Origin of the sequence: Streptomyces sp. CT34, assembly GCF_000805335.1 — a bacterium.
Lineage (GTDB): Bacteria > Actinomycetota > Actinomycetes > Streptomycetales > Streptomycetaceae > Streptomyces.
In genome coordinates, this window is sequence record NZ_KN708638.1 from 7,166,416 (window position 1) to 7,220,328 (window position 53,913).

Annotated in this window: 41 protein-coding genes and 1 pseudogene; 16 read left to right on the forward strand and 26 right to left on the reverse strand. The window is 70.7% G+C overall.

Translation table 11 applies throughout. The features are described 5' to 3' along the window. Positions 1 to 30: 30 nt before the first annotated feature. A complete protein-coding gene (locus tag RZ84_RS31265) occupies positions 31 to 6,003 on the forward strand; it encodes an SDR family NAD(P)-dependent oxidoreductase (protein WP_347232796.1) in 5,973 nt (1,990 codons plus the stop codon). A 328-nt stretch (positions 6,004 to 6,331) separates the two neighbouring features. Here RZ84_RS31265 and RZ84_RS31270 read toward each other — a convergent pair whose 3' ends face one another. Together RZ84_RS31270 and RZ84_RS31275 are read right to left on the reverse strand one after the other, a co-directional pair. Further along, positions 6,332 to 8,350 carry an aconitate hydratase gene (locus tag RZ84_RS31270; protein ID WP_052230291.1) on the reverse strand — a complete coding sequence of 673 codons (2,019 nt, stop codon included), beginning with the start codon at positions 8,348 to 8,350 and terminating at the stop codon, positions 6,332 to 6,334. Positions 8,351 to 8,509: 159 nt separating this feature from the next. Next, entirely contained in the window at positions 8,510 to 9,139 is a 630-nt protein-coding gene (locus RZ84_RS31275) for a DUF488 domain-containing protein (protein ID WP_043267709.1), read from the reverse strand. 169 nt (positions 9,140 to 9,308) lie between these two features. Between RZ84_RS31275 and RZ84_RS35355 the strand changes: the two genes are divergently transcribed. Continuing rightward, a complete protein-coding gene (locus RZ84_RS35355) occupies positions 9,309 to 9,830 on the forward strand; it encodes a DUF2231 domain-containing protein (protein WP_052230292.1) in 522 nt (173 codons plus the stop codon). Between the two features lie 400 nt (positions 9,831 to 10,230). Then, positions 10,231 to 10,929, forward strand: a pseudogene (locus RZ84_RS42540) (FAD-dependent monooxygenase); the annotation flags it as partial. A gap of 63 nt (positions 10,930 to 10,992) precedes the next feature. On the opposite strand, the gene RZ84_RS31285 reads toward RZ84_RS42540, so the two are convergent. Beyond that, entirely contained in the window at positions 10,993 to 11,565 is a 573-nt protein-coding gene (locus tag RZ84_RS31285) for a restriction endonuclease (RefSeq protein WP_043267711.1), read from the reverse strand. A gap of 615 nt (positions 11,566 to 12,180) precedes the next feature. After that, positions 12,181 to 12,852 carry a DedA family protein gene (locus tag RZ84_RS31290; RefSeq protein WP_043267713.1) on the reverse strand — a complete coding sequence of 224 codons (672 nt, stop codon included), beginning with the start codon at positions 12,850 to 12,852 and terminating at the stop codon, positions 12,181 to 12,183. Positions 12,853 to 13,350: 498 nt separating this feature from the next. Between RZ84_RS31290 and RZ84_RS31295 the strand changes: the two genes are divergently transcribed. After that, positions 13,351 to 15,072: an APC family permease gene (locus RZ84_RS31295; RefSeq protein WP_052230293.1), complete on the forward strand. Its 1,722-nt coding sequence runs from the start codon at positions 13,351 to 13,353 to the stop codon at positions 15,070 to 15,072. Between the two features lie 116 nt (positions 15,073 to 15,188). Here the strand turns inward: RZ84_RS31295 and RZ84_RS31300 are convergent, their stop codons facing one another. The 7 genes from RZ84_RS31300 to RZ84_RS39365 form a co-directional block, all read right to left on the reverse strand. Further along, positions 15,189 to 15,893 (reverse strand): UdgX family uracil-DNA binding protein, encoded by a 705-nt coding sequence (locus tag RZ84_RS31300; protein ID WP_043267715.1) that lies wholly within the window; start codon positions 15,891 to 15,893, stop codon positions 15,189 to 15,191. Continuing rightward, a complete protein-coding gene (locus tag RZ84_RS31305) occupies positions 15,890 to 16,459 on the reverse strand; it encodes a hemerythrin domain-containing protein (protein ID WP_043267717.1) in 570 nt (189 codons plus the stop codon). The genes RZ84_RS31300 and RZ84_RS31305 overlap by 4 nt, the downstream gene beginning before the upstream one ends. Positions 16,460 to 16,828: 369 nt before the next feature. Beyond that, positions 16,829 to 17,743 (reverse strand): non-homologous end-joining DNA ligase, encoded by a 915-nt coding sequence (ligD, locus tag RZ84_RS31310; protein ID WP_043267719.1) that lies wholly within the window; start codon positions 17,741 to 17,743, stop codon positions 16,829 to 16,831. Beyond that, positions 17,740 to 17,970 (reverse strand): hypothetical protein, encoded by a 231-nt coding sequence (locus RZ84_RS31315; RefSeq protein WP_043267721.1) that lies wholly within the window; start codon positions 17,968 to 17,970, stop codon positions 17,740 to 17,742. Before RZ84_RS31315 ends, ligD begins: the two co-directional genes overlap by 4 nt. 80 nt (positions 17,971 to 18,050) lie before the next feature. Then, a complete protein-coding gene (locus RZ84_RS31320) occupies positions 18,051 to 18,674 on the reverse strand; it encodes a DNA polymerase ligase N-terminal domain-containing protein (protein WP_043267723.1) in 624 nt (207 codons plus the stop codon). Between the two features lie 24 nt (positions 18,675 to 18,698). Then, complete coding sequence (locus RZ84_RS31325; RefSeq protein WP_043267725.1) at positions 18,699 to 18,941, reverse strand: hypothetical protein; 243 nt, start codon at positions 18,939 to 18,941, stop codon at positions 18,699 to 18,701. 319 nt (positions 18,942 to 19,260) lie between these two features. Continuing rightward, positions 19,261 to 19,881, reverse strand: a complete 621-nt coding sequence (locus tag RZ84_RS39365) for a hypothetical protein (RefSeq protein ID WP_052230294.1) — start codon at positions 19,879 to 19,881, stop codon at positions 19,261 to 19,263. 11 nt (positions 19,882 to 19,892) lie between these two features. Between RZ84_RS39365 and RZ84_RS31335 the strand changes: the two genes are divergently transcribed. Next, positions 19,893 to 24,458, forward strand: coding sequence for a cation-translocating P-type ATPase (locus tag RZ84_RS31335; RefSeq protein WP_043267731.1), 4,566 nt, complete (start codon positions 19,893 to 19,895; stop codon positions 24,456 to 24,458). A 110-nt stretch (positions 24,459 to 24,568) separates the two neighbouring features. On the opposite strand, the gene RZ84_RS31340 is transcribed toward RZ84_RS31335, so the two are convergent. Beyond that, a complete protein-coding gene (locus RZ84_RS31340; RefSeq protein ID WP_043267733.1) occupies positions 24,569 to 24,931 on the reverse strand; it encodes a DUF488 domain-containing protein in 363 nt (120 codons plus the stop codon). 151 nt (positions 24,932 to 25,082) lie between these two features. On the opposite strand from RZ84_RS31340, the gene RZ84_RS31345 reads away from it, so the two are divergent. Then, positions 25,083 to 25,850: a uracil-DNA glycosylase gene (locus tag RZ84_RS31345; protein ID WP_043267735.1), complete on the forward strand. Its 768-nt coding sequence runs from the start codon at positions 25,083 to 25,085 to the stop codon at positions 25,848 to 25,850. Positions 25,851 to 25,882: 32 nt separating this feature from the next. Here RZ84_RS31345 and panD read toward each other — a convergent pair whose 3' ends face one another. Next, a complete protein-coding gene (panD, locus tag RZ84_RS31350) occupies positions 25,883 to 26,302 on the reverse strand; it encodes an aspartate 1-decarboxylase (RefSeq protein ID WP_043267737.1) in 420 nt (139 codons plus the stop codon). Positions 26,303 to 26,551: 249 nt separating this feature from the next. Continuing rightward, positions 26,552 to 28,165, reverse strand: coding sequence for a multicopper oxidase family protein (locus tag RZ84_RS31355; protein WP_043267739.1), 1,614 nt, complete (start codon positions 28,163 to 28,165; stop codon positions 26,552 to 26,554). A gap of 1,203 nt (positions 28,166 to 29,368) precedes the next feature. Here RZ84_RS31355 and RZ84_RS31365 point away from each other — a divergent pair. From RZ84_RS31365 to RZ84_RS31385, 5 genes are all read left to right on the forward strand, one after another. Beyond that, on the forward strand, positions 29,369 to 30,871 hold the full coding sequence (locus RZ84_RS31365; protein WP_198540086.1) for a sensor histidine kinase: 1,503 nt from the start codon (positions 29,369 to 29,371) through the stop codon (positions 30,869 to 30,871). Between the two features lie 4 nt (positions 30,872 to 30,875). Beyond that, complete coding sequence (locus tag RZ84_RS31370) at positions 30,876 to 31,283, forward strand: roadblock/LC7 domain-containing protein (RefSeq protein WP_043267748.1); 408 nt, start codon at positions 30,876 to 30,878, stop codon at positions 31,281 to 31,283. Then, positions 31,280 to 31,654: a DUF742 domain-containing protein gene (locus tag RZ84_RS31375; protein ID WP_043267750.1), complete on the forward strand. Its 375-nt coding sequence runs from the start codon at positions 31,280 to 31,282 to the stop codon at positions 31,652 to 31,654. Before RZ84_RS31370 ends, RZ84_RS31375 begins: the two co-directional genes overlap by 4 nt. Next, a complete protein-coding gene (locus RZ84_RS31380; protein WP_043267752.1) occupies positions 31,635 to 32,258 on the forward strand; it encodes a GTP-binding protein in 624 nt (207 codons plus the stop codon). The genes RZ84_RS31375 and RZ84_RS31380 overlap by 20 nt, the downstream gene beginning before the upstream one ends. Before the next feature lie 128 nt (positions 32,259 to 32,386). Next, positions 32,387 to 33,700, forward strand: a complete 1,314-nt coding sequence (locus RZ84_RS31385; RefSeq protein WP_043271414.1) for a cytochrome P450 — start codon at positions 32,387 to 32,389, stop codon at positions 33,698 to 33,700. 376 nt (positions 33,701 to 34,076) lie between these two features. Here RZ84_RS31385 and RZ84_RS31390 read toward each other — a convergent pair whose 3' ends face one another. The 9 genes from RZ84_RS31390 to RZ84_RS31425 all read right to left on the reverse strand — a co-directional run bounded on the left by RZ84_RS31390 (position 34,077) and on the right by RZ84_RS31425 (position 44,282). Then, on the reverse strand, positions 34,077 to 35,078 hold the full coding sequence (locus RZ84_RS31390) for a terpene synthase family protein (RefSeq protein WP_043267753.1): 1,002 nt from the start codon (positions 35,076 to 35,078) through the stop codon (positions 34,077 to 34,079). Continuing rightward, positions 35,075 to 36,430 (reverse strand): cytochrome P450, encoded by a 1,356-nt coding sequence (locus RZ84_RS31395; protein WP_043267754.1) that lies wholly within the window; start codon positions 36,428 to 36,430, stop codon positions 35,075 to 35,077. The genes RZ84_RS31390 and RZ84_RS31395 overlap by 4 nt, the downstream gene beginning before the upstream one ends. Positions 36,431 to 36,684: 254 nt before the next feature. Next, a complete protein-coding gene (locus RZ84_RS31400) occupies positions 36,685 to 37,236 on the reverse strand; it encodes a hypothetical protein (protein ID WP_052230295.1) in 552 nt (183 codons plus the stop codon). Further along, a complete protein-coding gene (locus RZ84_RS40005; RefSeq protein WP_198540087.1) occupies positions 37,212 to 37,388 on the reverse strand; it encodes a hypothetical protein in 177 nt (58 codons plus the stop codon). The genes RZ84_RS31400 and RZ84_RS40005 overlap by 25 nt, the downstream gene beginning before the upstream one ends. A 174-nt stretch (positions 37,389 to 37,562) precedes the next feature. Further along, complete coding sequence (locus RZ84_RS31405) at positions 37,563 to 38,492, reverse strand: phytoene/squalene synthase family protein (protein WP_043267757.1); 930 nt, start codon at positions 38,490 to 38,492, stop codon at positions 37,563 to 37,565. A gap of 130 nt (positions 38,493 to 38,622) precedes the next feature. Next, a complete protein-coding gene (locus RZ84_RS31410) occupies positions 38,623 to 39,891 on the reverse strand; it encodes a sugar ABC transporter permease (protein WP_043267759.1) in 1,269 nt (422 codons plus the stop codon). After that, the gene (locus RZ84_RS31415) at positions 39,888 to 40,667 is read right to left on the reverse strand and encodes an ATP-binding cassette domain-containing protein (RefSeq protein ID WP_043267761.1); all 780 of its coding nucleotides are present in this window, start codon (positions 40,665 to 40,667) and stop codon (positions 39,888 to 39,890) included. Before RZ84_RS31415 ends, RZ84_RS31410 begins: the two co-directional genes overlap by 4 nt. 11 nt (positions 40,668 to 40,678) lie before the next feature. Next, complete coding sequence (locus tag RZ84_RS31420) at positions 40,679 to 41,779, reverse strand: sugar ABC transporter substrate-binding protein (protein WP_043267763.1); 1,101 nt, start codon at positions 41,777 to 41,779, stop codon at positions 40,679 to 40,681. 10 nt (positions 41,780 to 41,789) lie between these two features. Continuing rightward, positions 41,790 to 44,282: a SpoIIE family protein phosphatase gene (locus RZ84_RS31425; protein WP_198540088.1), complete on the reverse strand. Its 2,493-nt coding sequence runs from the start codon at positions 44,280 to 44,282 to the stop codon at positions 41,790 to 41,792. A 610-nt stretch (positions 44,283 to 44,892) separates the two neighbouring features. Between RZ84_RS31425 and RZ84_RS31430 the strand changes: the two genes are divergently transcribed. Continuing rightward, positions 44,893 to 46,311 carry an amino acid permease gene (locus RZ84_RS31430; RefSeq protein ID WP_043267765.1) on the forward strand — a complete coding sequence of 473 codons (1,419 nt, stop codon included), beginning with the start codon at positions 44,893 to 44,895 and terminating at the stop codon, positions 46,309 to 46,311. A 320-nt stretch (positions 46,312 to 46,631) separates the two neighbouring features. Here the strand turns inward: RZ84_RS31430 and RZ84_RS31435 are convergent, their stop codons facing one another. Further along, positions 46,632 to 47,573 carry an NAD-dependent epimerase/dehydratase family protein gene (locus tag RZ84_RS31435; RefSeq protein WP_043267767.1) on the reverse strand — a complete coding sequence of 314 codons (942 nt, stop codon included), beginning with the start codon at positions 47,571 to 47,573 and terminating at the stop codon, positions 46,632 to 46,634. A gap of 190 nt (positions 47,574 to 47,763) precedes the next feature. Continuing rightward, positions 47,764 to 48,006 carry a hypothetical protein gene (locus tag RZ84_RS31440; RefSeq protein ID WP_043267768.1) on the reverse strand — a complete coding sequence of 81 codons (243 nt, stop codon included), beginning with the start codon at positions 48,004 to 48,006 and terminating at the stop codon, positions 47,764 to 47,766. Positions 48,007 to 49,497: 1,491 nt separating this feature from the next. Here RZ84_RS31440 and RZ84_RS31445 point away from each other — a divergent pair. The 4 genes from RZ84_RS31445 to RZ84_RS31460 all read left to right on the forward strand — a co-directional run bounded on the left by RZ84_RS31445 (position 49,498) and on the right by RZ84_RS31460 (position 53,018). After that, entirely contained in the window at positions 49,498 to 49,998 is a 501-nt protein-coding gene (locus RZ84_RS31445; RefSeq protein WP_043267769.1) for a hypothetical protein, read from the forward strand. A 325-nt stretch (positions 49,999 to 50,323) separates the two neighbouring features. Then, positions 50,324 to 50,605, forward strand: a complete 282-nt coding sequence (locus RZ84_RS31450) for a hypothetical protein (protein ID WP_043267770.1) — start codon at positions 50,324 to 50,326, stop codon at positions 50,603 to 50,605. Between the two features lie 1,567 nt (positions 50,606 to 52,172). After that, positions 52,173 to 52,361, forward strand: a complete 189-nt coding sequence (locus tag RZ84_RS42020; protein WP_241777953.1) for a hypothetical protein — start codon at positions 52,173 to 52,175, stop codon at positions 52,359 to 52,361. Between the two features lie 381 nt (positions 52,362 to 52,742). Continuing rightward, complete coding sequence (locus RZ84_RS31460) at positions 52,743 to 53,018, forward strand: hypothetical protein (protein ID WP_043267773.1); 276 nt, start codon at positions 52,743 to 52,745, stop codon at positions 53,016 to 53,018. A 452-nt stretch (positions 53,019 to 53,470) separates the two neighbouring features. On the opposite strand, the gene RZ84_RS31465 is transcribed toward RZ84_RS31460, so the two are convergent. Continuing rightward, complete coding sequence (locus RZ84_RS31465) at positions 53,471 to 53,824, reverse strand: hypothetical protein (protein ID WP_043267775.1); 354 nt, start codon at positions 53,822 to 53,824, stop codon at positions 53,471 to 53,473. Positions 53,825 to 53,913: the final 89 nt, after the last annotated feature.

The window sequence follows — 53,913 nt, forward strand, 5'->3', positions numbered from 1 at the left end:
GAGGCGGTGCCCAGCGGCCGGGTGGCGTTCGTGTTCTCCGGCAACGGTTCGCAGTGGGCCGGCATGGGCGCGGATCTGCTCGCCCGCGACCCGGTCTTCAGCAAGGCCGTCGCGTCGGTGGATGCCGAACTTGAGCCCCGGCTGGGCTGGTCGGTGGCCGAGGAGATGGTCCGGCCGCGGGAAGAATGGCGGCTCGCGGCGACCGAGGTGGCACAACCACTGTTGTTCGCCGTGCAGTTGGGCATCGTCGCCGTGCTGCGGTCCCAAGGGGTGGAACCGGCGATGGCGCTCGGCCACAGCGTGGGCGAGGTGGCCGCCGCCCACACGGCCGGCGCCCTCACCCTGGCCCAGGCCGCCGAGGTCATCGCGGTACGCAGTCGGGCCCAGGCGGCCACGGCGGGATCCGGCCGGATGGCGGCCGTGGGCCTGGGCACCGAGCAGGCGGAGGAGGCGCTGAAGCCGTACGCCGGCAGGATCGAGATCGCCGGCATCAACAGCGCCAAGGACGTGACTGTCGCCGGAGCGGCCGAGGCCGTCGCCGCACTCGGCGAGGACCTGGCCGAGCGCGAGGTCTTCCACCGCGACCTCGGCCTCGACTACGCCTTTCACAGCCGGGCCATGGACAGCCAGCACGAGGTGATCACCGCCGCGCTCAAGGCTCTCGAACCCGGCCCTGCCCCGGTGCCGCTCTACTCCACGGTGACCGGCGCCCGCATCGCCGGCACGGACCTGGACGCCGTGTACTGGTGGCGCAACGTCCGCGAGCCCGTCCTGTTCGCCGCGGCCGTCGAGGAGGCCATGGACGACGGCGCGGACATCTTCCTGGAGATCGGCCCGCACCCCGTCCTGCGTTCCTATCTGCGTCGGATCGCGGCCGGCCGCCCGCGGACGACCACCGCCGTACTGCCGACGCTGCACCGGGAAGCCGACGGGCCGGGCGGCCTGGCCACCACCCGCGCCACGCTGCTCGCCGCCGGGGCGGCCACCGACTGGAACCGGTACTTCCCCCGTCCGGGCCGGGTCGTCGACCTGCCTGCCTATCCGTGGCAACGGGAACGGCAGTGGGGCGGCGACAAGGAACTGTGGCTCCGCACCGGGCCGTTCGACCACCCGCTGCTGGGCGCCAGGGCGGCCGCCCCCATGCCTCTGTGGTCCGGAGTCGTCGAACCGGTCCTGGTGCCGTGGCTCACCGATCACCGGGTGGCCGGCTCCGTCGTCATGCCCGCCACCGGATACGTGGAGATGGCCCTCGCCGCCGGACGCCTCGCGCTCGACGCACCGACCGAGATGGAGCACCTGGACATCACCAGCGCCCTGGTGATCCCCTGGGACAACCCCTCCACCACCCAGGTACAGGTGTCGCTGAACCCCGACGACGGCACGCTGCTGGTGTCCAGCAGCGACGACCGGGCCGGCGGAACCCGCCCGCACGCCCGGGCCCGGGTCCGGAAACTCGTCGCATCCCGCCCGGCCCCCGTCGACCTGGACGCCATTCGCGGCCGGTGCCCGCGGGCCGTGACCGCCGAGCAGCACTACACCCGCTGCGCGGACGCCGGACTCGGATACGGACCGGCTTTCCAGGTGCTGACCGGACTCGCCGTCGGCGACGGCGAAGTCCTGGCCCACTACACCCACAACGCCCCGGGCGCCCCGTGGACGGTCCACCCCGCCCTCCTCGACGGCGCACTGCAGGCGGGCGTTCCGCTGCTGGCCGAGCGGCTGGCGGAAGGGCAGGCATACCTACCGGCCGTCATCGGTTCCGTGCGCGTGTGGGCCACCCCGTCCACGTCCGGCACCTTCCTGGTGACGGAGCGGTCCCGCACCGCCGACGAGGTCTGCTGGGACATCACCGTCACGGACCCGGACGGCACCGTGACGGTGCAGATGCGAGGCTGCCGTCTGCGGCGGTTCGCCGCCGCGCACCGCACCCCGCTCACCGTGCAGCACACGGTGCTCCGCGCGGCCCCGCGCGACGACGAGCCCTGCGCCCCGGTGCCCCTGCCCTCACCGCGACGGATCGCCGCCGCCTGCGCCGATGCCATCGCCGACCTGTGCGCGGACGCGCGGACGATGTGCTACGAGAAGCAAGCCGCCCTCTTCGTGGACGAGTTCCTCGACGCGTTCACCCGGACCGTCTCCGGTCTGCTGCCTGATCCCACGGCCCCCTTCACCGAACACGACCTGGTGTCATGGGGCTTGGACGAACGACACCAGCGCCTCTGGGCGCTGCTGGAACCGGCGTTGCGGCGCCGCGGCACCTTCGTCACCGACGAGGACGGGCGCCACCGCCTTGCGGCCGAGGACGGCACGGCGGATCGGTCGGCACGCCGGCCCGGGGAAGCCCTCCCCGCCGGCGTCGCCGAGCAGGCACTCGCCGCGCAGCAGATCCAGCACCTCCCGGAGCTGCTGCGCGGACGCCAGGATCCGATGGAACTGCTGGCCGACGATGCCACGGTCCGGGCACTGGAGCAGTTCTACGACACCGCTCCGTTCTGCCGGTTCCACAACCGTCTCGCCCAGACCCTGCTGCGCGACATCGTCCAAGCCTGGCCGGCCGACCGGCCGCTGCGCGTCCTGGAAGTCGGAGCGGGCACCGGCGGCACCACCGCGGCCCTGCTGCCCCTGCTGCCCGCGGACCGCACCCGCTACTGCTTCACCGACGTCTCGCCGTTCTTCTTTCCCCGGGCCCAGGCCCGGTTCAGCGCCTACGACTTCGTCGAGTACCGCACCCTCGACCTGGACGCCGACCCGGCCCAACAGGGCTACGCTCCGCACAGCTTCGACATCGTGGTCGCGGCCAACGCCCTGCACACGGCCAAGGACCTCGGCGCCACCCTCGACCGGGTGGCCGGCCTGCTGGCGCCGCGTGGCGTCCTGCTGGGCATCGAGGCGCACGACTCCGAGGTACTCGCCCCGTTTTTCGGCACCCTGGAGAGCTTCTACGGGCACAGTGACACGGAGTTGCGGACGCGCTCGCTGCTGCTGCCGCGCGAGCAGTGGCCCGCTCTGCTGGAGCGGTGCGGCTTCGAGGACATCGTCCAGACAGGCTACGACCAGGCCCCGGGCCGGGACCACGCCTCGGTCCTGCTCGCCCGGACCGCCGTCACCGATTCCGACCCGAACACCGCCCCCGGCCCCGCCCCGCTGCGTCTACCCGCGGACCGGGCGGAGACGACGTTCCTGATCGCCGCGGAGACCCCGGACGCCCAGCCACTCGCCGAAGCGCTCGTCAGCACAGTCACCGCCGCCGGCGGTACGGCCGCGGAACCGCTCCCCATGCCCGGCACCGTCGCCGACTGGGAGGCCGGACTGGCCGCAGCCCGCCGGCGCGACGACTCCGGCACCCTCGCCATGGTGCTCCTCTTCGGAGAGGCGACCGAAGACGTCCCGGCCGACGTCGTGGCACGCGCCGCCCGGCGGGCAGAAGCCGTACGCACCTGCGCCATGGCATGCGACCGCCTGCCCGAGGGCGTCCGGCCCGAACTGTGGCTGGTGACCCACCCCAGCGGTGTCGCCCCGTTGACGGCGGACGACACCCGTCCTGCGGACGCGGTGCCGTGGGGCCTGGGCCGCTGCCTGGCCAACGAGCTGCCCGGCCTCCACTGCCGGCGCCTGTCCCTGCACCGCACCGGAGCCACGGATACCGACGCCGGACGCCTGGCACAGGAACTGTTCCACCCCACCGACGAGGACGAGGTCGCCCTCACCGCACACGGCCGGTTCGTCCTGCGTGAGCAGACCCGGCCGGCGGCCGTACCGGCCACCGAAGACCTCGCCCTCACCTTGACGGTCCGTGACCCGGGGCTGGCCTACCGCCTCGCCTGGGAGGAGACCGAGCCCAGCGAGCCCGGGCCCGGAGAGGTGCTCGTCGCGGTGCGGGCCGCCGCCCTCAACTACCGCGACATCATGCAGAGCGTCGGCCTGCTGCCGGCCGAGGCCGCGGAGGGAACACCGTCCGAATGCGGCCCCGGGCTGGAATGCGCGGGCACCGTCGTGGCCTGCGGTCCGGGCGTGACCGCCCTGAAGCCCGGTGACCGGGTCGCCGGCCTGTCGGCCGCGTCCCTCGCCTCGCATACCGTGGCGCACGCCGAAGCCCTGTGGCCGGTACCGGACGACATGACCTACACCGAGGCGGCCACCATGCCGGTGGCCTTCGCCACGGTCCACTACAGCCTCGTCACCCTGGCACGCCTCCAGCCAGGCGAGACGCTCCTCGTACACGGCGCGGCCGGCGGCGTCGGACTGGCGGCCCTGCGGTACGCCGCCGCATGCGGCGCGCACGTCATCGCCACCGCGGGCAGCGGCCTCAAGCGGGACTTCCTGCGTCGCCAGGGTGTCCGGCACGTCCTCGACTCCCGCTCGCTCGACTTCGCCGACCAGATCAGGGACATCACCCGCGGCCGGGGAGTCGACGTCGTGCTGAACTCCCTCGCGGGTGAGGCCATCACCCGCAGCCTCGAACTGCTCAGGCCCGGCGGCCGGTTCCTGGAACTCGGCAAACGGGACATCTACGAAAACAAGCCGCTCCTGCTACGCCCCTTCGCCAACAACATCGCCTTCTTCGGAGTGGACCTCACGAAGGTCATCGACAGCCCCGCCCACCTGGAGAGTCTCCGCCGGGACATGACCTCCTCGGTGCTGCGCGAGGCGTGGCGGCCACTGCCGCACACGGTCTTCCCCGCCGCACGGGTCGCCGACGCCTTCTCACTCCTCCAGCACTCCCGCCACATCGGCAAGGTGGTCGTCGCCTTCGACCCGCTCGACGAACCACCGCACGTCGAACGCCGGAACCGTGCCCCGCGCCTGGATCCGGAAGGCACCTACCTCATCGGCGGCGGCACGGGCGGCTTCGGGGCCACGACCGCACACTGGCTCGCCGACCTCGGTGCCCGGCACCTGGCGCTCGTCAGCCGCCGCGGCGCGGACGCACCAGAGTGCCAAGCCGTCCTCGCGGCACTGCGGGAACGCGGAATCAGCGCCACGGCATACCCGGCCGACATCGCCGACCTGGCAGCCATGCGAGAGGTGGTGGCAAGGATCGACGCCGGCGGCCACCCGCTCCGCGGTGCCGTCCACAGCGCCATGCACCTCGATGACGACCTGCTCGTCGACCTCGACGCCGAGCGGATGGCCGCGGTCATGGCCCCCAAGATCGGCGGAGCGGTCGTCCTCGACGCCCTCACCCGGAACCGGGAATGCGACCTGTTCCTGCTGTACTCCTCCGGCACGACCGTGATCGGCAACGTCAAACAGGCACCCTACGCCGCCGCGAACCTCTGCCTGGAAGCCCTCGCCCGCGCCCGCCGCCGCCAGGGCCTGCCCGGCCTCGCGCTCGCCTGGGGCGCGCTCGCCGAGACCGGCTATGTGACGCGCAACGACCTGCTCTCCTCCCTGGCAAGTTTCGGTCTGCAGGCGATCCGCCCGGCCGAGGCGTTCGCCCACGCCGAACAACTGCTGCAGGCCGACGCCGACGTGGCGTCCGTCGTCCGCAGCGACTGGGGCCGCGCGGCCAAGCTGTTCCCCATCATGGCGAGTCCCCGGCTCGCCGGACTCGTACCACCCGGGGCCGCGAGTACCGGACTCAGCAGGGAGGAACTGCTCCGCAAGCTCGGCCAGATGACACCGGAAGAGGCACTGGAGTACATCACCGACACCTTGACCACGATGCTCGCCGGCGTCCTGCAGATGGACGCCGCCCAGATCGACCCGCACCGCCGGGTCGACACCTACGGCCTGGACTCGCTCATGGCCGCCGAACTCCTGGTCAACCTCCAGCAGCAGTACGAGGTGCAGATCCCGCCGATGGAACTGCTGCGCAACGCCAACGGCACCATCGCCGACATCGCGCAGATGGTGTACCTGCGGCTGGGCCTGGCCCGCAGCACCGACACCCCCGTGCTTCCGACACCCCGAACCGCCGACGACGAGGCGCAGCCCCCGACTCCGACTCCGCTTCCGAACCCGCCGGTTCCCCGCGCCGAGGGCACCACGGCCGCCACCTGATACGGCACCTCGCGCCTCGGGCCGACAGCTGACCGGTCGTTCCGCGCCGGCCTGTTGCGCAGGGGATCGCGGGACCCGCCCTCAGCCGGATGACAGCGCCGCGGCACAGACCGGCGCGGTCGTCCGCACCGGCCACTGACGCATCACACCTGTGTCGTGCCCCTGCCGAACCGCTCAGGACCCCTGAGGCCAAGGTGGTCTTCGCGTTCACGGTTGCCGCGGCCGTTGTCGCGACTCATCGCGCAGTTCGAGGTGCGCGCCCCATCTGGCCCGACGGAGCGTCACCGGGGGTGGTCCGGGCTTCCGGGGCCGTCGAGATGGCCTGGGGTCATGCGGGGCCGGATGGGTCCGCGCGCGCAAGTGCCGGGATGATGCCACCGGCGAGCACGGTGCTCCGTCGGCCGCTGGAGAGGCGGTGGCCGACTTCGTATGTCTCGTTCTTGGTGGTGTTGTGTATCCGGAGCCGGGGGGCGGCTCCTGCGGTGAGGGCGGAGTGGAGGTCCTCCAATCGGAGCCGGTCGCCGGGGTCGATGCGGTCGTAGTCGCCCGGATCGGCGAACTCCAGGGCGAGGACGCCGAAGTTGGCCAGGTTCTGCCAGTGGATACGGGCGTAGGACTTGGCGATCACGGCACGCAGTCCCAGGTAGCGCGGGGTGATGGCGGCATGCTCCCGAGAGGAGCCCTGACCGTAGTTTTCGCCGCCGACGATGAAGTGCCCGCCGGGAGCGCTGTCATCGCTCAGCTCGGCGGCGTGCCGCGGGTAGTCAGGATCGATCCGGGTGAAGGCGAACTCCGCGAGCTTGGGGATGTTGGAGCGGTACGGCAGTGCCCGGGCACCCGCGGGGGAGATCTCGTCGGTGGAGACGTTGTCGCCGCACTTGAGCAGCACCGGCCCCGACAGCACATCGGGTAGTGGGTCGAAGTCCGGCAGGCCGGAGATGTTGGGGCCGCGTTCCAACTCCACCCGGGCGGCCTCCGCCGGCGGCAGCGGGGCTTCCAGCATGGCGGTGTTGACCGACGCCCGGCCGGGCAGCCGTAGTTGCGGGTAGGCGACGGCTTCCTTGTCCGCCCAGTCCCGCGGGTCGGTGATCTCGCCGGTGAGGGCGGAGACCGCGGCCGTTTCCGGGGAACAGAGCCACACCGCGTCCCGCTCGGTGCCGGAGCGCCCGGGGAAGTTGCGCGGGAAGGTGCGCAGGCTGTTGCGGCCGGTGGCCGGGGCCTGCCCCATGCCGATGCAGCCCAGGCATCCGGCCTGGTGGATGCGCGCCCCTGCGGCGATGAGATCGAAGGTCGAACCCATGCGGGTGAGGTCGGCCAGGATCTCGCGGGAGGTGGGGTTGATGTCGAAGCTGACCGCGGGGTCGGTCTGGCGGCCCTTGACGATGGCCGCGGCGATGGCGAAGTCCCGCAGCCCCGGATTGGCGGACGAGCCGATGACCGCCTGTCCGATGGGTTCGCCCGCGACCGCACGTACCGGTACGACGTTGCCGGGTGAGGTGGGGCGGGCGATGAGCGGTTCGAGCGCGGCAAGGTCGATGTCGTCCCGCAGGTCGTAGACCGCGTCGGGCTCGGCGGCGATCTCGTGGAAGTCCTCCTCCCGGTCCTCCGCGCGCAGAAAGTCGCGCACCGCGGCGTCGGCGGGAAAGACGCTGGTGGTGGCGCCCAGCTCGGCGCCCATGTTGGCGATGACATGCCGGTCCATCGCGGTCAGGCCGTCCAGTCCAGGGCCGTGGTACTCAAGGATCTTGCCCACCGCGCCCTTGACGCCGTGCCTGCGCAGCATCTCCAGGATGACGTCCTTCGCACTCAGCCATGGCGGCAGGTGGCCGGTCAGCCGGATGCCCCAGATCTCCGGCATGGTCACATGCAGTGGCCGTCCGGTCATGGCCAGTGCGACCTCCAGGCCGCCGGTGCCGAGCGCGAGCATGCCGAGCGAACCGGCGGCGCAGGTGTGCGAATCGGACCCGGCCAGGGTGGTGCCGGGGACGCCGAAGCGCTGCATGTGGGTGGGGTGGGAGACACCGTTGCCGGGCTTGGAGTACCAGACGCCGAAACGCCGGCAGGCAGAGCGCAGGAACGCGTGGTCCTCGGCGTTGCGCTCGTCGGCCTGGACCAGGTTGTGGTCGACGTACTGGACGCTCGCCCGGGTGCGGACCCGGTCCAGGCCCAGTGCCTCCAGTTCCTGCATCACCAGCGTGCCGGTGGCGTCCTGGGTGAGGGTCTGGTCGATCCTCAGCCCGATCTCCTGGCCCGGTTCCATCCGTCCCTCGACGAGATGGTCCGCGATGAGCCGGTGCGCCACCGTTCCCCGTGAGCGCTCCGCGCCGAAGCTGTTCACGTCGCCCATACCCAAGGGGTACCCGGTCGGACAAAGGGGAACACTCGGTGCGAAGTTGCCTGGTTCGGCCCGTCCGGATGCACCGGCCGTCGTCCGCCTCGGCCGAACGCGGTGTTCCGCCGGTTTTCCACCGGTCTTCCGCTGACGAGCCGGATCCGTACTCTCGCGTCAGCCGGGAAGGAACTGCTGGCCCGCGTCGTAGATGAGCAGGCGGCGTTCGGGCCACAGCCGTGCCTCCGGGCTGACCAGGTGCGCGCGCAGTGTGCCGTCGTGCATGAGGTGCAGCACCCGCACCTGGCGGGCGAGAACCAGGAAGTCGGCGATCAGTTTGCGGTGGCAGCGCCACCACACGGATTCGGCGCACATCACGGCGGTGCGCTCCGCAGCGGCGTCGGCGAGCAGGTCGTCGATGGCGGCGAGGAATTCCGGGGAGCGCATGTGCCCGGCATACCCGGTGAAGGCCCGGTTGCGCAGTGCGGTGTCGGGCGTGTCCGGCCGTGCCGTCCGCCGGCCTCCGAGCCGCTTCTCCCAGCGGTAGGCGATGCCGGCCTGCGGCAGCCACTGCTCCATGGTGTGGCGTCCGGCATCGGGATTGTGCCGACTGCCGGGTGCCCTTCGCACGTCGACCAGGCGGCGCACCTCGGCACCCTGCAACAACCGCGTCATCTCAGCGGCACCGGCCGTACCGTGGCCGAAGGTCAACAGGAGCCCGCCGGCACCGGGCCCGGCAGCGTATGCCGACGCGCCGCCGGCGGCAGCGGTGCCGACAGGCCGGTCCTGGTGTGGCAACTGCGCCATGAACGGGCCGCCCTCCTCAGTTCCCGCGCCCCCTCCCGCCCGAGCCAGGGCTGTGGACGGGAAGGACTCCACGCGTGGCCGGTCCACTTGCAGACCCCCGTGACAGAGAGACGCTGAAACTGTCAGACCCACACCGCCGCCTGCCTACGACGTCGGTTCGGGAGGTGCCATGTACAGCAAAGCTGCCATCGCCGGTCACCCCGTCCATCCCATGCTCGTCAATTATCCGATCGCCTGCTACACCGGCACCCTGGTGGGTTTCGCGGTGTACGCGGCGAACGGGAACCAGTTCTGGCTCAATCTGGCCATCGCCCTGAACATTGTCGGCGTCGGCGGTGCGTTGCTCGCCGCCGTGCCGGGACTCATCGACTGGGCGCTCGGTGTTCCGCACGGCTCGGCGGCCAAGACCGTCGGCCTGGCGCACGCCGGCCTCAACGTCACCGCACTCGTCCTGTTCGCCATCAGTCTCGGAACGTACGTCACGCACTGGAACGGTCCCGCCACCGGAGCCACCCTCGGCCTCGCACTCGCCGCGGCCGGAGTCGCCTGCACCATCGCCGCCGGCGTCCTGGGCTGGATGCTGGTGCAGGACTACCACATCGGTATCCGCCTCACCTCGTCCCAGGAGCGCGACGAGCTCACGGTGCAGAGCACCAGGCTGATCGGTATCCATCACGACCGCGCGGCCTGACCCTGTGCGCTCTTGCCGAAGGCCGTACCCGTGGATTGGGCAGCGGTCCGGGACGCCGACGAACCGGTGCGTTGTGGGAATCCGGGAGCAGGCTCCCGGACGAAGCAATACGTGGGAATTCGGACGAAGCAATACGTGGGAATCCGTAAGCAAGCTCCTCGTACGAACGAATACGGAGGCAGGGAGGAGCGGAGCGGCGAGGGCGAGCGTCCCGCCCGCTCACTCGCTCCCGGGCGGCGGGAGCGGGAACGCGATGCGTGGTGACGGGCGTCAGTAGCTGTGTCGCGAACCACTAGCCGCGCTCAAGTGCGGCTGCGAAGCCGGTGAGCAGGCAGTCGAGGCCGAACTCGAAACGGGCCTCGGCGTCGGGGTCATCCGCTTCCGGTGGGCGACCGTGCGGATGGCGGACGCGTTCCGCCGCGGACGGGCGTTCCTGGTCGGCGACGCCGCGCGGGCCGTCACGCCGCTCGGCGCGTTCGGCCTGAACACCGGTGTCGCGGACGCGCACAACCTGGCGTGGAAGCTGGCCATGGTGCCGGCCGGCCAGGCAGCGGACCGCCTGCTGGACAGCTACCACCAAGGGCGCCATGCGGTCGCCGAACTGGTGACCCGCCAGGCGCTGTTGCGTTGGGAGAACCCGAGGATGCACTGGGACCCGACGGCCGTCGCGGAGCGTCGCGCCGCCGGTGCCTGGAACGCTCCGATGGTCACCATGGGATACCGCTATGCCTCCTCGGCGGTGATCGATCCGGTCGTCGAGCTTCCGTCCACCGAGGACCTCACGGTGAGTCTCGACGGGGCACCGGGATCGCGACTCCCGCACCGGTGGCCGGCCGGCGGGACCGTGTCCACCCTCGACCTCAACCGCTCCCGCTTCGCCGTGCCGGCCGGTGCGACCGGGGAAGACTGGCGCGGGGCGGCACGAGCGGTCGCCGCCACGCTGGGCATGGATCTCGACGCGGTCGTGCTGGACGAACAGGTGGCGTCCTCACTGAACCTCGCGAACGACGAGGCCCTCTTGGTGCGGCCGGACGGCTTCATCGCCTGGCGCACCCGCGGAACGGCGGACCCGGCTCGACTGGAGCAGGTGCTCGCCGCGGTCACCGGGCGCCAGGGCCGGCCGGCGCCGTCGCAGGTGGGTTGTTCACGGGCGGATCGCCCATCAGTCATCCGGGCGGAGCCTGCGGTTGTTGCCGGAGCGGCCGATGTCGAGGTCCAGGAGCTTGGGCAGAGGGGTGCCGCTGTTCCAGAAGCCCAGCAGGTCGACGTCGATGAGTGCCAGCCGGTGTTTGGCGGCGAAGCTGCGGGCGGGCTTGGTGAAGACGCATGAGGCGACGAAGACCGGGGCGTCGGCTCCGTGTTCCGAGCGTGCGGTGCCGTTGAACGTCTGCAGGTCCCTGCTGCCGACCGAGCGGTGTCTGGCGAACCGCTTGCACTGGATCACGAGCTTGCGGCCATCGGGGAGCCGGCCGGTCACATCGGCGCCCAAATCCCCTTTGCCGCCGACGCGTTGGACGTCGGTACACCCGTCCCGCCGGCACAACTCGGCCACGTACTCCTCGAACTCCCGGTCGTCCATCGCCCAGACCGCGTCCAGCGACCTCCGGGCCGCTACGCGGGCCTGCTCTGCGAGCCGGGCCCGCTCGGCCCGCGCCTCATGGCGCCCGACGCGCACCAGGCCCACGATCACGGCGCCCCCGGCCAGTACGGCTGACACCAGCAGCACGGTGCCCATTTCCCCCGCCCTTCCCTGCCCTCGGCTGTCTGTCTGCTCCACGCTCCCCAATCCGCCGTGGATCTACTCGGCCGGCGATGACGAAATGGTGCCTTCGCCACTGCATCGGAACCGACTCGACGGGACGGGGTGACGCAGGTCAAGGAAGGTCGATCTCGCGATTCGAGGTGACGACTGGTCAGTTCGCTCGGGAAGGGCTTGCGGCTCCCAACTCGCCGCGTCGGCAGGTGACTTATGGCACGCGAACGGCACGTGTGGTCGGTTTGCTCGTTGAACATGGTCGAGCCGTACGCACAACCTCCTCACCGGCGTCCTCGGGGATGGGGTGAAAGAGGCCATTGCTGCCGCAAGCGGTGGCCCGTCATGGAGACCGGGTAGCGTGACGGTGGCGACCTGGCGACCTGGCGGCGGGGGGGGGCGGGCAAGGGGCGACGCCTGGCGGGAATGTCTGGCGCTTGCGACGCACGATACGGAGAAGTTGTTCGAGTCCGCTGTGCACGCCCACGCTGCTGGAGAGCATCCGCGCGCGACGTATTGACCGGCTGGTGCAGGCCATGACGGCTGGTGCAGGCCATGACTGTGCCTGCGGCCGGTTCGGCAGGCGGGGCTGATGGGTCAGCGAGCCGGGGTGTCGGGGCCGTCCGGCGCGGAGGAGGGTTGGGTCGTGCGGGCAGAGTGGCGGCGGAGTACGTGGTGTGCGGTCACGGCGGCGAGGACGGCGACCGCAGCGGCCAGCAGGTACAGCTCGTAGCGTTGGACGGCCGGGTACAGGGTGCCGATGTGGTTCCCGGCGAGGTAGCCGAGGGTGGCCCAGGTGCCCACCCACAGCGTCGCTCCCAGGGCGTTGAAGGCGAGGAACCTCCGCCAGGGCATCTCGCTGAGCCCGGCGATGATGCCGTTGGCCTGGCGCAGGCCCTCGATGAAGCGCGCAACGGTGATGATCTTGCCGCCGTGCCGGTTGAAGAACGCCTCGGCCCTGGCGACCCGTGCCGGGGTCAGCAGCACGTACCGGCCGAACCGGGTCACCAGGCGGTGGCCGCCGAAGCGGCCGATGGCGTAGCCGACGTTGTCGCCCAGGATGGCGGCGAGCAATGCGATCACGCCGACCGCGACGATGTTCAGCTGCCCGGCGCCGGCGTAGACGGCGGCGGCGATCAGCACCGTTTCCCCGGGGACCGGGATCCCGAAGTCCTCAAGGAACAGCAGACCGCCGACCGCCGCGTATCCCCAGTGGTCCAGCAGCGGGGCGAGGTCGGCCAGTACGCCGGGCAGTACGGGTGCGCTCATCGCGGATCGTCCCTCGTGCCGAGGTTAGCGTGTGGCGTGCGCCGCGGCAGTGCTGGAGTCGGTGGTCGGCAGCGGGCGCAGCGCCCCGGTGCGCGGCCGGGCGACCAGCCCCGGTGCCTGGCGGCCGTTGGTCACCGACCGGCAGCGCACCGCACGGCACGCAGTCCGCTGGTTCGTCCCAGGCTCCGCCTGGCAACTGCACGTCCGCCGCACCGGCCCGGGGTGCCGTCCCGGCGGAGGAGCGCCGTGGTGTTCCCGTCGTCGCTGTGACGTGTCTCATGTAGCGAGCCCCGGCCCGCCGTCGACCGGCGGGCGGGGGGCGAACGGGCCGTGAGTCCAGGGGTGTTGGTCACGGGAACACGGTCTGTGGGGCTCGGGCCCTCCCGGACATCACGGGCAATCGCGGTGTTGCGTCGGAAATAAGGTGGTCGGCGGCAGATCACAGCGGCCTTCACACGGTGAGGGCATGCGGCAACGGCAGGACGGACGACACTTCCCATGGACATGACCGCGGGCAACCGCGAGGGGCTCAGCCTGTTCGCCCTCACCATGATCGGCGTCGGCTCGATCTTCGGCTCCGGCTGGCTCTTCGGCGCCGGTGCAGCCGCCCAGGTGGCGGGCCCCGCGGCACTGGTTGCCTGGGTGATCGGCGTCATCTTCATCGGCATGATCGCGATGTCCTACGCGGAGGTCGGCGCGGCCTACCCGGTCCCGGGCGGGATGGCCCGCTACGGCCACCTCTCGCACGGCCCGGTCCTCGGCTTCCTCACCGGCTGGGCGGTGTGGATCGCGGTCGCCTCGCTCGTGCCGATCGAGTCGATCGCCGCCACCCAGTACATGACGTCCTGGAGCTTCGGCTGGGCGAAGGGCCTGGTCGACCCCGTCGATCATCACCTCACCACGTCCGGCATGGCCGTGGCGCTGGCCCTGACCGTCGCCCTCTGGCTCACCTGCTACTGGTCCGTCCAACTGCTCGCCCGCGCCAACACCATCCTCACCCTGGTCAAGTTCGCCATCCCGGTGATCGCCGTGCTCGCGTTGATCGCCTCCGGCTTCCACACCTCGAACTTCACCGCGCACGGCGGCTTCGCCCCGTACGGCTGGCCGGCCGTACTGACCGCGGTCACCACCTGCGGGGTGGTCTTCGCGTTCAACGGGTTCCAGGCGGTGGTGAACCTCGGCGGCGCGGCCAGGAACCCCGGCCGCGCCATTCCGCTCGCCCTGGTCGGCGCGCTCGCGCTGGGGCTGCTGATCTATCTGGCGCTGCAGACCGCGTTCCTGGGGGCGGTACCACCCGAGGAACTGGCCGGGGCGGGTGGCTGGCACGGTGTGAATCTCAACTCGCCGTTTGCCGATCTCGCCAAGCTGCTGATGCTGCACTGGGTGGTCACCCTGTTGCAGTTCGGTGCCTTCATCTCCCCGGCCGGTTCCAACATCGCCAATATCGCCTCGGCCGCGTACATGGTCACCAATCTCGCCGAAACCGGCTTCTTCCCCCGGAAGCTGGCGGCCGTGCACCCGCGCTACGGGACCGCGCGCCCGGCGATGTGGCTCAACCTCGGCTTCGGTGTCCTGCTGCTGATCACCGTCGGCCACAGCTGGCACTCGCTGGCCGGCGTGGTCTCGGCGGCCATGGTGATCTCCTACCTGATCGGCCCGATCGCGGTGGGGGTGCTGCGGCGGACCGCGCCGGATCTGCCCCGCCCGTTCCGGCTTCCGGTGGCCGGGATCCTGTGCCCGGTCACCTTCGCCTTCGCGGCCTGCGCGCTGTACTGGTCGAAGTGGCCGGACACCGGCAAGGTCACCGTGCTCACGCTGGTGTCCGTCCCGGTCGCGGCGCTGGTGCTGTGGCGCAAGGGCATGATCGAGAGGGGCCGCGGAGCGCCGCAACAGGGTGGTGACCGGCGTGCGGCCGGCCACTTTCTGCGGCAGTTCGCCCCGGCCTGGTGGATGGTGCTCTTCCTCGTCTGGATGGCGACGCTGTCGGCGCTGGGCAGCCCGGACTTCGGCGGCCATGGCATCGTCCCCGGCGGCTTGGACATCGCCCTGGTCGCACTGACCGCCCCGGCCTTCTACTTCTGGGCGGTACGCGCCGGGATCCGGGCCCATGCGGCGGGCCTGACCGGTGCACCGGCCGTCCCGGCCCCCGTCCCGGCACCCGCCGTGACGCCCGACGGCGAAGAAAGCCGGGACGGGCGACCTCGCCAGCACGTGTCGTAGCCGACGCCCCTCCGGTAGCCACCGGCTCCCGGCGTCGGAGGCCAGCCGGCAAATGGTCGGACGAGACTTCGGGCGTGGGGCCTTTTCACGAGCGGCACTTGGACCAGGCGGGCGGGCTAGGGCGCCTGGTCCAGCGCCCCGGCGGCCACCCGCAGGTCCGAGACGAAACCCGCGTACGGTGTCTCGCGGTCTTCGGCACGCAGAATCGCCGCGGGGTGGAGGGTGGCCACGACGAGGCCCGTTGTGCGGCCCCGGCGCGTTTTTCTGTGTTCCGGTTCGGTCTCCTCCGGCAGGGGAATGGGCGCGCCCCGGTCCTTCGTCACCCGGAATGACGGTCCCAGCAGCGCCCTGCCCGCGGTAGCGCCGAGTGCCACCACCACCTCCGGGCGGACCAGGCGCAGTTCGGCGGTCAGCCAGGGGCGACAGGCCGTCATCTCCCGCAGGCTGGGTGGTTTGTGGATCCGGCGCTTTCCCTTTGTCGCGGTGGTGAACTTGAAATGCTTCACCGCGTTGGTGAAATACGCCTGATCCACGTCGAGGTCGACCTCCCGCATCGCCTTCTTCAGCAGGCCGCCGGCCGGCCCGACGAACGGTTCCCCTTGGCGGTCCTCCTGGTCGCCCGGCTGCTCGCCGACGAACATGATCCGGGCCGGGGCATGACCCGCTCCGAATACGGTTTGCGACGCGTCCTGGAACAGGGGGCAGCCCTGGCAGCCCGCCGCGGCACGCCGAAGAGCGACAAGCCCTCCGCGCCGGGGCACGTACGGGCCGGCATCGTACTGCTGCCCGGCGGGGCCGCTGCTGCTTCCGGCCGGCGTCATTGGCCGCGACCGGTGAGGCAGTCCCGGACCCGGTCCACCAGACCCAGCCCCGGAGCCAGCAGCTTGTTGGCCGGCGGGGTATGCGGCGAGGACGGGTGCGGGTGGGTGGGGGCGGTCCTTTTGGCCTCATGGACCTTTCTGCCCAGGCTTTCCAGGACGAACGGATGGACGCTCTCCCGGAGCCGGGGGAACAGGTTGTTCTCCTCGTCGTCGACATGCGCCCGTACCTCTGTCCTGACTTTCACCATCAGCCGGTCGAAGTCGAGGTCGGCGGGCGCCCGGCCCTCCAGGTCCTTGAGGAGCTGTTCGATACGGCCGTGTTCGGCGATCCCGCGGTCGGCCAATACGTCACCGCCCGCCACGTGTTCACGTACGGCGGGGTAGAAATGCTGTTCCTCGGCGACCGAGTGCCGCACCAGCTCGATGGTGATCGAGTCCGCGAGCCGTTTGCGCTCTTCGCTGCCGGGCGGCGTGTCTCCGAACCGCGCAAAGAGTTCGTCGACTTCGCGGTGGTCAGCGGTCAGCTCCGAAATGACGTCCTTGATGACGTCCTTGCCGTGTTCCATGGTGTACGGCTTTCTTGTGGTGGTGGAGCGCCCGTCCGTCCCGATAGCGCCGTCCGCTGCCGAACAGTGGGACCACGGGGGACGCCTTTCGCCCTACATCCTTGTTGCCGCGAACCCGGGTTCGGCTCCGGGGCGACCGAACCGGCCGGCCGTATCGGGGCGGATTCATCACGATGGCTCCTGAGGCTGATGCGGTTGAGCGATACCGGAGCGGTGGCGGCACGGCGAACGTCAGCCGCAGGCCGACCCGCACCACGGACGACTGCCGGCCGGACGGCCGACGGGTGGTACGCCGTGCGGTCCGGGGACCAGGACCGGTACTGGCGCGTGCACGCGCATGCCCTGTCGCCCGCCACCTCGCTCGGCGCGTCACGCGTCGTCGCTCAGGCGTGCCAGACGACGGCGGGCGGGGGCGAGGGACCTGCCGCGCCGCAGGCTGTCGTGCCATGGGGCGCCGTCCAGCCGCTCTCCGATGGTTGCGAGGGTCCACCGCCTCGCGGCGAGGTCGGGTTCGTCCAGTTCCGGCCAGGCCAGTGGTGCGGCGACGGGGGCGCCTGGCAGTGCGCGCACGGCATAGGGTGCGACGGCGGTCTGGGCGTAGGCGTTGCGCTGCACGTCGAGATAGAGCCGGCCGCGCCTGGCCTCCTTCCGGGGCTCGGTGGTGAGGCGGTCGGGATGCCGGGCGGCGAGCAGATCGGCGGCTTCGCGGGCGAAGGCGCGGACGTCGTCGAAGGGTGTGCGACGGTCCAGCGGGACCAGGACGTGCAGTCCCCGGGAGCCGGTGGTCATCAGGGCACTGGGCAGGCGCAGTTCGTCCAACAGGTCATGGAGCAGGCCGGCGGCCTGACGTACCGGCGCGAAGTCGTTGGCGGGTGGGTCGAGATCGAACACCAGCCGGTCGGGGCAGTCGGGGCGGTCGGCCTTCGCCAGCCAGCGGTGCGGTGTGATGCATGCCTGGTCGGCAAGGTAGAGAAGGGTGGCGGTGTCGTCGCACAACGCGTGGGTGACACTGCCCTGCTCCTTGGGCAGCTCGGCGGTGTGCACCCAGTCCGGGAAGTAATCCGGCACGTCCTTCTGCATGAAGCCCTCGCCGTCGATGCCGTCGGGATGCCGCTCCAGCATCAGCGGGCGCCCCCGCAGGTGCGGCAGCATCGCCCGGGCGGCGCCGCGGTAGTACTCGGCCAGATCGGCCTTGGTGAGGCCGTCGTCGGGGAAGAGCACCTTGTCCGGGCGGTTGATCTCCACGGTGCGGCGGCCGGCACGCAGCTTCAGTGCGGGGCTCATGGTGCCCCTCCGGCCGGCCGTTCGCGGACCATGTCGGTGGCGCGCTGGTGCTGGTCGTCGCGCAGCCCCAGGAAGCGCGGGTGACGCGACCGGCCGGCGCGCGTCCGCTGGGTGAAGGGGATCCGGCCGACGAAGGGGATCCGGCCGACCAGCAGGGCTCCGAATCCCGCACCGAAGGCGCGGCGGTCGCTGAGTACCGGCAGCATCGGCGGCCCGACGGCCGGCATCGGCGGCCCGGTCGATCGGCCCCGTCGGGCACGGCGGGGCAACTGCCCTTGCCACTGGGGTAGTTGGCAGAGGGACCCGGTCATCGCGAACCGTCTCCCGTGGCGTGGGTCGCGAGCTGCTTGAGCGTGCGCCCGCTGCGCACCGACCGCGCACGGTGGGGGTCGGGCGTGCCGTGGTGGGAGAGACGCTGTTCGTCGTGCTTCACCAGCAGCCACGCCTCACGATCGTTCGCCCGGCCGGTCCGGATTCTGGTGAGCGCGTAGCCACCGTGCAGCTTGGAGCCGTCGAGCCGGAATGACGCGTGGCCCTTCTCCAGGGCGTCGGCGAGGCCGACCTCCTTGCCGCGACGGTCGGTGGTGAGGTTTCGATAGGTGCCCTCGTCCCAGATGATGACGGTGCCCGCGCCGTATTCGCCCTCGGCGATGACGCCCTCGAAATCCCGGTACTCCAGCGGATGGTCCTCCGTCGGCACGGCGAGCCGTTTGTCGTGCGGATCGTCCGACGGCCCTTTGGGAACCGACCACGACTTGAGCACGCCGTCCGCCTCCAGGCGGAAGTCGAAATGGAGCGTGCCGGCATCGTGGATCTGCACCACAAAGCACGGGCGGTCACGAGGGGTTTCGGGCCGGTCACCCGTCGGTTCCCCGGTCCTCGTGACATCGCGTTTGCGGCGATAGTCGGTCAGCGCCTTGTGCGACCCCATGGTCAACTCTCCTCGGCGGGTGGATCAGCGGACGGACAGCCTCCGCCGGCGAGCCCGCGTGGAACCGGCCATGATCAGGGCAGCGCCGAGGCCGATGATCAAGGTCAGGGCGATGCCCGCCAGGAAGATCGCGAGGCTGTTCAAGGTGACGATGTGGTTGCCGAGAACCGTCACACCGTAATCCGGCCCACCGGAGAGGTTGGCGGCGATCAGCAGGCCGATAAAGGCCCCGGTCGCGGCAAGGAGAAGAAGCCCCAGAACCACCATGGTGTCCGCCCTTCTACGACATCACACCTTCCACTGTGGCACCGGACCGGTCCGCGGTCGCGGTCGCGGTCGAGAGGAATGTCGAGGAATGTTGAGAAATATCAAGAGGAATGTCGAGAGGAATGTCGAGGCGAACGGGGTGCAGCCGGTCGGCCGGCCGGCGTCCCGACCCGCACCCCGCATTCTGCGGACAACTCCGTTCTGCGGAGAACTCCGTTCGGCGACGAAACACCGTTCGGCTCTGGACGGTAACCGCTCGGCCACGCAGGGCGGCCGGCCTGTGCGCGCCGGTTGTGTGCGGTGGCCGCCGGGTAAGCGGTTAATGGGAGATGAGACGGATTATGAGCGAGAAAGCGCGAGCATCCTCCGCGTCTTCCTCAGCGGCGGATGTGGTGCTCCATCCCGTTGAGACGGTGCGGACGACCGTGGGGAATGTGCCCGGCGCCCACACCGCCAAAGAAATGTTCGACACCGTCCTGGACACGGTTGGCGTCGTCTCCCCGCGCTCCCGCCGTATCGCGGCATACGCGGGCGTCGGGATGCTGGGCGCGGCGGGCGGGGGCGAGTGGCCGGTGGCGGCCGCGGGTGCCGCGGTGGTCTGGCTGACGCAGTCGCGTCCGACACGTGCCGGCGAGACCGATGCGTCGAAGACGGCTGCCGGCACGGCTGCGGGGGTCACCCGTCGGTCCGCGTCGACCTCTTCGTCCAAGTCGACGTCTTCGTCCAAGCGGCGTGCGACGGCCAAGCCGCGTACCGCGAAGAAGGCCACGGCGGCCAAGCCGAAGGCAGCCAAGCCAAAGGCGGTCAAGCCCAAGGCGGCCAAGCCGACGGCGGGCAACAAGCCAAAGACGGCCAAGTCGAGGAAGGCCACGGCGTCGACGGTTTCGACGACCCGTGGGTCTTCGACGACCCGTGGGTGAGGGGGATCCGGCGCTTCCACGAAGGTGAGAGATGGTCCTGCGCTTGCTACGCCGACTTCCCGCCGCCGGGTTGAACCTGGCACGGTGGTCGCCGGTGGACACGGCCCGCCAGGCAGTCCCGACCGCCGGTGCCGCCGTACGACTGGCGGCCGGTGTGGCGAACGCGGGCGTGCGCGCCACCGCACGGGGCGCGGTGGCGGTGTCGGGGGCGGCGGGCCGGGTCGGGCGGGTCGGTCTGAACGCGATGGCTCCCGGCCAGGGTTACTGGCGTGCCGGGTCCCGGATGCAGCTCCCGTTGCGCCCCCGTTCGGGCGCCACGGTGCGCAGCGTGGAGGCGGCGGCCAGGCGGGTGGCTGCCGGACTTGTGCAGCGTCCGGATGTGCTGGCCGCCTACTGGGACGGCGGGCTGGCCCGGTTGGTGGTGCAGATGACGGAGGATGCCGTCATCGACCGGGTGGTGGACCGCGCGACCGAACTGGCCGGCCGGCAGCGTCTGGAGCGGCCGGACGAGGATGTGCTGGAGCCCGCGCACCCGGGGCACACGGGGGGCATACGTTCCGGGGCGCTCGCCGTGGCCTGCGACGCGGTGGGGATCGGCGCCGCGGTCGCCGCACGGACCGTGCGCGTGAAGAGCACACCGCATCTGGTGACTGCCGGGGTCACCCTGCTCCGTGAGGACCCGCGGGTACGGGAGGCGCTGCGGCGTCGTCTGGGCCGCTCGGCCACCGATCTGGTGCTGGCCGCCGCCAACGCGGCTGCCAACGGCATCGGGCAGTCACCGACCACCCTGGTGCTGGACGCCCTGCTGCGGGCCGGTCAGCTCACCGAGGCCGTCGCCCGGGCCGCCGCGTTCGACGCCGCGCACGATACGGTCTGCGCGCCGGAGCGGCTGAGCCTGGCCGGCCGCAAGGTCGCTCGCCCGGCGATCCACCGCTACCCGGGCGAGGAGTACCGGGACCAGGCGGTCACCGGAACCCTGCTCGGCGCCGCCGGCGCCCTCCTGTTCACCCGCGATGTCCACGAGGCGGCCGAGGCACTGCTGGCCGGGAACCCGAGGGCCGCCCGCTACGGTCCGGCCGCCTTCACCGCGAGCCTGTGCACCGAGCTGGCCTGCGAAGGCGTACTCGTCCGCAACCCGGACCGCCTCAGGCAGCTGGAACTCATCGACACGGTGGTCCTCCATCCCGAGGCGCTGCGCAGCACCCGGCGCACGGTCCTGGACGCCCATCCGAACGTGGCCGAGTGGGACCACGACCGTCTGTGGCAGGCGGCTGCCGCCGCCCTTCAGCCCGGTGAGGAGGCCGAGGAGCCCACGGTCGCCCTGCGTCCGGTACCCGACCAGGGAGAGTCGGCGGCCGGGTTGATGATCGCGTCGGAGCAGGGCCGGGACATCGGTACCGTCCTGGTCGGCTGGGAGATCGACCCGCTGGCCGAGGCCGCGTTGGACGCGGCCCGCCGGGCCGGTCTGTACGTCGTGGTGCAGGACGACGGCTCGCTCGGTGACTTCGGGGCGCTCGCGGACGAACGCGTCGGCGGGGAAACGCCGTTGGCCGATGTGGTCGGCGAGCTCCAGCGCCACGGCCGGGTGGTCCTGACGGTGGCCCACGTCCCGCGCGGCCGGGCCGCGACCGAGCAGCAGCTGAATGCCGAGAGCCGGGATGTGCTGGCCGGTCTGCTGCGCAGCGACATCGCCGTCTCCCTCACCGATGACCGCAGTGCGGTGGTGTGGGGTGCGGACGTCCTGCTGCTGCACGGGCTGGAAGGTGCCTGGCGGATGCTGGCGGCCGTGCCCGCCGCGCGGACCGTCGGCGGGCACGCCAAGATCTTCGCCGAGTCGGGCGCCGCGCTCGCCGGGCTGCTGGTGGTGACCCGCGGAGCCCGCTCGAAACGCATCACCTTCCCGCTGGCCTTCCGGATCAGCCCGGTGAACGCCGCGGCTGCCGCCTCCCTGGTCTCGGGCTGGCGCGCCGCGCTACAGGTGAGCACCAACCGCGCGCCGCACCCGCCGCCCCGGGTGCCCTGGCACGCACTCCAGCCGCAGGAGGTACTGGCGCGGCTGCGGGCCCGCGCCCGGGCCGCGGAACCGAGCGCGCTCGCGAACCTCCGCGAGACCGTCGACAAGGTCGCGCAGCTCCCGGTCTTCGCCTCCGTGCGCCTGGCGGCCCGCCTGGCCGCCGCCGTCCGTGCCGAACTCCACGATCCGCTCACCCCGTTGCTGCTCGTCGGCGCGACCGCGTCCGCCCTGCTGGGCGCGTTGGTCGACGGGCTGATGGTGGTCGGCGCGTTGAGCGTGAACGCCCTGGTGGGCGGGGTTCAACGGGTGCGCGCCGAGTATGCGCTCGCCGGTCTCAAGCTGGGGCAGCGGCAGAAGGCCCGCCATGTCGTCGACCTGGACGCGGAGGAATCCCGGTTCGTGGACGCGCGGCGGCTGGCGCCGGGGGAAGCGATCGAGTTCTACACCGGCGACGTCGTACCGGCCGACGGGCGGCTGTTCGAGGCCGAGGACCTGGAGGTGGACGAGTCCTCGCTGACCGGCGAGTCGCTGCCGACCGGCAAGCAGGTGGACGCCACCCCGCAGGCGGCGGTGGCCGACCGCCACTGCATGGTCTTCGAAGGCACCACCGTGGTCGCCGGCCACGGCCGGGCCGTCGTGGTGGGCACCGGCGACCAGACCGAGGCGGGCCGGGCGGCGCATCTCGCCGCGCGCACCCAGCCGGCGCCCGGTGTCCAGGCCCGGCTGCACGAACTGACCGGCCAGATGCTTCCGTTCACGCTGCTGGGCGGCGCCGCCGTGACCGGTCTGTCGCTGCTGCGCGGCCGACCCGTACGGGAGGCGGTCCGCGGCGGACTGGCCGTCGCGGTGGCCGCCGTTCCCGAGGGCCTGCCGCTGGTGGCGACCGTCGCGCAGTTGGCCGCGACCCGCCGGCTCAGCCGGATCGGCATCCTGGTCCGCACCCCGCGCGCCCTGGAGGCGCTCGGCCGGATGGACACCGTCTGCTTCGACAAGACCGGCACCCTGACCGAGAACCGCCTGCACGTGGTCCGCGTCGTCACCGCGGACGGCACCGAACACCCGGCCGACGCCCCCGAGGCGACACCGCTGCTGCGGGCCGCCGCGCTGACCTGCCGCACCGCCGACCACGAGGTGGGCATCCACGCCCACTCCACCGACGAGGCGATCCTCGCCGCGGTCCCGCCCGGGTCGCCGTGGACATCCGTCGAGGTCCAGCCGTTCGAGGCCAGCCGGGGCTACGCCGCGGCCGTCGGAGCCGACGCGGACGACGCCCTCGTGCTGATGGTGAAGGGTGCGCCCGAAGTCGTGCTGCCCGGCTGCGAGGACGCCCCCGACGACGGCCCCGCGCAGTCCCTGGCCGCCGACGGCCTGCGGGTACTGGCGGTCGCCGCCCGCCGGCTGACGGACGCCGACGACCCCGCCCGGGTACTCGGCCAGCCTCCGGGAGACCTCGACCTGCTCGGCTTCGTCGCCCTGGCCGACACCCCACGCCCGAGCTCCGCACCTCTGGTGCGCGATCTCCGCCAGGCCGGTGTGCGGCCGGTCATGCTCACCGGTGACCACCCGCGGACGGCCGGCGCGGTCGCCGTCGAACTCGGCTGGCCCACGGACGTATCGGTCGTCACAGGCGATGAGCTCGCCGCCGAGGACCGCGCCGGCCGGGCCCGCCTGCTGCGCGACTGCGGCGTGGTGGCCCGCGTCGCTCCGGAGCAGAAGCTTCAGGTGATCGAGGCGCTTCGGGAAGCCGGGCGGGTGGTCGCCATGGTCGGCGACGGCGCCAACGACGCCGCGGCCATCCGGGCCGCGGATGTCGGGATCGGCGTCGCGGTCCACGGATCGGCGGCAGCCCGGAACGCGGCGGACCTGGTGATCACCAGCGATGACCTGTCGACGCTGACCGCCGCCGTCGCCGAGGGCCGGGCACTGTGGCGCAGCGTGGCGGACGCGATCAGCGTGCTGATCGGCGGCAACGCCGGAGAGATCGGCTTCTCCGTGCTCGGAACCCTGCTGTCCGGCGCCTCGCCCCTGTCCACCCGGCAGATCCTGCTGGTCAACCTGCTCACCGATATGTTCCCGGCGATGGCGGTCTCGGTCACACCACGGGACGAGACCGCCCACGACGGCCCGGACGACGAGGCGGACCGGGCAGACGGCACGCCCGTCGGCGTCGCGGCCCTGGGCACTCCGCTGACCCATCAGATCCGTGAGCGCGGCATCGTCACCGCGCTCGGCGCGAGCACCGCCTGGCTGATCGGCACACTCACCCCCGGCTCCGCGCGACGGACCAGCACGATGGCGCTGTGCGGCGTGGTCGGAGCCCAGCTCACCCAGACGGTGACCGGGCGGTGGCACAGCCCGCTGGTGCTCCTGACGGCCCTCGGCTCGGCGGCCGTGCTGGTCGCCCTGATCGAGACGCCACTGGTCAGCGGCTTCTTCGGCTGCCGGCCACTCGGCCCGGTGGCCTGGGCCGGCGTCGCCACCGCGATGTGCGTCGCCATGCTGGGCCCGCGGTGGGTACCGGCGATCGAGGACCTCGTCCGGCGCATCGAGAACCTCATCCGGCGGTGGGAAGCGAGCTCGTGAGGAACCGGGCGGATCGCACGCCGCGTGCGAAGCCGCGGCCGACGTTCACCATCCGCCGACGACGACGATCACGATCCGCGGCGCCGGCGGCACGCCTCGTCCCGTGCCGGTCACCGCTTCTCGGACAGCCACTCGGCCAGCACGGCGGCCTGGCTGTGATCCACGTCCTTGGTGGCGGTCAGCAGCGTGAGCTTGTCGTGCGCGGCGAGGTCGCGCAGATGCGTGGCGGCCTGCCGGTGCCCGGCATCGCGCAGTTCGGCCAGGTAGCGGCGGCGGAACTCGGTGAAACGGCTGGGCTCGTGGCCGTACCACTTCCGCAGATCGGTCGAGGGCGCCACATCGCGCAGCCACTCGTCCAGGTGCGCCTCCTCCTTGCGCATCCCGCGCGGCCAGACGCGGTCGACGAGCACCCGCTTGCCGTCCCGGGAGGAGGTCTCTTCGTAGACTCGTCGGCAGGTGATCTGTTTGGCCATGAGGCACCTCCAGACCGATCGGTCAGCCCGACCACGGACGGTGGACGGCTGGCACCGTAACGACACCGGTGGGCGTGTCCAACTCGGCCATTTTATCGGCGACGGCCGGTGGGAGCCGGTCGGGAGCCGGCCACCGGGAGAGGAAGACGGCATGCACGGCGGGCGCCCGGAGGCACACGATTTTCCCGCGGCGACCGCTCCCCGGGCGGGTACGGTGCGGGATCTGGACGCGGCGGTGGCGACCTGCCGGGCCTGCCCGCGGCTGGTCGCCTGGCGGGAGGAGGCCGGCCGGACCAAACGCAGGGCGTTTCGGGACTGGGACTACTGGGCGCGTCCGGTGCCCGGCTTCGGACCACCGGACGCACCCCTCGCGATCATCGGGCTGGCGCCGGCCGCCCACGGCGGCAACCGCACCGGGCGCATCTTCACCGGCGACCCGTCCGGCGACGCCCTCTACCGCGCCCTGTACGACATCGGGCTGGCCTCCCGGCCGACCGCCACCCACCGGGACGACGGGCAGGAGCTGTACGGGGTGCGGATCACCGTTCCGGTGCACTGCGCACCGCCCGCCAACCGGCCCACCACCACCGAACGCGACACCTGCCGCCCCTGGCTCGCCCGCGAGCTGGAGCTGCTGCGCCCGACCCTGCGGGCGATGGTGGTCCTCGGCGCGTTCGCCTGGCAGGCGTTGCTGCCCGTACTGGCCGGCGCCGGATGGCGGCTGCCCCGACCGCGCCCCGCCTTCGGACACGGTGCCGAGGCGCTGATCGTCGATCCGCGGGACGAGCGGGAGGTGTGCCTGATCGGCGGCTACCACCCCAGCCAGCGCAACATGTTCACCCGCACCCTCACCCCCGCCATGCTCCGCGACGTGCTGCGCCGGGGTGCCGAGGTCGCCGGGCTGCCGACGGGCAGCTGAGCACGCCGCCGAGGAGCCAGAGCCGGCGCTGCTCAGACCGCGGCGGCCTTCGGGCTGCGTTGCGTAGGACTGCCGGGCACCGGCTCGGAGGCGTCGGCACCGAGGGCCACGATGCGGTTCCCCGCGTCGACGTGCACGACCTTCGGCCGCAGCGTACGGGCCTCCGCGTCGTCCACCTGCGCATAGCTGATCAGGATGACCAGATCGCCGGGATGGACCAGGTGCGCGGCGGCTCCGTTGATGCCGATGACGCCCGAGCCCCGCTCGCCCTCGATGACGTACGTCTCCAGGCGGGCACCGTTGTCGATGTCGACGATGTGGACCAGCTCGCCGGGCAGCAGGTCGGCGGCCTCCATCAGCGCGGCGTCGATGGTGACCGACCCGACGTAGTGCAGATCGGCCTCGGTCACGGTGGCCCGGTGGATCTTGGACTTGAACATCGTGCGCAGCACAGCGTCACACTCCTGCCGAAGAAGGGTCGCGCCCTCGCCACGAGGTGCGCGCCGGACCAGCCATGCTAGCCGCGCCGTCCTGGACCGTCACGGGTGCTCTGCGGCGTCACCGTCCTGCCGGGCCATACCCCGCCGGGCAGGCTCGGCACTCACCGGACCGGAGACGAGCACCGGCCGCGGACGGGAGGCCCGTCCGCGGCCGGTGCCGGCCTGCGGCGATGGTGCGGATCGACGGCGGCGCGGCCGGCGTCACCGCCTCGCCTTGTAGCCCACGACCGTCATCATCCCCGACTCCGAGTGGTAGACGTTGTGGCAGTGCAGCATCCACAGCCCCGGGTTGTCGGCGTCGAAATCGACCGAGACCTCCTTGTCCGGCAGGACGATCGTGGTGTCCTTGCGGGGACCGCCGTCGGGGAGCGCGAAGGTGTGCCCGTGCAGATGCATCGGGTGCCACATCGCCGTCTTGTTGTGGAAGGTGATCCGTACCCGCTCCCTTTCGCGTACGGGATAGCGCTGCGAATCCGTGTACGGCTTCCCGTTGATCGCCCAGTCCCAGTCGTCCATGGAGCCGGTGAGATCCATCTTGATGGTGCGGTCGGGGGCGCGGTTCGAGAGCCGTACCGATTCGTCGCACTTGAACTTGTCCGCGCTCAGCCCCCCGCTCCGCAGCTCCGTCGGGCGGATCTTCTCGTTGGGCGCATCGCCGACGCCGGTCCGCAGAAGGGCCTGTGCGGTCTTGTTGTTGCTGCCTGCGGAGAGCGCGGTGAGTGGGAAGACGCCGTCCTTCGCGGTGACCAGGACGTCGAAGCGCTCGCCCATGGCGATCAGCAGGCTGTCGGTCTCCTTGTGCTGCACCGGCCAGCCGTCGATGTGCGTCACGGTCATGTTGTGACCGCCGAGCGCGACCCGGTAGGCGGTGTCGGCAGCCGCGTTGATGAGGCGGATCCGGATGCGCTGGCCGGGCTTGGCGCGGAAGGTCTCCCGGTCCCTGGCCACCCGGCCGTTCATGATGTGGAACGGATGGTCCACGCTGTCCGAGGGGTCGTCGGCCAGCGGGTGCATGGCGTGTCTGCGCGCCCGGGACACGGCGGAAGCCGCCGCCCGACCGCCCCGCATCTGCGTCTCGCTGTGGCCCATGGACCCGCCGCCGGGCTTCTTCTTGTTCAGTTCGGCCAGCACCGCGTCCGGAGTCACTCCGTCGACCCCGTCGAGCCAGTCGTCGATCAGGACGATCCACTCGTGGTCGTACGAAAGGGGCTCGCGGGGGTCCTCGATGATCAACGGCGCGTACAGCCCGCGGTCCAGCTGCACGCCGACGTGCGGATGGATCCAGTGGGTACCGGGTGTGGTGGCCGTGAAGAGGTAGTCGTAGGTGGCGCCGGGCTTCACGGCGCGCTGGGTGATGTCAGGGGAGCCGTCCATGTCGTTGCGGATCTGCACCCCGTGCCAGTGGACGGTGGTGGATTGCGGGAGGCGGTTGTGGACGGTCACGGCGATCTTGTCGCCCGCGTTGGCCCGGAGCGGTTTGCCGGGCAGCAGGCCGTCGTACGCCCAGGTGCTGACGACCGTGCCGCCCATGTCGAAGTCGCTCTCGGCGGCGGTCAGCGAGAAGCGGCGCACGGGGCCCGCCCCCCGGTGGCTCTCCCTCGCCATGACCTCCGGACCGTTCGGGGAGACGTAACCGGACGGGGCCTGGTGGCCGTGGGTGCCGTGCGAGCCGGGGTCGGGCGGGGGAGGCGTGCCGTGGGAGCGGGGCCTGCCGTTCTTGGCGTCCAGGGCGATGGCCCCGGTGGAGGCCAGCAACCCACTGCCGGCGGCGGCGATACCTGCGCCGAGCAGGGCGCGTCTGGAGTGCGTACGCATAGGAAAGGCACCTCGTGGCGATCGTGTCGGTGTGATGGGGGGTCGGTGAGGGGCACTGCCGGGGGCGTCGGCGACTAGGCGCGCTCCTCCACGCGCGGCACCAACAATCGGGCGAGGGCGTCCGGCGCGGCAGCGGACGTATCGGCCGACGGCCGTACGGCCGGTGGGCGGGGCGGACGTCCGCCGGGCCGGACGTCCGGCGGACGGAGCGCGGGCCGGTACCGGGGAGGCGGCGGAGAGCCGGCGTACGGAAGGAGGGCTCGGCCGTACGGACCGAGGCGGGGTCCATGGCGCCGCCGTCGGTGTCCGAGGCCGATCGGCCGGCTTGCTGGTGCACCGTCATGTCGTCATGATCGGACGCTTCTTGGCACACCGTCATGCCGAGATGCGCCATCCGGGCCGACGCCCCGTGCACCCCACCCCGAACGGCGTCGGCCTCCAGGGGCCCGGGCCGTCCGGCAGGCCCGGTTCCGGCAGGCCGCTGCTCCCGGCTTCGCATCGCTGCCGACGTGCCGGGTGGTGCTCCTGGGTCGATGGCCTGTTCGACGTGGGTTCGCTTGTCGCCCACTGCGTCGACGCTCTCGACGCTCTCGGCGATCCGGGCTCGGGTGCCGCGGTGGGGGAGTGCGGTGGGTTCGGCCGCGCCGCCCGGGATCGACTGGGGCGCGGAAGCGGACCGGGGTGGCGTTCGCGACGGTGCGCTCGCGATGGCGACCCATCTTGCCCTGTCGACCCCGGGTCCGGGACCGCCGCAGGTGAGCGGGCGTCCGCATGCTCTCCACCGGGTGTCGTGCACCCGTTCGGGGTGGCTGTCGGCACATCAGTTTGAATCAACTCCCCTTGAAAGCAGGGGAGTTGAACGCTTGTGCAACTTCTGTTTTTCGTACACGAGTACATACCGATGGTATATGCAGTAGGCCCACCCGACGGTCTTGAAAGGGCTATGCTCCCTGTTGCGCAGCGAGTTGTGGCGACTACGGCTAGTCGTCGCCTGCTGCTGCGGTGCCGCCGACTGCACGAAGGTTCGGGCGTCCTGGGACCCGGCTTCCATGTGGGCGGAACACCACCGCGACCGCGCCCGCGGCAAGCGCCGCGCGTGTGATCCGGTGGCTGTCGAGCCTGTTCACGCGGCCCCGCGCGATGGTGTGTACCCACACACACCGGACAGTCGCTCCGTCCCTTCATCACGCCCTTAGGATGCCGATGGCTCGTGCTGGCTCGTCACCCGGAGGCTGGCGGTCCACGTCAACCTCCTTGTGGATACTCCCTCCCGCCCTGGTTGGCGCCTGTACCGCCGCCGCCCTGTCACTGGCGTCGTCGAGCGCCATCGCACCGGTTGCCCTGTGCGGCGCCGCATCGGCCGCGACCGTGGCCGTCGTCGCCGGAGAGGCGGTGCGCAGGGGGCGCACGATCTCCGAACTGCGCAGGCAGCATGCCGAACAAGAAGCGCAGCTACGTCAATACCTGGTCGACCAGGAGATCGAGACGGTACGGCTCGCCAAGGAGTTGCTGCCGGTCCTGGTCGCACGGCTCCAACGAGGCGAGTTCGGCGAGGAGGTGCTGCGCGACGTCGACTACGACTCCAGGGTCAGCCCCGAGTTCGCCGCCGCCCACGAGGCCGTGCTGCGCTCGGTGGTCGAAGCGGTGGAGGCGGAGGAAGGGCTGCGCGACTCGGCGCAGCGGGCCTTCGTCAACATCGCGCGCCGCGTCCAGGCCATTGTCCACCAACAGGCCCAGGATCTACGGGAGATGGAGGACAAACACGGACAACTACCGGACGTCTTCGGCGACTTGCTCCACCTCGACCACGCCACCGCGCTCGTCGGACGCCTCGCCGACAGCATCGCCGTACTCGGCGGGGCCCGGCCGGGGCGCCAATGGCAGCAGACCGTACCGCTGTTCAACGTGCTGCGCGGCGCGATGTCGCGGATCATCGACTACCAGCGGGTCGACCTCCACTCGGTGGCCGAGATCGCCATCGTCGGGCCCGCGGTCGAGCCGCTGATCCACGCCCTGGCCGAGCTGCTCGACAACGCCACCCGATACTCGCCGCCGCAGACCCGGGTCCACCTCACGGCGACCGAGGTGCAGTCCGGCATCGCGGTCGAGATCGAGGACGCCGGGGTCGGCCTCACCAACGAAGCACGCCAACGTGCCGAGCGGGTACTGGCGCAGGCGTCGGCCGGCCTGGACCTCGACGACCTGGGGGAAACCCCGCGGCTCGGCCTGGCGGTCGTCGGCCGCCTCGCCCAGGCCAACAACTTCTCCGTCTCGCTCCGCCCGTCCGCGTACGGCGGTGTGCGGGCGGTCCTGACGGTTCCTCAGGAAGCGACCACCGCGACTCCCACCCCCGGCGGGCAGATCGCCCGCGCGGCCACCCTGCCGCCGCCCAGGCCGCGGATCAGGCCGCTGGCCACGCCCCGGCCCCGGGACATCGAGGAGGCGGAAGCGGCGACGGCACCCGCGACCGATGTCAACGGCCTGCCGCAGCGCCGGCGGAGGCGCATCGCGGGTGCTCCGATGCCGCCCCGGACCCGATCGGCTCCGGCGGATCCCGGACGCGCGTCCGGGGGCCCGACGCCGGCCGAACCCCCCGCCCAGCCGGGGATGTGGCTGGCCGCCTTCCAGCAGGCAGTTTCCGGGGAGGCGCCGTCGGGCGGCCACGACCGCCCGAACAGTGACGAGTCGCCAGGAAAGGATGAATGAGCACGTGACGCAGCAGCGGCTCAATATGGACTGGATGCTCAAAGACCTGGCGTCCAGCGTTCCGTTCACCCGCCACGTCGTGGTGTTGTCCTCGGACGGCCTGTGCATGGCCAAGTACGGAACCGACACGGACACCGCCGACCGCCTGGCCGCGGCCTGCGCTGGTCTCCAGAGCCTGTCGGGGGCCGTGGCGGCCGAGTTCCCGGACGGTGACGGGACCATGAGACTCGTCGTGATCGAGGTCGGCGGGGGCTTCTTCTACCTGATGGCGGCCGGCGCCAGAGCCTATCTCGCGGTGCTGGCCGACGACGGGGTGGACGCCGGCCTGATGGGGCAGCGCATGCGGGACCTGGTGGCGCGGATCGGTCAGCACCTCACCAGTCCGCCGCGTGCCGACGGGCAGGTCACATGAGCGACGGCCCCCAACACGAAGGGCGAAAAGACTGGGAGGAAGGCGGCCCCGAGCGGCTCTACGTCGTCACGGCGGGCCGGAGCCGCCCCGCCGAGCAGGCGGCCCTGGACCTGGTCACGCTGATCGTGTCCCGCGACGCGCCCACCTCGGGCATGCAACCCGAGCACGCCGCGATCATACGCATGTGCAACTACCCGCTGTCGGTTGCCGAGATCTCCGCCTACCTGCACCTGCCGGCCAGCACGGTGACGGTGCTCCTGGCGGATCTGCTCGACGGCGGACACGTCGAGGCCCGGGCCCCGATCCCGGCCGCAGCCTTGCCCGATATCGAACTTCTGGAGGCGGTGATGCATGGACTGCAACGTCTCTGAGGCCCTCGCAGGGCCCCGGATCGAGGACCAGTTGCCCGCCTCGGCCGCTGCCGCGGTCAAGGTGGTGATCGTCGGAGGCTTCGGGGTCGGCAAGACCACGATGGTCGGCTCGGTGAGCGAGATCCGGCCATTGACCACCGAGGAGATGATGACCAAGGCCGGGGCCGACGTGGACGACATCGCCGGGGTGGAACGCAAGACCGCGACCACGGTGGCGATGGACTTCGGCCGGATCAGCCTCAACGAACAACTCGTCTTGTACCTGTTCGGCACCCCCGGCCAGGAGCGCTTCTGGTTCCTGTGGAACGGGCTCTTCGAAGGCGCGCTGGGCGCCGTCGTCCTGGTCGACACCCGCCGGCTGGAGGTCAGCTTCGACGTCATCGGCCGCCTGGAGGACCGCGGGGTCCCCTTCGTCGTCGCGATGAACGCGTTCCCCGACGCCCCGGTCTACCCCATCTCGGACCTCCGCGCCGCACTGGACCTCCCCGAGACCGTCCCCATCTTCGACTGCGACGCCCGCCACCGCGCTTCGTGCCGTGACGCCCTGCTGACGCTCATGCGCTACCTGCATTCCCTCACCACCGCAACCCCGGAGCCACAGTGACGCCCCCTTCCCCCGACACCTCCCACCACGACTCGACACTCGCCCCTCCGCCGGGCTGCCCCGCCCATGCCCACGCGGCTCCCGGCGGCACGGTGCGGTTGTACGGCCCCGAGTACGAAGCCGACCCGATGCGCGTCTTCGAGCAACTGCGCGCCACGCACGGCGCGGTCGCCCCGGTCCTGCTCACCGGAGACCTGCCGGGCTGGCTGGTCCTCGGCTACCGCGAGATCCTGGAGGTACTGCGGACACCGAGCCGGTTCACCCACGACTCCCGGATCTGGAACCAGTTGAGGGAAAACAGGGTTCCGCAGGACTCACCCATGCTGCCGGTGATCGCCTGGCGGCCCGACTGCCGGTTCGCCGACGGCGAGGAACACCAGCGACTGCGCGACGCGATCAACGAGAGCATGGGGCGATTCGACCGGCGCGGCATCCGCCGCTACGTCACCCGCTTCACCCACCAGCTGATCGACGAATTCGCCTCTGACGGCCACGCCGAGCTGGTGACGCAGTTCGCACAGCAACTTCCCATGCTCGTCCTGACGCAGCTACTGGGGATGCCGGAAGAGTACGGGCCGCGCATCGTGGAGGCGGCCACCGAGCTGGTCAAGGGCTCCGAGAAGGCGGTCGCCAGCAACCAGTACATCATGGAGGTGCTGGCGGAACTCGTGGCGCGCAAACACACCGCGCCCGGCCCGGACCTCGCGTCGTGGCTCATCGACCACCCCGCCAAGCTGAACGACGAAGAGATCGTCAATCACCTGTGGCTCGCTCTCCTCGCAGCCAACGAGAACACCACCAGCCTGATGGCGAGCACACTGCGGATGGTGCTCACCGATCAGCGCTTCCGTGCCTCGCTGACGGGTGGCCATATGACGCTTCCCGACGCTGTGGAACAGGTGCTATGGGACGAGCCGCCGACCATCGTGATCCCCGCTCGGTGGGCCACGGGTGACACCGAGCTCGCCGAGCATTCCATCCGAGCCGGAGACATCCTTGTGCTCGGTGTGGGCGCCGGGAACGTCGACTCGGTGGTCCGCCCCGATCTCAACACTCCGATGCACGGCAACCGTTCGCACCTCGCCTTCGGAGGCGGGCCGCACGAGTGCCCTGGCCGCGACGTGGCACGTGCCATCGCCGACACGGCCATCGACACCCTGCTGATGCGGTTGCCCGACGCGCAACTCTCGGTTCTTGAGGACGAGTTGAGCTGGCGATCCAGCAGTTGGACCCGCCATCTGATGGCGCTGCCGGTGCAGTTCGCTCCGCGCCGGGTCGACCCCGCCTCGGTTGCGCATAGTCGTCGCAGCATCGCGGTACGGCCCGGGCCGGACTCGACGCCCGTAGAGGTCGCAGGAACCACGCAGTCGCCGCCCGTTCCCCCACGGCGGCCCCGACGGTCCTGGTGGCATTCGGTGAAGCGGCGGCTGCTGCGCTCGTAGTATGACGGTCGTGAGGCCGCACCCGGTGACGGGCGCCGGTTCAGGGAGCCGCGGGGCGCCCTGAACCGGCGAGCTGGCTACGACATCTCCTGCCCGACCACGGAATCCCGGTCTTCGATACGCGGGGACTTCCTGACGCACTGGACGCAGGTCCGGTCGTAGCGGCCGGTGGCCAGGTCCTAGTCGTAGTTGCCGCGCGTCCAGTCGTGGTTGGCCTCCACGAAGCGGTCACACGCTTCCGCCTCGCCCCACAGCCTGCCGTGACCCCATGGGACGGCAAGGCAAGTACTAGGAAGAGACCGCATCTTCGGCATCTACGCCACCAACGAGGACGCCCTCAAACCCTGTGTCGTTCGGCGTTCGCGCGCCGTTGCGTTCACAGCAGTTGATGGGCGCTCCACGGCGTGGCCTCGCGTTCTGCGTTCTCTGGGGTGTAACGCCCTGTCTGCTTGGTCCATTGGTAATAGCCAGCGATCCAGTCTTGAAGCCCTGCAACATAGCAGTCGAGGTTGGTCCGGTCTTGTCGGGGTAAGCTTCTATACTGGCTTGACGCGAGCAGGAGCCTATGGCGCCACTGGAATCGTGCGATTGCTTCCTGGGCCATACGCGCGACCGTTGAGGTGGCTTCGCCGCGTTGCATTCCTGTGCTTCTTTCGAGGAGGAATACGGCATTGTTGGTGTCGCCCGTGAACTCTTCCTTGGGCAGTGAGTCGATGTCGTTGGCCAGCGCCACGAAGTAGTTCACGTCTTCCCGCAGACCGAGGATGTGCGGGTTGGAGCGCATGCGTGTATCGATCTCGAACCGGCCGCCTCGTTCGATGGCGTCGATGGAGGGTTCCACGCCCAGCGCCCACTGCCGCTGCTTGAGGTAGAGGTCCAAGCTGATCGGTTCGCTCTGGCGAACTCGGTTCTCGGCCTCGTGGATGTAGCTGACAAAGAATCTTTGGCAGCTCCAGCGGAACTGCTGGCACCAGCTGCTGGACATGCCAGTGAGCATGCGTGCCAGGATGTCGCAGAACGCGCGCCCCAGTCTGCTTCGGGAGCAATTCCGCGCGCCTTGCGGCGCGTACATGATCGCCATGAACTCTCCCATCGCGTCGATGGGACCGTCCGGGGTCTTCCCCCGGTTTCCGGCGAACTGGTCGTCGTAGAGGAACATGAACGTCTCGAAGTCGACGAGTAGTTTGATGTCCTCACTATCCGCGCGTGGATAGACATAGCAGTACAGCTCGGCGAAACTGCTTGTCCGGTAACGCTCGATGGACAGTCCGGAGTCAAACAGCTCGTGCTTCAGCATCCAGGAGATGTTGTCCTCCCGGACCTGGTCGAGGTAGGGGTTGCTGCGGCAGGAGAAAGGGACATTCACCGTGGCTTTCACGCCTTCACCTCGACCTTCGTCCTGGCTATGGCCCGCATTCGCAGCCCGCGTGGCGTCAGGATGGTGCCAAGCGCGGGCCGGACGCGACCGTCCGGCACAGGTCGCAGGTCCCACCTGGCGGCGATAGTGGCCAGGACCAGCGTGGCGAAGATCATGGCGAACTTGTCTCCGATGCACTTCCGGGCCCCACCGCCGAAGGGAATGAACGCATCGCGGGGCGGAGTCCGCGCGCTGCGCCATCGATCAGGGTCGAATAGGTCGGGGTGCGGGTAGAGATCGGGCCGGTGGTGGATCAGGTAGGGGCTGTAGATGACCGTGGCGTCAGCGGGGATGGCATGGCCGTCCAGACGCGTGTCGGAGGTGACGGTACGGGTGAACATTCCCACGGGTGGCCACAGTCGCAGCGCCTCTGTGACGACGTTGCGGGCCAGCTCCAACCTGGGCAGGTCAGCATAGACTGCTGGCCTACCGTCCAGAACTCGGTCAGCCTCGGCGTACAGGCGTTGTCGGATATCGGAGTGGCTGGCGAGCAGGTGCAGTGCCCAGGACAGGTTGGTCGCGGACGTCTCCGTCCCGCCGACGAAGAACGTGACAACCTGGTCGGTGACTTCGGTGTCCGACAGGCCCCAGCCGTCGGTCTCGACGTCACGTGTGGACAGCAGCGCGGACAGCAGGTCGCCATGGTCGGCGCCGCTAGCCCGGCGGTCGGCGATGATCCCGTCGATGGTGCGCCGCAGCCTGGTGAGCGACTGCTGGAAGCGGCGGTTGCCGGGAGTGGGCAACCGTCCCAGCGACGGGGGCCTCAGCGCCCGCCAAGTGAGGTCGGTCAGAACAGTGGCGAGGTCGCCGACTGTCTGGCGCAGCAGCGGGGATGGGAGGGAATCGGAGAACATAGTGGCGAGGGTGCCCCGTGCTGTCAGCGCCATCATCTCCGCGCGCACGTCGAGCACCTGGCCGTCCTGCCACGAGCGGGTCACTGCAGCAGCCTGCTCGGCCAAAACGTGGGCATAGCCGGGCAAACGGCCGGAGTGGAAAACGGGCTGGACCAACCGACGCTGGCGCCGGTGCCGGCTGTGCGGGCAGACGGGCAGACCATCGCCAATCATCTCCTTGAATTGGTCCATGAAGGGACCACCCTTGTCGAAGGTCTGGTCCTCGCGCAGTACCTGACGAGTCAGGTCCTGGTCGCACACCACGACGGCCACGAACCCGCCGATACGGATGCGGACGAGTCTGCCGTGAGAAGGCAGGGAGGTGAAGAAGGCCAGGGGATCACGCAGTAGCGGCACGAGATGGCCGATCAGGGGCAGCGCACCTGGGGCTGTAGGGATGGAGTCCATGGGTTTCGTCATGACTGCTCCGGATGGTCGCCATAATTGGGGGACGTAGACCTGTTGGCCGGTGCCGATACAGAAGCCAGGCGGGGCGACCGTCCGGGCGTAAACCGGGCGCTAGCCTGGTGCGTCGGGCATGGAGCCCCGCCGCTCGACAACGTCTGCAGCGAGCAAACGCGACAGGACACCGGCATGTTGCACTGCGGCGGAACTCGGAAGAACCGGCCGGGGCCGCCCACTCGGTTCCGCACACGACCGTGCGTCAACTCGTCCTAGTTGTAGGCAGGTCCGCGGCACAGACGGTGACTTGGCGCCAGGGCAGCAAGACCGGCGCAGCGCTGGCGCCCTCGACGTCTTTCGGCAGGGTCACCGCCGCGGGATCGTCTGCGTTCGCAATAGTTACGCTCCCGCCACGCGTCGGACATTCCTTCCTGGGCGCGGGAACAGTGATCGAGCCAGACATGGGCGAGGGGGAAGGTCGGCTGCACCAGCGTGGAGTCGGGACTGCGGTGGGCCGTCGCCGCCATCTCGCGGCAGATCGCGTATGGGCCGACCGGATCCGTACCGAGGTGGCCATCGAACAGGTCGTCGAAGAAAAAGAAGAAGCTCTGTCCCTGGACGCCCAGGATCAGATCGTCACCCACCGCGTCCGGGTAGAACCGTGCGGCGAGGTCGGCCGGGTTCCAGCCGAGGTACCTGGCCTGGTGATCGGTGCTGGTGAGCAGGCCGGCGGAGGTCAGCCACTCGAGGTTGCGGATCCGGGCCGTCTCCAGGTCCGGGCTGATGCGCGGAGCGAAGGTCATGTCGAGTTCGATGTCCGGCATGGGCGTCCTCCGACGGTGTCCTGCATGATGAGGCTCTTCATGCCAAACACGCGAATGCCGGGGTGGATCGCCAAGTCCCCTACGCGCACGGTGCGTTTATTGGTGCCGACATGACAGAGCTTCTTGCTGGCCTGGCAGAGCATCTGGCGCATGCGCCCCCTGCTCTGGGCATGCGGGGGCGCTTATCGGCTGCGAGTTCCAGCCCTTGACCTCGTGGTTTACCTCTCGGGAACAAAAGCTGTTGATGACTGTAGCGGCGGGCGAGGGACCTGAACAGGGCGCCGGTATATGACCTGCATCCTCCCCCCGGCGCCCGGCGACGCCCGTTAGAGATCCTCGGTGGGGGAGTGCCGGAATCGGCGCGCGTGGCCGTATTCGCGCAGGAGGATCCGCAGCACGGTGGTGACGGGAGGGCGGGCCGAGGCGGTCAGGAGGGCGGGGCCCTTGGCCAAGGCTGCGTCCGCGGTGGCCGTTTCGAGGGTGATCAGGGCCCGGGCGAAGGGGCGGTTGGTGGGTGGCAGGAGTGTGGTCACGTGGTGGCTGTCGGTCAGGTCGGTGCGGGCCTGTTGGAGGAGATGGCGCAGCAGGGCGCGGACTTCGGGGGTGTCCTGGGCGCGTTCGAGGTCGGTGCGGGTCACGCCGTGGTGCAGCAGGGTTTCCTGAGGGATTGACAGGCGGCCTTCGGCCAGGTCCTCGGCGAGGTCGTTGACGAAGTCGAGGCGCTGGCTGCCGTCGATGTGGGTGCGGCAGGCGGCGCGGTAGCCGGGCGGTTCCTCGCCGGGGGTGAGCAGGCAGGCGACCAGGAGGAAGGCGGGCAGGGAGTAGTCGTCGAGATAGCGCTGGTAGTCCGACTCCGTGGTGAAGCCGGTGAATTCGAGGTCGGTGGGGGCGGTGGAGAGGAAGTCCGCTACGTGGCACGGGAGTTGGGGGTGGTGGGCGCAGGCGTGGAGGAGGGGGCGGATCACGGGGTGGTCGGCGGTGCCGCTGGCGAGGGCCTTGCGTACCGCCTCCTCCCATGCCGTGTAGGCGTCGCGGCGCTCGGCCACGGGGCCGTGGTCGAGGAGGTTGTCGGTGTGGTGCATGAAGGCCACGGCGGCGATCACGTGGGGGACCAGGGGGCGTGGGAGGAGCAGCCGGACCGCGACGTACGACGCGCGTCGGTATCGGGCCACCAGCGAGCGCTGCCGGGTGAAGTCCTCGCGCAGCTGTGGGTCATGGACGCCTGCCGCATCCAGCATGGTGGTCCACGTACTCATCGGGTCGTTCCTCCTGGGGTGTGGGTGGTGCCGCCGGGGAGTGGACCGGGAGCGTACCGGCGCCGATGATCCCATCCGGGGCGGGGGACGTCCGCAGCAGGGCCGACGGCGACCGGACGCGACCGCCGCCTCACACCCGCCCATGCGCCCGTTGCGCCCGCCGGGAGAGGGAGTCGATGACCACGGCGACCAGCAGCACCCCGCCGGTGATCATGTACTGGACGGCGGGCTCGACGCCCATCAGCGCCACGCCGGAGGCGATGGACTGGATGACCAGGACGCCCAGCAGCGCCGACCAGGTGCGGCCCCGGCCGCCGAAGAGGCTGGGGCCGCCGATGACCGCGGCGGCGATGGCGTCCATCAGCAGGTTGCCGGCGCCGGACGTCTGGGTGGCCGAGGTGACGCGGGAGGCCAGGAACAGACCGCCGATCGCGGCCATCGTCCCGGAGACCATGAAGACGGAGATCCGCACCAGGTCCACGCGGAGACCGGTACGGCGGGCGGCCTCGACGCTGCCGCCGAGCGCGAAGATCATCCGTCCGTAGCGGGTGCGGAGCAGGACGTGGTCCAGACCGACGAGGAAGACGAGGAAGATCAGCAGGGCCAGGGGCAGCCCCTCGAACTGGTTGAGGGCATAGGCCGCCGCCAGGGAGATCACCGCGATGACGCCGGTGCGCAGGATGATCTCGCGCAGCGAGCGGGTCGGCACCCCGGCGGCTCGTCGGCGCCGTACGTCGCGGTAGGACGCCAGGAAGTAGCCGGCGGTGCCGAGGGCCGCCAGGCCGTACGCGACGGCGACATGGCTGAAGTAGTAGCCGGTCAGCATGGCGACCAGGCCCTTGTCGTCGAGGTTGATGGTGCCGCTCGCGCCCAGCAGGTAGAGCATCAGACCGTTCCAGCCGAGCAGGCCGGCGAGGGTGACCACGAAGGCGGGCACCCCGACCTTGGCGAAGAAGAACCCGTGGATCGCGCCGATCGCGGTGCCGCCGAGCACCGTGAGCAGCACCGCCGGGCCTTCCGGCAAGCCCTCGTTCACGTTGAGCACCGCGAACGCCGCCGCGGCCAGGCCGCTCACCGAGCCGACCGACAGATCGATCTCACCGAGCAGCAGCACGAAGACGACGCCCGTCGAGATCATGCCGATACCGACGATGTCCACGCTCAGGGCGGACAGGTTGCGCGGTGAGAGGAAGTTCCCGTTGAGGCTCTGGAAGATGATCCACACCACCACCAGGCCCAGGACGACCGGGACCGCGCCGAGTTCGCCGCTGTGGAATCTGCGGGAGAGCGCCTGGAGCGGATTCTGCACGCGCTGCCCGGACGGGGGCCGGCGGTCCGGGCCGGCCGCCCGGTTCCGGCGCAGCGGCAGTGGCAGCGGCCGTGTCCATGGCCGGCTCATCGCTCCACTTCCCAGCCGGGTGCCTTGCGGCGGGTCACCGCGTTGTCGGTGGCTCCGGTGATGGAGGAGATGATCTGTTCCTGGGACGTGGTCATGACGTTGAAGAAACCGTTGTTGCGGCCCAGCCGCAGTACCGCGATCCAGTCCGCGACGGCCTTGACGTCCCCCAGGTTGTGGCTGATCAGCAGTACGCCGAGGCCGCGTTCGCGCAGCTGGTCCACGAGGTCGAGGACCTGCGCGGTCTGCTCGATGCCCAGGGACGCGGTGGGCTCGTCCAGCAGTACCATCCGCGGCTCGCCGAGCAGCGAGCGGGCGATCGCGACGGTCTGCCGCTGGCCGCCGGAGAGCGAGGCGACCGGGAGGCGCACACTGGGCATCCGGATGGCGAGGGTGTCGAGCAGTTCCAGGGTGCGGCGTTCCATCTCCACCTCGTCCAGCACGCCGGCCCGGCAGATCTCGCGGCCGAGGAAGAGGTTGCCGACCACATCGAGGTTGTCGCACAGCGCGAGGTCCTGGTAGACGGTGGCGATGCCCAGTTCCCGGGCGTCGTGCGGCCGGGTGATCTGGACCGGCCGGCCGTCCCACTCGATGACGCCCGCATCGGCCGCGTCGACCCCGGCGATCACCTTGATCAGGGTGGACTTGCCCGCGCCGTTGTCGCCCACCAGCGCGACGACCTCCCCGGCGCGGACCTCCAACTCGACGTCCGCGAGGGCCTGGACGGCGCCGAATCGTTTGAAGATGCCGCGCAGCGCCAGCAGTTGCGGAGCTGCCATGGTTGCCTGCCTTACCTGGTGAGACCCGCCTTCGCACAGGCGGCCGCGTACTTGGGGATGCAGATCTGGGCGACGGTGTACATACCGTCCTTGACCACGGTGTTCTCGATGTCGTGGACGGTCACCGCCACCGGGGCGAGCAGCACCGCCGGTATGCCGTGGGTGGTGGGGCTGTCGACGCGGTGGGTGGCCATGCCGCCGAGGCCCCGGCCGCGGGCCAGCGTGACGGCCATGGCGGCGGCGGTGTCGGCCTCGGGCGCGAAGGGTTTGAGGACGGTCATGTACTGCTCGCCGGTGACGAGCCGCTGTATGGCGGCGAGTTCGGCGTCCTGGCCGGTGATCGGGGGCAGCGGACTGATCTTCGCGGCCTTGAGGGCGGCGATGATGCCCGAGGCGAGGCCGTCGTTGGCGGAGTAGACGCCGTCGATCTGCCGGGGGCCGAGGGCCGAGATGGCGGCGGCCATGTTGCTGTTGGCCGCCTCCGGCCGCCAGCCGGCGGTGTCGTACGACTTCTCGATCCGCACCCTGCCCCGGAGCACGGACAGCGCGCCCTGTTTGAACCAGGCGGAGTTGGGGTCGGTGGCCGCGCCGTTCATCATGACGATCCGGCCGCCGTGCGCCCTGGCGCCGAGCGCCGTCAGCAGCGCCTCGCCCTGGAGCCGGCCGACCTGCGCGCCGTCGAAGGAGACGTAACCCGCTATCGGCCCCTCCACGAGGCGGTCGTAGGCGACGATCCGGATGCCGACCCGGTGTGCGTTCTCGACCGGGGCGCGCAGCGACTTGGTGTCGACGGCGTCGAGGATCAGCACATCCACCTGCTTGGTGATCATCGCGTCCATCTGCTCCTGCTGGGTGGCCACTTCGTGCTGCGCGCTGACGGTCTCCACCTGGCACTCCCGGCACAGCTGATGGATCCTCCGCTCGATCAGGGGCTTGTCGAAGTGGTAGAAGCGCGAGGTGTTGTCGGGGAGCAGCACACCGATGTGCGGTGGCCCGCCCGCGGCCCCGCCCGGCGTATGCGCTCCGGGGGCCTCGCCGCAGGCCACCGGGACCGCCACCAGGCACAGCCCGGCCAGGGCGGCGACCGCAGCGCGCCGGCGCGTTCGCTCCATGGGGACCTCCTCACGCTCCCGTCCGGCCGATCCGTTCGTCCGAGTGCAGGCAGATCTCGCTCCAGACCTGCTTGCCGCCGCTGAGCGGTACCGAGCCCCAGGTCTCCGACATCGCCTCGACCAGCAGCAGCCCCCGGCCACCGGTCGCCTCCCAGTCGACGCTGACCGGCTTGACCGGGGCCCGGGGCGAGGCGTCGTTCACGGCGATCCGCAGCCGGCCGGCGACCAGCGTCAGATCCAGCTTCACCTCGCCCTGGGTGTGGGCGATGGCGTTGGTGACCAGTTCGGAGACCACCAGCAGCGCCACGTCCAGCTCCTCGGTCACGCCCCAGGTGCGCAGCATGCGTCCGGTGAAGCGGCGGGCGTGCATGACCGCGTCGGGGAGCCGCCACACCGCCCAGTGGGCCCGGGTCGGGCGGACCCGCATCCCGTCGTAGCGCAGGACCAGCACCGCCACGTCGTCGTCGCGCCGCTTGCCGCTGCCGACCAGGGCGTCGGCGAGCCGCCCGGCATCGGCGGGGTCGGCCGCACCGAGCACCGCACGGACCCGGCGGAGCCCTTCTTCCAGGGGGAGGCTGGCCGACTCGGCCAGGCCGTCGGTGAGCAGCACCAGTACCGTGCCGGGGGCCAGCCCGGCCTCGGTCAGCGGGAATTCGGCCTCCTCGGACACGCCCAGCGGCGGCCCGCCCTCGATCGGCAACTCCTCCGTACTGCCGTCCGGATACCGCAGCAGCGGCGGCAGATGCCCGGCCCGGACGAACCAGGCGATGCCCTCCTCCATGTCCAGGTCGACATAGCAGCAGGTGGCGAAGAGGTCGGTCTCCATGCCGAGGAGGAGCCGGTTGGCGTGCGCGATCACCACGTCGGGCGGATGCCCCTCCACCGCGTAGGCCCGGATGGCCGTCCGCATCTGGCCCATGATCGTCGCGGCGCCCGCGCTGTGTCCCTCCACATCGCCGATGACCAGCGCCACATGGCTGTCGGAGAGCGGAATCACGTCGTACCAGTCGCCGCCCAGCTCCAGCCCCCTCGTGGCGGGGAGATAGCGGACCTCGGCCACCCCGCCGGCCAGTTCCGGCAACTTGCGGGGCAGCAGACTGCGCTGGAGCATCGTGCCGAGCTCGTGCCAGGCGTCCTGCGCGTGCGCCCGCACCAGTGCCTGCCCCACCAGACCGGCGGTCGCCGTCAGCAGCGACCGCTCCTCCGGCGAGAACCGGTGCTCCGCGTCCCACCCGATCAGGCAGACGCCCACGATCCGGCCCTCGGCCGGCAGCGGCAGTACGGCAAGGCCGCCCGGCCCGATACCCGCCAGGCCTGGTTCGAGATCCGCGCCCGGCGGCCACACGGCCACATGCCCGCCCAGGAGCACGCCCTCCAGCGTCGGCAGTCCGTGGCACGAGATGTCCGGCCACTCCGACCGCCATGCGGACTGCCATGACGCCGGCCACGCCCCGGGCGTCGGCGGGTCGAGTACGGCCACCACCAGCCGGTCGGCCTCCAGTTCCGCCACCGCGATCCGGTCGGCGGACAGCGGCGCACGGAGCGTCGCGACCACGGCCCGGCTGACGTCCCGGATGGTCGCCGCGTTCGCCAACGCCGCCGACAGCCGCTGCACGATGGAGACCTCGTCGGCGCTGGGCCGCAGATACGAGGCGTCCGCGACGACTCCCAGCATCCGCTCCGGCGCACCGTCCGCCCCGATCAGCACCCGGCAGCGCAGACTCAGCCAGCGCAGCTCACCGTTGGGCCGGCGGATACGGAACGACAGCTGCTGCCCGGCGACCGGCACCCCGCCCGGCTCCACGATCGCCAGCAGCGCCGGCACGTCGTCCGGGGCGGTCCGCTCCAGCAGGGTCTCCAACCGCCCGTCGAAGTCCTGCCGGGCGATGCCGAACAGCTCCAGCACCTGGGCGTCCGCGTCCATCCGCCCGGTGTGCAGCGTCAGGCTGAACGCACCGCCGCGCAGGGTGTCCAGCCCCGGACCCAGCAGCGAACGGCGCTCCGTGCGCGCCATCGTCCGCGCCGCGACCGCCTCCAGCCCCGCCGCCACCTGGTCGGCGTGCAGCTCCAGCAGATGACGGCGGTCGGCGTCGAAGGCGTCCACCGCCTGGTCCACCACGACCAGGCAGCCCAGCCGTCTGGTGGCCCCGGCCAGCGGCAGCACCCCGGCCGAGCCGGTGGCCGGCGGCGCCCCGGAACGGCGCTCTTCGCCGCCGTCGTCCGGGGGAGGAGCGGCGTCCTTCCCGGTGAGCTCCGCCGGTCTGGGCCACTGGGGGAGTCCGGTGCGGAAGGCCCGGGCGACCGGGGAGTCACCGGACAGCGGGTAGCTCGCCGGCAGACCGAAAGAGCCCCTGGAGCCGCCGACCATCTCGGCCAGCTGGAGATCGTCGTGCCCTTCGGCCGGCACGTAGACCGCGGTCAGCTCAGCCCCGGAAGCCCCAAGGACCCGCGCGGTCACTTCCTGCACCGCCTCCGTACGGGGGAAGCCGTCGTCGTAAGCCACGGTCGCCGTACCCGCCCTCGGGGCCGGAGCCGCTGCCCGGCCACCGCCTCATCGGATATTTCGCCACTTACCGCCCTTACTCCATGGTGCGGCAAGGACGGAGAGCACAGCCAGTCGGCGACCGGTACCCGGCGGATCACGGCGGGTGGCCGCCCGGCCCTGGCCCGGTGGACCGCAGCGGGGCCTGCCCCGGGTGCCGGCGGGTCATCGGCGGTCACGCCGAGACCCCTTCAGGTCCGGGTCCCGGAACGGTTCTCGGGCGGCCCCGGAACGCGTCGGGTCATCGATGGCCACGGTGATCGCATACCGGACGGACGTCGAAGGGCCGGCAACCGGCGGTCTGCCCCCAGGTGTTGAATCGCGGTCAGTTCCGCGTGCCGTCCGGTCGCGTTCCTTCCCCGTCGAGGCGTCGGCCGGACCCGGCTGACCAGGGGGGAAAGCCCGGTCATCGCGGTTGCACGGCCGCCCCGCCCCAGCAGACCGCCCTCGTGTCCACGCCTTCACCACGAGTGACCGTCGTGTCCGAATAGCGGGCGTTAACGCCACTCACGCACCGGGCCCCCGCAGACTCGGGTGGCTCATCGATCTCAAGCAACGAACAGGCACGACCATGACTCGGAGTATCACCCGGTCACCCCAGGGCTCCCCGCAGGCCGTGCAGGACTCTGCGCCCGCCCTGTCGCACGGCCTCAAGCAGCGCCATCTGTCGATGATCGCGCTCGGCGGGGTCATCGGCGCCGGCCTCTTCGTGGGCTCCGGCGTCGGCATCGCCGCGGCGGGCCCGGCCATCGTCCTGCTCTTCGCGGCGACCGGCGCGCTGGTCATGCTGATCATGCGGATGCTCGGCGAGATGTCCGCGGCCCGGCCCTCCACCGGCTCGTTCTCGGTCCATTCCGAGCAGGAACTCGGCCTCTGGGCGGGGACCACCTCGGGCTGGATGTACTGGCTGATGCTCTGCGCCGGCGTGGCCGCCGAGGCCACCGCGGCGGGCGCCATCATGCACACCTGGGTGCCGTTCCTCCCCGCCTACGGCTGGGTGGCGGTCTTCATGGTGTTCTTCTGCGCCAGCAATCTGACCGCGGTGAAGAACTTCGGCGAGTTCGAGTTCTGGTTCGCCACCATCAAGGTCACCGTGATCGTCGCGTTCCTGGTGCTGGGCGTGCTCGGCATCCTCGGAGTGTTCGGGAACGCACCCGGCACCCACCATCTCACCGGCCACGGCGGCTTCTTCCCGACCGGCGCCGCCGGACTCGCCGCCGGGCTGCTGACCACCATCTCCGGGTTCGCCGGTCTGGAGACCGTCACCATCGCGGCGGCCGAGTCCGACCGGCCCAGCCGCAACGTGGCCCGCGCCGTCCGCACCACGGTCTGGCGCATCGCCGTCTTCTACATCGGCTCCATGGCCGTGGTCGTCACCCTGGTGCCGTGGAACGACCCGAAGGTCTCCACCGACGGCCCGTACGTAACCGTGCTCGACCGGCTCGGCATCCCGGCAGCCGGCACGATCATGCAGGTCGTCGTGCTGGTGGCCCTGCTGTCGGCGATGAACGCCAACATCTACGGCTCCTCCCGCATGGCGTACTCCCTCGTCAGCCGGGGGCTGGGCCCGCGCTTCCTGGCCAAGGTCACCAGGGGCATACCGGCAGCCGCGGTGCTGGCATCCTGCGTGTTCGGCTTCGTGGCGGTGGTCGCCGGAATCATCTGGCCGCACACCGTGTTCACCTGGCTGCTGAACATCGCCGGCTGCTCGGTGCTGGTCGTCTGGTCCATCGTCTGCCTCACCCAGCTGAGGATGCGCCGCCGTCTGGAGCGCGAGGCACCGGAACTCCTCTCGGTACGGATGTGGGGCTTCCCCTATCTGACCTGGCTGGCACTGGCGGCCATCCTCGGCGTCTTCGCCGTCATGGCCACCACATCGGACGGCCGCCAACAGCTCGCCGGCACCGCGGCCGTGGTGGCCGCGCTGGCCGGCGCGGCCCACCTCAAGCGCCGCCGCGACCACCGGAACGCTCCCGCCCCGCAGGCGTGACGCCGCACCCGTCATCGCGTGCCGCCGGAGTGCCGGGGAGCACCGGCGGCCCGGTGCCCCCGCGCCACGGGCGGGCGTGGGGCGGTCGTGCCCGGCGGACCCGCGGCCCCGGTAAGCCGGCGCCTACCGGCTGCCGGCTCCCGGCAGCATGGCCCGCCGGAATCAATCCTGCCGTACCGTGCACAGGCATCCGCGGCCGGACGATGCCAGGACTCCGCGCGTGAGCACCGCCCCCGAGCCATGACCACCCGCCACGACCTGCCACCTACGCCCGCGACCACCGTCACGACCCCACCGGGAAACCCCGGCTCTCCCTCACCTCACCCGGCGGTGGCCAGGCGCTCCCGCCACCATTCCACCGTCGCCTTGACCTGCTCCTCGACGGGCGTGGCCCGTACCGCGAACGCGGCTTCGTAGGCGCGCGAGTCGGCGACAAACGGACGGTCGAACTGGTAGCGGATCTCCCGCAGTTCACGCATCAGCGGGGAGAAGACCGCGGCGATCCCCAGCACGACGGGCGGCAGCCCGCGCACCGCGACCGGCCCCGTTCCCGCCTGGGCGGAAAGGAGGTCGACCATCTCCCGGGCGGACAGCGCCGGCTCCGTCGGAACGTGCCAGGCCCGCCCCCACGCCCGTTCCTCACCCGCGACCTCGACCAGAGCCCTGGCCACATCGGGGAGGTAACTCCAGCTGTGCGGGGCGTCCGGATCCCCTAGCACGGAGACCGGCTTCCCGCGCAGCAACCGCGGCACGACCCGCGCGGCCAGGTGCCCGCCGTCGGTGACACCGGGCCCGAAGAAGTCCGAGGCCCGCACCTCGACCGCCTTGATACGGCCCTGCTCGTGCAGCTGCCGGGCCTGTTCCCAAACGGCGGCGCGCACTCGCCCCTTGGGGCCGGTCGCCGCGAGCGGCAACTCCTCGGTCAGGAGACCGTCCACCGGACCGTATCCGTAGAGGTTGCCGAGCATCACCAGGGTGGCCCCGGTCGCCTCGGCCGCCGCACAGACCGACGAGGCCAGGGGTGGCCAGTCACTCGCCCAGCGATGGTAGGGCGGTGCGGCACAGCTGTGGATCGCGGTGGCGCCTTGCGCGACCTCGATCAGCCGCTCACTGTCCGTCGCGTCCAGCGCGACGTGCTCGATTCCGGGCTCCGGGCTCCGGCCCGACGTGGTGACCACCCGCACCGCATGCCCCTCTTCGGCCAGCAGCCGGGCAGTGGCCGCCCCGGCGGGCCCGAACCCTATGACGATATGAAGACTCACGCGCGCACCCTAGCGCGCCGGCTGGTCGCCCTTGCCGTCCATGCGCCGGCCGGGCCGCCGCAGCGGACCAGCCTGCCCGCCCCGCTCCCGGCGGAACCAGGGCCATGACGGCCGAAAAGGGCCCGGCGCCGGGTGTGCGCCCGACTACCGAGACCCATTTCGGTGACAAGGGTGATGCGGCAGCTGATCGTCAGTTTTCGCCGCAGTTGCCCATGCCGGTGACCTGACCACCGGCGTTGCCCTCGCCGTTGATCGCATTGCCCAGCAGGCCGTTCAGGATCCCGACCTCGCCAAGGATGTCGACGTTGATTTCGTGGTTGTGGCACCCGCCGCCGTGACCCCCTGCGGGCGCCGCTGACGCCGTACCGGCGCCGAAGAATCCGACGCTACCGACGACGGCGGCCACCGCAGCGGCCTTGTGAAGCTTGCGCATTTCTTCTCCTCCTTGGGTCGTTCAGAGCTAGGCATCAAAAGATCCACTTCGCGCTGATATAGGAGGTTAATCACATAATCGTCACAACGCTCATCGGTGCCGCCATCCGGGGACGGAGGCCCGGGCGGGCTCGTTGTCGCCGCACACCGAATCCGTCCTTCTGCGCGTCAGATCTGCGCAGGTCACGCCCTTTTAAGCGCGGCGAGAGGCGCCCGGCCGAGTGCCATCCGATGGGCGAGCATCATGTGCTGACGTGGGGTCATCCGACTGCCACAGCCGTCCCCGGCGGCACTGCGCACCCGTCAGCTATGTCGACGGACGGGCACCCCCCGTCACCGCCGCGCCCCCCACGTCCGGCGAACCTCTACGGGGCCAGCGTCCACCTGTTCGAGAAAATGATCGATCCGCCGCCCACGGGGAGGGAGCAGGCACCCCCCAGCACCGCCGCGGACGACGGATGACCGGAGGGACCCATGCTCACCTCGGTCTACGCAGGCGCACCCGTGCGCGCCGATGACGAATTCCTTACCCGGGTTACGGATTCAGGGTGGTTGACCACCAGCACTCCCGCCGCGAAAGGACCCCGATCACGACGAACATGCCGTCACTCAGGCGTCGACGCCAATATCCACGGTGAGTTGGGGAGAGTGAGCCGGGGAAGCTGCCGCCACGGTATGGGGTGCCGGTGGCGTAGCATGGCGAGGTTCTTTCCGCTGGAGAACATCGACGGTCAGCGTGTTTGTCAGCCCTTCCACGCTGGCCGTCATCCATTCCCGGCTCCTGGACGCCGCCTCCTCGGGCAAGCAGTCCCCGACGCAAGGCCACATCCCTGCCGGCGAAAGCCCCACTTCCCAAACGGAGTTGGTGTCAAGTCAAGCAATTCTCAGCTACAGACCGGTCGGCCACCGACCGGGTCCCACGCGGTGCTGGAGCGCAGGGAGTTTCCGCCTGGGACCGCTGCAGCCGCGGCGGACGGCATCATCATGACCGCCGTCAGTGCAAGCGTCTGGCTCCCTGGGTACCGGAGCAACTGCCCGGCAACTCCCCGGAACCCAGGCCGAGATCACGGCCGTCCGAGCAGGTACGGACGTCGGCACTCCAAATGATTCATGCTGCTCGGCAAATGGGTGACCGTTCATGGGTTCCCGTGACCGGGTCAGGGGAATTGCCGTTCCTCGCTGGGAGAGGACAGTGATGGGCCTGCGGGCCGCCGGCCGGGACCGTTTTCGTTCCTGACTTCGACCGGTCTGCGGTGGCGATACGGGGCATGTTGTCCAACGCGAATCAGAGGAGAGACGATGGGGTGCACCGTCGGTTTCGAGGGGCGTTGGAGAGCTGTGCCACGGGTGTTGTCGCAGCCCTGCGGGAGGCTTCCGCCGTGAATTGCATGGGGTGCGCAGGGTATGCAGCCCAGGATTACCTCTGTTCGCGCACTCAAGACAGCGATAAATAATCAGTTTTCCATACAGGCAATGAAGGGCCGAAGGTTCCATGCGCAAGCTTCAGCAGATCGCGCTCGTCGTCGCAGCGGCCGGCGGTCTGTCCACCATCGGCGCCGGCGCGAGCTCCGCCGACGCTCCTGTCGGTTACAACGGCGCCGTCCCGCCCACTGCTCCGCAGAACGAAGGCCCCCAGGCCGCCTCCTGGACGGCCGCCGGGGCCACGTCGCACACCTACGGCTCGCACGGTGGTCCGCAGGCAGCCCCCCAGGCCGCCGCCCCGCAATCCGTGTCGCCACAGGCCGGCCCCCAGGTCAACCCGCAGCTCAACCCCCAGCTCAGCCCGCAGCTTTCCCCGGCGGTCTCGCAAGTCCTGCCGCACGCCGCCGCTCCGAAGGACCAGAACAACCTCTTCCGTCCGTACCAGGAGTGCAGTCCGCAGTCGCTGCTCGACGCCAACGTTCCGATCGGGCTGCTGGCCACGCCTGAGACCCGGGGCTTCAGCTGCACCCAGCACAACAACCAGGCCAACGCCTTCGCTACGGCAAGGTAGGGCGATACCGTTCGTTTGCCGGCGCTCGCCACGGGCCCTTCGAGGAGATTCCTCGAAGGGCCCGTTCGTACGTCGTGAGCCGGTAACTCCTGCACCATGAGGGGAAGGCGGCAGCTCACCACACGGGTCCGTGTCTGTTCTTGCCCGTTTATGCGTGAACTACTTGGGTTCCGGGGCAACTTCTCACTTCTTGGGTTCGCGATCCGGCGCGTCGCTCAAAATCATTGGATATTTCGTATTAGCCTCTCCGATAGTACGAAGTCGGTACATCAGAGATGCATCGGCATATCGCACATCACATCGGCTCAACCTTCCGGAGAAGAGAATGCGCAAGCTTTACAAGGCTGCCGTCGTGGCCGCCGCCATCGGTAGCGTCGGCTTCCTCGGCGCCGGCACCGCCAATGCCCGCGGTGGTGGGCTGGGCGGTGGCGAATTCAACATCAAGCAGGGCTCCCAGTGCCGGTCGCACGACACGAACGTCGATGTCCTCGGCGAAGTCGGGATCCTCAACGGCCTGCTGGGCAACGCGCTCGGCGGCGAGGGCAACCCGGGCGGGCAGAGCACCAGAATGGGATCGACCATGGGGTGCGACAACAGCGCATTCTGAGCGATCAGTCGCGCAGGTCACCCGAAGGGGCCCCGCCGCCGAGCCGCAAGGCCAGTGTCGGGGCCCCTTTTTGATGTCCCGTCGCGTGATGTACGGAGCAGGGCGCGTAGTCAGTATGGGTGAAGCGCCCCGGCACGGCGATGCCGAACCAGCGGGCACTTTTCATCTGTGAGTTCGCCTGTTCTTCACACATGGCGCGCCCGTGCGGAGCGATGTTCGCCGGAGGGCGCAGTAACTCCGCTACAACGAAGGGTAATTGAACGGCGCTTCGCTCACCGGCAGCTCCGCTTCCCTGACAGGCGCGTCAAGTGGATCAGATGTCCGGATGTCGACCGTTCACCTGTGCGGTGAGCACAACAACCAAAGGATGTGGCGGGGTTGGGGGGATGCGATGCCTGCGGGTGGTCGTCATTCCGTGCGATGTCTGCTGCCGGCACTCCAAATGATTCATGCTGCTCGGCAAACGGGTGACCGTTCATGGGTTCCCGTGACCGGGCCAGGAGATTTGCCGTTCCTCGCTGGGAGAGGACAGTGAATTGGGCCTACAGGCCGCCCGGCGGGGTTGCTCCCTTCCTGGCGTCGGCTGGTCTACGGCGATGATGTCGGCTTGTTGTCCGACGTGAATCGAAGGAGGGGCCATGGGGTGCGCCGTCAGCTTCGAGAAACGTGGGAGAGCTTTGCGGTGGGTGTTGTCGCGGCCCTGCGGGGGGATTCCGTCGTGGTTTTGCGTGCGGTGCGCAGGGTGTGAAGCCCGGTACTACCTCTGTTTACGCACTCAACACAGCGATAAGTAATCAGTTTTCCATACAGGCAATGAAGGGCCGAAGGTTCCATGCGCAAGCTTCACAAGGCCGCTCTCGTCGTCGCAGCGGCCGGCGGTCTGTCCGCCATCGGCGCCGGCGTGAGCTTCGCCGATAGTCCTGCCGGGTACAACGGTGCCGCCGCGCCCACCACTCCGCAGGCGACTACTCAGGGCCCTGCTCCTCAGCAGTACGCCCAGCAGCCGGCCCCGGCTCCCGCACCGGCCCCGGCTCCCGCACCGGCTCCGGCTCCCGCTCCGGCCCCCGCTCCCGCACCGGCCCCTGCTCCACAGCCGCAGTACGCTCCGGCTCCGCAACCGGCCCCGCAGCCGCAGTACGCGCAGCAGCCGGCCCCCGCACCGGCCCCGGCTCCGGCCCCCGCCCCGGCTCCCGCTCCCTCCCCGGCTCCGGCTCCAGCGCCGGCTCCCGCTCCCGCGCCGGCCCCCGCTCCGGCTCCTGCCCCGCCGCAGTACGCGCCGACTCCTGCTCCGCAGCAGGCGCCTCCTCCGCAGCCGCAGCCCCAGTCCGCTCCGCAGCCGGCTCCGGCCCCGGCCCCCGCTCCGCAGCCCGAGCCCCAGCATGAGGAAGGCCCCCACGCCAGCGCATGGTCCGCTTCGCACGGCGCCGCGCAGGCCTCCGTCTCGTCGCCTCAGGGCCAGCAGTCCGCTCCGCAGGCGGCTGTCCCCGCGCCGGCTCAGCAGTCCGCCCCGCAGGTCGCGCCCCAGGCAGCCCCGACGGTCACCCCCCAGGTCGCGCCGCAGGTCGCCGTGCCCCAGGTCTTTTCCCCGCAGCCCTCTCCCCAGGTGGCGCCGCAGGTCAACCCGCAGTTCAACCCGGCGGTCAACCCCTTGGTCAACCCGCTGGTTTCTCCGGACGTTCCGCAGGTCAACCCGCTCGGGCTCGGCCGGCTCGCGGCGCCCCCGGTGGGCAACGTCGACCTTCCTCGCATGGCCTGAGTGCCCAACGGCAGTACGGAGCACTGCCGTTGGACCGCCCCGACAGCGGCGGCGGAACCAGGGGGACTGCCGCCGACCCTGATGGGGCCAGGTTCTGACGCCGCATCGGGTTCACCGACCGGCAGACCCCGCGGTCCACGTGGCCAGAACTGGTGCGACCGCCCGTACCAGGGGTGCATGCCGCGGACGTTGCGCTGCGCCGGCCTTCCCATCGGCCCGCTTGCCACGCCTGATTCCCGGGTGCCTTCTGCGCTCGGCGCGCGGGAGGCACCCACCCGTTCCGGGCTGCCGATGCCGTGCCGCGCGGCACGGCATCGGCAGCCCGGAACGGCAACAAGCCGACCAACTCCACATCTCATCCGCTCAATCACCGGAGAAGACATGCGCAAGTTCCACAAGGCTGTCGTCGTGGCTGCCGCCCTCGGCAGCGTCGGCGCCATCGGCGGGGGTACCGCCTACGCCCATGGCGAGCCTGGCCATGACGTCGACGTCAGGCAGGGCACCGAGTGCCGTTCGCACGACATGAACGTCAATCTGCTCGGGACGGTCGGGGCGCTCAACGGCACGCTGGGCAACGCCCTCAACGGCGAGGGTTCGCCGGGTACGCAGCCCACACACCTGGGAGGGAACTTCCGCTGCGACAACGCGGCCTTCTGAGCGGCGGACCATCGCGCGGAAGACGATTAGCGGGGTCCCGGTGCCGAGCCACGAGCCCGGCACCGGGACCCTGTTCGGCGTTCGGTGCCCAGGACGGACGCGTCTCGCCGGACGTACTGATAGGACTATGGCGCTGGATATGACTGCGGTGCAGGGAAGTTGGACGGAAGTTGGGGGGCGAATTGGCGTGCTGTCAGAATTTCAGCCCGGGGGACGCGACATCGGGTCGGCGGTGGGGGAGCGGCGGAACTGGACGTGCGAGGGCCGATCCGGAATCGGTCGGCCGTGGCGCCGGCGGGCTCCGAATGTCTCCGCTCGTGCCGGCGACGAACGACGGATGGCCGGACCGAGATCAACTCGGTCCGGCCATCCGTCCTTTGAGGAGGTGCTATCAGCTTTCACCCATGTTCAAGCGGAATGGGGAAGCAGCCGGTGGTGATTTGCCACTGGGCTCAGTCCATCGCGGGAGCCTGGTCGCCGCCGTGCGCAGATGCCTGTTCGCCGGGCGCGGGGGCCACGTTGGAGCAGGTCACCTCGGGTCCGACCTGTGTGCTGCCCGGGTTGAGCACGCCCTGAGCGGGGAATGTCACGGGCTTCTGCGGGTTACAGCTCTGTGACTGGTTGAGGGTGTATGTCCCGTCCTGCGTCGGGCCGGTGCTCCTCTGGAGGCAGGTGACATTGCCCTGGGGGTCGCGGCTGCACAGACCGTTGTTGTCCGCGGCGTGCGCCTGGGGGACGACGGCGCAGGTTGCGGCGAGGCCGCCCAGGAGTGCCGTGATGGCTGCGATCTTCTTCCGACTGAACATGTACTGCGTTCCTTTGTGGTTGGTGCCCGGGTGCGAAGTGGCGTGCGCCGGTCCGCACCCGAGCCTGGAGACTGCCGGCGGGGGGTTGG

Excerpts from the sequence above, each read along its gene's own strand:
- RZ84_RS31270 (WP_052230291.1), bottom strand. The coding sequence starts at position 8,350 with ATGGGCGACGTGAACAGCTTCGGCGCGGAGCGCTCACGGGGAACGGTG.
- RZ84_RS31275 (WP_043267709.1), bottom strand. The coding sequence starts at position 9,139 with ATGGCGCAGTTGCCACACCAGGACCGGCCTGTCGGCACCGCTGCCGCC.
- RZ84_RS35355 (WP_052230292.1), top strand. The coding sequence starts at position 9,309 with ATGTACAGCAAAGCTGCCATCGCCGGTCACCCCGTCCATCCCATGCTC.
- RZ84_RS31285 (WP_043267711.1), bottom strand. The coding sequence starts at position 11,565 with ATGGGCACCGTGCTGCTGGTGTCAGCCGTACTGGCCGGGGGCGCCGTG.
- RZ84_RS31290 (WP_043267713.1), bottom strand. The coding sequence starts at position 12,852 with ATGAGCGCACCCGTACTGCCCGGCGTACTGGCCGACCTCGCCCCGCTG.
- RZ84_RS31295 (WP_052230293.1), top strand. The coding sequence starts at position 13,351 with ATGGACATGACCGCGGGCAACCGCGAGGGGCTCAGCCTGTTCGCCCTC.
- RZ84_RS31300 (WP_043267715.1), bottom strand. The coding sequence starts at position 15,893 with ATGACGCCGGCCGGAAGCAGCAGCGGCCCCGCCGGGCAGCAGTACGAT.
- RZ84_RS31305 (WP_043267717.1), bottom strand. The coding sequence starts at position 16,459 with ATGGAACACGGCAAGGACGTCATCAAGGACGTCATTTCGGAGCTGACC.
- ligD (WP_043267719.1), bottom strand. The coding sequence starts at position 17,743 with ATGAGCCCCGCACTGAAGCTGCGTGCCGGCCGCCGCACCGTGGAGATC.
- RZ84_RS31315 (WP_043267721.1), bottom strand. The coding sequence starts at position 17,970 with ATGCCGGCCGTCGGGCCGCCGATGCTGCCGGTACTCAGCGACCGCCGC.
- RZ84_RS31320 (WP_043267723.1), bottom strand. The coding sequence starts at position 18,674 with ATGGGGTCGCACAAGGCGCTGACCGACTATCGCCGCAAACGCGATGTC.
- RZ84_RS31325 (WP_043267725.1), bottom strand. The coding sequence starts at position 18,941 with ATGGTGGTTCTGGGGCTTCTTCTCCTTGCCGCGACCGGGGCCTTTATC.
- RZ84_RS31335 (WP_043267731.1), top strand. The coding sequence starts at position 19,893 with ATGGTCCTGCGCTTGCTACGCCGACTTCCCGCCGCCGGGTTGAACCTG.
- RZ84_RS31340 (WP_043267733.1), bottom strand. The coding sequence starts at position 24,931 with ATGGCCAAACAGATCACCTGCCGACGAGTCTACGAAGAGACCTCCTCC.
- RZ84_RS31345 (WP_043267735.1), top strand. The coding sequence starts at position 25,083 with ATGCACGGCGGGCGCCCGGAGGCACACGATTTTCCCGCGGCGACCGCT.
- RZ84_RS31355 (WP_043267739.1), bottom strand. The coding sequence starts at position 28,165 with ATGCGTACGCACTCCAGACGCGCCCTGCTCGGCGCAGGTATCGCCGCC.
- RZ84_RS31365 (WP_198540086.1), top strand. The coding sequence starts at position 29,369 with ATGGCTCGTGCTGGCTCGTCACCCGGAGGCTGGCGGTCCACGTCAACC.
- RZ84_RS31375 (WP_043267750.1), top strand. The coding sequence starts at position 31,280 with ATGAGCGACGGCCCCCAACACGAAGGGCGAAAAGACTGGGAGGAAGGC.
- RZ84_RS31380 (WP_043267752.1), top strand. The coding sequence starts at position 31,635 with ATGGACTGCAACGTCTCTGAGGCCCTCGCAGGGCCCCGGATCGAGGAC.
- RZ84_RS31385 (WP_043271414.1), top strand. The coding sequence starts at position 32,387 with ATGCGCGTCTTCGAGCAACTGCGCGCCACGCACGGCGCGGTCGCCCCG.
- RZ84_RS31395 (WP_043267754.1), bottom strand. The coding sequence starts at position 36,430 with ATGACGAAACCCATGGACTCCATCCCTACAGCCCCAGGTGCGCTGCCC.
- RZ84_RS31400 (WP_052230295.1), bottom strand. The coding sequence starts at position 37,236 with ATGCCGGACATCGAACTCGACATGACCTTCGCTCCGCGCATCAGCCCG.
- RZ84_RS40005 (WP_198540087.1), bottom strand. The coding sequence starts at position 37,388 with ATGCGCCAGATGCTCTGCCAGGCCAGCAAGAAGCTCTGTCATGTCGGC.
- RZ84_RS31405 (WP_043267757.1), bottom strand. The coding sequence starts at position 38,492 with ATGAGTACGTGGACCACCATGCTGGATGCGGCAGGCGTCCATGACCCA.
- RZ84_RS31410 (WP_043267759.1), bottom strand. The coding sequence starts at position 39,891 with ATGAGCCGGCCATGGACACGGCCGCTGCCACTGCCGCTGCGCCGGAAC.
- RZ84_RS31415 (WP_043267761.1), bottom strand. The coding sequence starts at position 40,667 with ATGGCAGCTCCGCAACTGCTGGCGCTGCGCGGCATCTTCAAACGATTC.
- RZ84_RS31420 (WP_043267763.1), bottom strand. The coding sequence starts at position 41,779 with ATGGAGCGAACGCGCCGGCGCGCTGCGGTCGCCGCCCTGGCCGGGCTG.
- RZ84_RS31430 (WP_043267765.1), top strand. The coding sequence starts at position 44,893 with ATGACTCGGAGTATCACCCGGTCACCCCAGGGCTCCCCGCAGGCCGTG.
- RZ84_RS31440 (WP_043267768.1), bottom strand. The coding sequence starts at position 48,006 with ATGCGCAAGCTTCACAAGGCCGCTGCGGTGGCCGCCGTCGTCGGTAGC.
- RZ84_RS31445 (WP_043267769.1), top strand. The coding sequence starts at position 49,498 with ATGCGCAAGCTTCAGCAGATCGCGCTCGTCGTCGCAGCGGCCGGCGGT.
- RZ84_RS31450 (WP_043267770.1), top strand. The coding sequence starts at position 50,324 with ATGCGCAAGCTTTACAAGGCTGCCGTCGTGGCCGCCGCCATCGGTAGC.
- RZ84_RS31460 (WP_043267773.1), top strand. The coding sequence starts at position 52,743 with ATGCGCAAGTTCCACAAGGCTGTCGTCGTGGCTGCCGCCCTCGGCAGC.
- RZ84_RS31465 (WP_043267775.1), bottom strand. The coding sequence starts at position 53,824 with ATGTTCAGTCGGAAGAAGATCGCAGCCATCACGGCACTCCTGGGCGGC.